Source organism: Nodularia harveyana UHCC-0300 (assembly GCF_034931085.1).
GTDB lineage: Bacteria > Cyanobacteriota > Cyanobacteriia > Cyanobacteriales > Nostocaceae > Nodularia > Nodularia harveyana.
In genome coordinates, this window is record NZ_JAYGHG010000029.1 from 1 (window position 1) to 57,671 (window position 57,671).

57 protein-coding genes (1 of these 57 running past the window's edge) are annotated in these 57,671 nt (G+C 40.7%); 21 read left to right on the plus strand and 36 right to left on the minus strand.

Annotated elements, in window-relative coordinates:
* Nucleotides 1–1,023, plus strand: a 1,023-nt coding sequence (locus VB620_RS15775) for an ISL3 family transposase (protein ID WP_323197106.1), incomplete at its 5' end; no start/stop codon positions are given.
* 24 nt (nucleotides 1,024–1,047) lie between these two features.
* Here the strand turns inward: VB620_RS15775 and VB620_RS15780 are convergent.
* The 5 genes from VB620_RS15780 to VB620_RS15800 all read right to left on the minus strand — a co-directional run bounded on the left by VB620_RS15780 (nucleotide 1,048) and on the right by VB620_RS15800 (nucleotide 7,156).
* Nucleotides 1,048–1,410 carry a phosphomannose isomerase type II C-terminal cupin domain gene (locus tag VB620_RS15780; protein WP_323197107.1) on the minus strand — a complete coding sequence of 121 codons (363 nt, stop codon included), beginning with the start codon at nucleotides 1,408–1,410 and terminating at the stop codon, nucleotides 1,048–1,050.
* Nucleotides 1,411–1,492: 82 nt separating this feature from the next.
* Complete coding sequence (locus tag VB620_RS15785) at nucleotides 1,493–2,710, minus strand: EAL domain-containing response regulator (RefSeq protein WP_323197108.1); 1,218 nt, start codon at nucleotides 2,708–2,710, stop codon at nucleotides 1,493–1,495.
* Nucleotides 2,688–5,390, minus strand: coding sequence for a PAS domain S-box protein (locus VB620_RS15790; protein ID WP_323197109.1), 2,703 nt, complete (start codon nucleotides 5,388–5,390; stop codon nucleotides 2,688–2,690). The genes VB620_RS15785 and VB620_RS15790 overlap by 23 nt, the downstream gene beginning before the upstream one ends.
* A gap of 48 nt (nucleotides 5,391–5,438) precedes the next feature.
* Nucleotides 5,439–5,642, minus strand: a complete 204-nt coding sequence (locus VB620_RS15795) for a PAS domain-containing protein (protein ID WP_323197167.1) — start codon at nucleotides 5,640–5,642, stop codon at nucleotides 5,439–5,441.
* A 158-nt stretch (nucleotides 5,643–5,800) separates the two neighbouring features.
* Entirely contained in the window at nucleotides 5,801–7,156 is a 1,356-nt protein-coding gene (locus VB620_RS15800; protein WP_323197110.1) for a TIGR03279 family radical SAM protein, read from the minus strand.
* Nucleotides 7,157–7,158: 2 nt separating this feature from the next.
* Between VB620_RS15800 and VB620_RS15805 the strand changes: the two genes are divergently transcribed.
* Nucleotides 7,159–7,410 carry a hypothetical protein gene (locus VB620_RS15805; RefSeq protein WP_323197111.1) on the plus strand — a complete coding sequence of 84 codons (252 nt, stop codon included), beginning with the start codon at nucleotides 7,159–7,161 and terminating at the stop codon, nucleotides 7,408–7,410.
* A 116-nt stretch (nucleotides 7,411–7,526) separates the two neighbouring features.
* Here VB620_RS15805 and VB620_RS15810 read toward each other — a convergent pair whose 3' ends face one another.
* Complete coding sequence (locus VB620_RS15810; protein WP_323197112.1) at nucleotides 7,527–8,492, minus strand: undecaprenyl-diphosphate phosphatase; 966 nt, start codon at nucleotides 8,490–8,492, stop codon at nucleotides 7,527–7,529.
* A 305-nt stretch (nucleotides 8,493–8,797) separates the two neighbouring features.
* Here VB620_RS15810 and VB620_RS15815 point away from each other — a divergent pair, with 305 nt between their 5' ends.
* The 3 genes from VB620_RS15815 to nadB all read left to right on the plus strand — a co-directional run bounded on the left by VB620_RS15815 (nucleotide 8,798) and on the right by nadB (nucleotide 12,243).
* A complete protein-coding gene (locus VB620_RS15815) occupies nucleotides 8,798–9,577 on the plus strand; it encodes a DUF3120 domain-containing protein (protein WP_323197113.1) in 780 nt (259 codons plus the stop codon).
* A 370-nt stretch (nucleotides 9,578–9,947) separates the two neighbouring features.
* A complete protein-coding gene (psbU, locus tag VB620_RS15820) occupies nucleotides 9,948–10,376 on the plus strand; it encodes a photosystem II complex extrinsic protein PsbU (RefSeq protein WP_323197114.1) in 429 nt (142 codons plus the stop codon).
* Nucleotides 10,377–10,575: 199 nt separating this feature from the next.
* Nucleotides 10,576–12,243, plus strand: a complete 1,668-nt coding sequence (nadB, locus tag VB620_RS15825; protein ID WP_323197115.1) for an L-aspartate oxidase — start codon at nucleotides 10,576–10,578, stop codon at nucleotides 12,241–12,243.
* A 305-nt stretch (nucleotides 12,244–12,548) separates the two neighbouring features.
* Here nadB and VB620_RS15830 read toward each other — a convergent pair whose 3' ends face one another.
* Both VB620_RS15830 and btpA read right to left on the minus strand, forming a co-directional pair.
* Nucleotides 12,549–13,550, minus strand: a complete 1,002-nt coding sequence (locus tag VB620_RS15830; protein WP_323197116.1) for a vitamin K epoxide reductase family protein — start codon at nucleotides 13,548–13,550, stop codon at nucleotides 12,549–12,551.
* A gap of 175 nt (nucleotides 13,551–13,725) precedes the next feature.
* Nucleotides 13,726–14,574 (minus strand): photosystem I biogenesis protein BtpA, encoded by an 849-nt coding sequence (btpA, locus tag VB620_RS15835; RefSeq protein WP_323197117.1) that lies wholly within the window; start codon nucleotides 14,572–14,574, stop codon nucleotides 13,726–13,728.
* 754 nt (nucleotides 14,575–15,328) lie between these two features.
* Here btpA and rimO point away from each other — a divergent pair.
* Both rimO and VB620_RS15845 read left to right on the plus strand, forming a co-directional pair.
* The gene (rimO, locus tag VB620_RS15840) at nucleotides 15,329–16,657 is read left to right on the plus strand and encodes a 30S ribosomal protein S12 methylthiotransferase RimO (protein WP_323197118.1); all 1,329 of its coding nucleotides are present in this window, start codon (nucleotides 15,329–15,331) and stop codon (nucleotides 16,655–16,657) included.
* 241 nt (nucleotides 16,658–16,898) lie between these two features.
* On the plus strand, nucleotides 16,899–18,398 hold the full coding sequence (locus tag VB620_RS15845) for a DEAD/DEAH box helicase (RefSeq protein ID WP_323197168.1): 1,500 nt from the start codon (nucleotides 16,899–16,901) through the stop codon (nucleotides 18,396–18,398).
* Nucleotides 18,399–18,459: 61 nt separating this feature from the next.
* Here VB620_RS15845 and VB620_RS15850 read toward each other — a convergent pair whose 3' ends face one another.
* Nucleotides 18,460–19,410: an aldo/keto reductase gene (locus VB620_RS15850; protein ID WP_323197119.1), complete on the minus strand. Its 951-nt coding sequence runs from the start codon at nucleotides 19,408–19,410 to the stop codon at nucleotides 18,460–18,462.
* A gap of 205 nt (nucleotides 19,411–19,615) precedes the next feature.
* The gene (locus VB620_RS15855) at nucleotides 19,616–20,275 is read right to left on the minus strand and encodes a DUF3386 domain-containing protein (protein WP_323197120.1); all 660 of its coding nucleotides are present in this window, start codon (nucleotides 20,273–20,275) and stop codon (nucleotides 19,616–19,618) included.
* A 101-nt stretch (nucleotides 20,276–20,376) separates the two neighbouring features.
* On the opposite strand from VB620_RS15855, the gene VB620_RS15860 reads away from it, so the two are divergent.
* Nucleotides 20,377–21,051, plus strand: coding sequence for a LuxR C-terminal-related transcriptional regulator (locus VB620_RS15860; RefSeq protein WP_323197121.1), 675 nt, complete (start codon nucleotides 20,377–20,379; stop codon nucleotides 21,049–21,051).
* A gap of 62 nt (nucleotides 21,052–21,113) precedes the next feature.
* Here VB620_RS15860 and VB620_RS15865 read toward each other — a convergent pair whose 3' ends face one another.
* The 3 genes from VB620_RS15865 to fabI all read right to left on the minus strand — a co-directional run bounded on the left by VB620_RS15865 (nucleotide 21,114) and on the right by fabI (nucleotide 23,690).
* On the minus strand, nucleotides 21,114–22,094 hold the full coding sequence (locus tag VB620_RS15865) for an ABC transporter ATP-binding protein (RefSeq protein ID WP_323197169.1): 981 nt from the start codon (nucleotides 22,092–22,094) through the stop codon (nucleotides 21,114–21,116).
* A gap of 72 nt (nucleotides 22,095–22,166) precedes the next feature.
* Nucleotides 22,167–22,787, minus strand: coding sequence for an imidazoleglycerol-phosphate dehydratase HisB (gene hisB, locus VB620_RS15870; protein WP_323197122.1), 621 nt, complete (start codon nucleotides 22,785–22,787; stop codon nucleotides 22,167–22,169).
* A 126-nt stretch (nucleotides 22,788–22,913) separates the two neighbouring features.
* A complete protein-coding gene (gene fabI / locus VB620_RS15875; RefSeq protein WP_323197123.1) occupies nucleotides 22,914–23,690 on the minus strand; it encodes an enoyl-ACP reductase FabI in 777 nt (258 codons plus the stop codon).
* 375 nt (nucleotides 23,691–24,065) lie between these two features.
* Between fabI and ntcA the strand changes: the two genes are divergently transcribed.
* The 4 genes from ntcA (at nucleotide 24,066) to VB620_RS15895 (ending at nucleotide 26,845) form a co-directional block, all read left to right on the plus strand.
* A complete protein-coding gene (ntcA, locus tag VB620_RS15880; RefSeq protein WP_323197124.1) occupies nucleotides 24,066–24,737 on the plus strand; it encodes a global nitrogen regulator NtcA in 672 nt (223 codons plus the stop codon).
* 20 nt (nucleotides 24,738–24,757) lie between these two features.
* Nucleotides 24,758–24,925: a hypothetical protein gene (locus VB620_RS15885; protein ID WP_323197125.1), complete on the plus strand. Its 168-nt coding sequence runs from the start codon at nucleotides 24,758–24,760 to the stop codon at nucleotides 24,923–24,925.
* A gap of 2 nt (nucleotides 24,926–24,927) precedes the next feature.
* Nucleotides 24,928–26,334: a DUF3084 domain-containing protein gene (locus tag VB620_RS15890; protein WP_323197126.1), complete on the plus strand. Its 1,407-nt coding sequence runs from the start codon at nucleotides 24,928–24,930 to the stop codon at nucleotides 26,332–26,334.
* 70 nt (nucleotides 26,335–26,404) lie between these two features.
* A complete protein-coding gene (locus VB620_RS15895) occupies nucleotides 26,405–26,845 on the plus strand; it encodes a pre-16S rRNA-processing nuclease YqgF (protein WP_323197127.1) in 441 nt (146 codons plus the stop codon).
* Here the strand turns inward: VB620_RS15895 and VB620_RS15900 are convergent.
* On the minus strand, nucleotides 26,842–27,105 hold the full coding sequence (locus VB620_RS15900) for a DUF3146 family protein (protein WP_323197128.1): 264 nt from the start codon (nucleotides 27,103–27,105) through the stop codon (nucleotides 26,842–26,844). The genes VB620_RS15895 and VB620_RS15900 overlap by 4 nt on opposite strands.
* 87 nt (nucleotides 27,106–27,192) lie before the next feature.
* Between VB620_RS15900 and pdxH the strand changes: the two genes are divergently transcribed.
* Nucleotides 27,193–27,837 (plus strand): pyridoxamine 5'-phosphate oxidase, encoded by a 645-nt coding sequence (gene pdxH, locus VB620_RS15905; RefSeq protein WP_323197129.1) that lies wholly within the window; start codon nucleotides 27,193–27,195, stop codon nucleotides 27,835–27,837.
* A 107-nt stretch (nucleotides 27,838–27,944) separates the two neighbouring features.
* Here pdxH and VB620_RS15910 read toward each other — a convergent pair whose 3' ends face one another.
* Entirely contained in the window at nucleotides 27,945–28,829 is an 885-nt protein-coding gene (locus VB620_RS15910) for a DUF3153 domain-containing protein (RefSeq protein ID WP_323197130.1), read from the minus strand.
* 43 nt (nucleotides 28,830–28,872) lie between these two features.
* The gene (locus VB620_RS15915) at nucleotides 28,873–29,391 is read right to left on the minus strand and encodes a tetratricopeptide repeat protein (protein ID WP_407674241.1); all 519 of its coding nucleotides are present in this window, start codon (nucleotides 29,389–29,391) and stop codon (nucleotides 28,873–28,875) included.
* A gap of 311 nt (nucleotides 29,392–29,702) precedes the next feature.
* On the opposite strand from VB620_RS15915, the gene VB620_RS15920 reads away from it, so the two are divergent.
* The 3 genes from VB620_RS15920 to VB620_RS15930 all read left to right on the plus strand — a co-directional run bounded on the left by VB620_RS15920 (nucleotide 29,703) and on the right by VB620_RS15930 (nucleotide 33,194).
* On the plus strand, nucleotides 29,703–31,898 hold the full coding sequence (locus tag VB620_RS15920) for a lytic transglycosylase domain-containing protein (RefSeq protein WP_323197132.1): 2,196 nt from the start codon (nucleotides 29,703–29,705) through the stop codon (nucleotides 31,896–31,898).
* Between the two features lie 169 nt (nucleotides 31,899–32,067).
* Nucleotides 32,068–32,862 (plus strand): twin-arginine translocase subunit TatC, encoded by a 795-nt coding sequence (gene tatC, locus VB620_RS15925; protein ID WP_323197133.1) that lies wholly within the window; start codon nucleotides 32,068–32,070, stop codon nucleotides 32,860–32,862.
* Nucleotides 32,859–33,194, plus strand: coding sequence for a tRNA-binding protein (locus VB620_RS15930; protein WP_323197134.1), 336 nt, complete (start codon nucleotides 32,859–32,861; stop codon nucleotides 33,192–33,194). The genes tatC and VB620_RS15930 overlap by 4 nt, the downstream gene beginning before the upstream one ends.
* Before the next feature lie 163 nt (nucleotides 33,195–33,357).
* Here the strand turns inward: VB620_RS15930 and plsY are convergent, their stop codons facing one another.
* The 4 genes from plsY to VB620_RS15950 all read right to left on the minus strand — a co-directional run bounded on the left by plsY (nucleotide 33,358) and on the right by VB620_RS15950 (nucleotide 36,841).
* Nucleotides 33,358–34,038: a glycerol-3-phosphate 1-O-acyltransferase PlsY gene (plsY, locus tag VB620_RS15935; protein ID WP_323197135.1), complete on the minus strand. Its 681-nt coding sequence runs from the start codon at nucleotides 34,036–34,038 to the stop codon at nucleotides 33,358–33,360.
* A 78-nt stretch (nucleotides 34,039–34,116) separates the two neighbouring features.
* Nucleotides 34,117–35,400: a DUF3086 domain-containing protein gene (locus tag VB620_RS15940; RefSeq protein WP_323197136.1), complete on the minus strand. Its 1,284-nt coding sequence runs from the start codon at nucleotides 35,398–35,400 to the stop codon at nucleotides 34,117–34,119.
* A 93-nt stretch (nucleotides 35,401–35,493) separates the two neighbouring features.
* On the minus strand, nucleotides 35,494–35,880 hold the full coding sequence (locus tag VB620_RS15945; RefSeq protein ID WP_323197137.1) for a DUF3119 family protein: 387 nt from the start codon (nucleotides 35,878–35,880) through the stop codon (nucleotides 35,494–35,496).
* 163 nt (nucleotides 35,881–36,043) lie between these two features.
* A complete protein-coding gene (locus tag VB620_RS15950) occupies nucleotides 36,044–36,841 on the minus strand; it encodes an MlaE family lipid ABC transporter permease subunit (RefSeq protein WP_323197138.1) in 798 nt (265 codons plus the stop codon).
* A 494-nt stretch (nucleotides 36,842–37,335) separates the two neighbouring features.
* Between VB620_RS15950 and VB620_RS15955 the strand changes: the two genes are divergently transcribed.
* The 4 genes from VB620_RS15955 (at nucleotide 37,336) to VB620_RS15970 (ending at nucleotide 39,474) form a co-directional block, all read left to right on the plus strand.
* A complete protein-coding gene (locus VB620_RS15955; RefSeq protein ID WP_323197139.1) occupies nucleotides 37,336–37,632 on the plus strand; it encodes a hypothetical protein in 297 nt (98 codons plus the stop codon).
* A gap of 206 nt (nucleotides 37,633–37,838) precedes the next feature.
* The gene (sppA, locus tag VB620_RS15960; RefSeq protein WP_323197140.1) at nucleotides 37,839–38,660 is read left to right on the plus strand and encodes a signal peptide peptidase SppA; all 822 of its coding nucleotides are present in this window, start codon (nucleotides 37,839–37,841) and stop codon (nucleotides 38,658–38,660) included.
* Between the two features lie 90 nt (nucleotides 38,661–38,750).
* A complete protein-coding gene (aroH, locus tag VB620_RS15965) occupies nucleotides 38,751–39,152 on the plus strand; it encodes a chorismate mutase (RefSeq protein ID WP_407674242.1) in 402 nt (133 codons plus the stop codon).
* A 37-nt stretch (nucleotides 39,153–39,189) separates the two neighbouring features.
* A complete protein-coding gene (locus tag VB620_RS15970) occupies nucleotides 39,190–39,474 on the plus strand; it encodes a hypothetical protein (RefSeq protein WP_323197142.1) in 285 nt (94 codons plus the stop codon).
* A 69-nt stretch (nucleotides 39,475–39,543) separates the two neighbouring features.
* Here the strand turns inward: VB620_RS15970 and VB620_RS15975 are convergent, their stop codons facing one another.
* The 3 genes from VB620_RS15975 to crtR all read right to left on the minus strand — a co-directional run bounded on the left by VB620_RS15975 (nucleotide 39,544) and on the right by crtR (nucleotide 41,203).
* Nucleotides 39,544–39,909 carry a hypothetical protein gene (locus tag VB620_RS15975; protein ID WP_323197143.1) on the minus strand — a complete coding sequence of 122 codons (366 nt, stop codon included), beginning with the start codon at nucleotides 39,907–39,909 and terminating at the stop codon, nucleotides 39,544–39,546.
* A gap of 74 nt (nucleotides 39,910–39,983) precedes the next feature.
* Nucleotides 39,984–40,289 (minus strand): papain fold toxin domain-containing protein, encoded by a 306-nt coding sequence (locus tag VB620_RS15980; RefSeq protein WP_323197144.1) that lies wholly within the window; start codon nucleotides 40,287–40,289, stop codon nucleotides 39,984–39,986.
* Nucleotides 40,290–40,315: 26 nt separating this feature from the next.
* The gene (gene crtR, locus VB620_RS15985) at nucleotides 40,316–41,203 is read right to left on the minus strand and encodes a beta-carotene hydroxylase (RefSeq protein WP_323197145.1); all 888 of its coding nucleotides are present in this window, start codon (nucleotides 41,201–41,203) and stop codon (nucleotides 40,316–40,318) included.
* Between the two features lie 429 nt (nucleotides 41,204–41,632).
* Between crtR and pyk the strand changes: the two genes are divergently transcribed.
* Complete coding sequence (gene pyk / locus VB620_RS15990) at nucleotides 41,633–43,402, plus strand: pyruvate kinase (protein WP_323197146.1); 1,770 nt, start codon at nucleotides 41,633–41,635, stop codon at nucleotides 43,400–43,402.
* A 41-nt stretch (nucleotides 43,403–43,443) separates the two neighbouring features.
* Here the strand turns inward: pyk and VB620_RS15995 are convergent, their stop codons facing one another.
* From VB620_RS15995 to VB620_RS16055, 13 genes are all read right to left on the minus strand, one after another.
* Nucleotides 43,444–44,031 carry a Uma2 family endonuclease gene (locus tag VB620_RS15995; RefSeq protein ID WP_323197147.1) on the minus strand — a complete coding sequence of 196 codons (588 nt, stop codon included), beginning with the start codon at nucleotides 44,029–44,031 and terminating at the stop codon, nucleotides 43,444–43,446.
* Nucleotides 44,032–44,077: 46 nt separating this feature from the next.
* On the minus strand, nucleotides 44,078–45,181 hold the full coding sequence (locus VB620_RS16000; protein WP_323197148.1) for a glycosyltransferase family 4 protein: 1,104 nt from the start codon (nucleotides 45,179–45,181) through the stop codon (nucleotides 44,078–44,080).
* Nucleotides 45,182–45,332: 151 nt separating this feature from the next.
* On the minus strand, nucleotides 45,333–46,307 hold the full coding sequence (locus VB620_RS16005) for a GDP-mannose 4,6-dehydratase (RefSeq protein WP_323197149.1): 975 nt from the start codon (nucleotides 46,305–46,307) through the stop codon (nucleotides 45,333–45,335).
* Between the two features lie 117 nt (nucleotides 46,308–46,424).
* On the minus strand, nucleotides 46,425–47,327 hold the full coding sequence (locus tag VB620_RS16010; RefSeq protein ID WP_323197150.1) for a glycosyltransferase family 2 protein: 903 nt from the start codon (nucleotides 47,325–47,327) through the stop codon (nucleotides 46,425–46,427).
* Nucleotides 47,315–48,304 (minus strand): glycosyltransferase, encoded by a 990-nt coding sequence (locus VB620_RS16015; protein ID WP_323197151.1) that lies wholly within the window; start codon nucleotides 48,302–48,304, stop codon nucleotides 47,315–47,317. Before VB620_RS16015 ends, VB620_RS16010 begins: the two co-directional genes overlap by 13 nt.
* A gap of 34 nt (nucleotides 48,305–48,338) precedes the next feature.
* On the minus strand, nucleotides 48,339–49,415 hold the full coding sequence (locus tag VB620_RS16020) for a glucose-1-phosphate thymidylyltransferase (RefSeq protein WP_323197152.1): 1,077 nt from the start codon (nucleotides 49,413–49,415) through the stop codon (nucleotides 48,339–48,341).
* Nucleotides 49,412–50,305: a dTDP-4-dehydrorhamnose reductase gene (rfbD, locus tag VB620_RS16025; protein WP_323197153.1), complete on the minus strand. Its 894-nt coding sequence runs from the start codon at nucleotides 50,303–50,305 to the stop codon at nucleotides 49,412–49,414. The genes VB620_RS16020 and rfbD overlap by 4 nt, the downstream gene beginning before the upstream one ends.
* A complete protein-coding gene (gene rfbC / locus VB620_RS16030; RefSeq protein WP_323197154.1) occupies nucleotides 50,298–50,843 on the minus strand; it encodes a dTDP-4-dehydrorhamnose 3,5-epimerase in 546 nt (181 codons plus the stop codon). The genes rfbD and rfbC overlap by 8 nt, the downstream gene beginning before the upstream one ends.
* Before the next feature lie 46 nt (nucleotides 50,844–50,889).
* The gene (locus VB620_RS16035) at nucleotides 50,890–51,816 is read right to left on the minus strand and encodes a glycosyltransferase family 2 protein (protein ID WP_323197155.1); all 927 of its coding nucleotides are present in this window, start codon (nucleotides 51,814–51,816) and stop codon (nucleotides 50,890–50,892) included.
* Nucleotides 51,817–51,874: 58 nt separating this feature from the next.
* Nucleotides 51,875–52,531, minus strand: coding sequence for a class I SAM-dependent methyltransferase (locus tag VB620_RS16040; RefSeq protein ID WP_323197156.1), 657 nt, complete (start codon nucleotides 52,529–52,531; stop codon nucleotides 51,875–51,877).
* A gap of 16 nt (nucleotides 52,532–52,547) precedes the next feature.
* Nucleotides 52,548–53,636, minus strand: a complete 1,089-nt coding sequence (locus VB620_RS16045) for a glycosyltransferase (protein WP_323197157.1) — start codon at nucleotides 53,634–53,636, stop codon at nucleotides 52,548–52,550.
* A complete protein-coding gene (locus tag VB620_RS16050) occupies nucleotides 53,629–57,030 on the minus strand; it encodes a glycosyltransferase (protein WP_323197158.1) in 3,402 nt (1,133 codons plus the stop codon). Before VB620_RS16050 ends, VB620_RS16045 begins: the two co-directional genes overlap by 8 nt.
* Nucleotides 57,031–57,044: 14 nt before the next feature.
* On the minus strand, nucleotides 57,045–57,671 hold the final stretch of the coding sequence (locus tag VB620_RS16055) for an ABC transporter ATP-binding protein (protein ID WP_323197159.1). The gene runs 723 nt beyond the window's last position; only the last 627 of its 1,350 coding nucleotides appear in the window; its start codon lies off the right edge, out of view; the stop codon is at nucleotides 57,045–57,047.

A 57,671-nucleotide genomic window follows, 5' to 3' on the forward strand; every position in this document is an offset into this window, starting at 1 on the left:
CCTGTTCTATTAAAAATAAATCGTCGCCAATTTAAATGCCACAAGTGTAAAAAAGTCTTTAGTGAAAACCTAAATTTTGTAGATAAAAGTAAAGGATATACGAAAAGATTAGCGACGGATATAGTACAACAAGTATTAAATAGTAACATCCGCAGTGTTGCCGAAAGAAATGATTTAAGTGACGAAGAAGTAGAATCAATGTTAAAAAAGCAAGTGTCGCAAATATTAAACATAAATTTAAGTCAGGTGAAAAAGTTAGGCATAGATGAAATAGCTTTAGTTAAAGGACAAGGAAACTACTTAGCAGTAATAGTAGATTTAGAGAGTCATAAACCAATTGAGATAGTGCAATCAAGGCGAATAGAAGATATCCGTGAAGTCCTTGTCAGTTGGGGGTTTGAGGTACTTCATAAAATCGAAGAAGTGAGCATTGACCTCTGGTCTCCTTATAAAAAATTAGTAGAAGAGTTGATGCCAAATGCTAATGTAACTGCTGATAGATTTCATGTAATGAAACAAGTAAATGACGAATTAGATACTATGCGTAAAACCGAGAAAAATGCAGCCATGTCGCTAGATAATAAATCAGAAAAAACACGGATATTAGAAGCATTAAATAAAAGTAAATATAGTTTAATAAAAAATGAAAATTCTCTCAATAAAAAGCAAAAAGAAAAATTAAAGTCTGTGCAAAAAATGTCACCAAATCTCGCCAGAATGCATTCACTCAAAGAAGAATTTCGAGATATATTTGAAACAACTAAATCTTGGGGAGATAGTATAATAAAACTATTGGATTGGATGTATGATGCACTTTCATATTTTCCGAAAAGTATAGGTACAATAGTTAGATGGTTCGGTGAAATAGTCGGTTACTTTGACAGTAAAACTACGAGTGGTACTGTAGAAGGAATTAATAATAAACTCAAGTTAATTAAAAGGCTGGGATATGGCTTCCGTAACTTCAGCAATTTTAGGTTACGCAGTTTATTAAACTGGCATTTTAGTATTAATTCTCCATAAAAGTAACCGAAGAACCGGAATTTTTCAACCTAATTTAGGCCGTTCAATATCATCCTCACCCAAATACTCACCATTTTGAATTTCTAAAATCACCAGTGGAATTTGTCCGGGGTTGTCCACCTTATGCAGAGTTGCTGCGGGAACAAAAGTTGATTGATTTCGACCCAGTAGCTTTTCATCTTTTCCACAAGTTACCTTAGCTACACCAGAAACCACAACCCAATGCTCATTGCGGTGATAATGGATTTGTGGTTTAATCCCGTGTTTTGGTTTGATTTCAATCCGGCTAATTCGATAAGTTTCCCCTTCTTCTATAACATCTACAGTACCCCAATATCTTGCACCTGCATGAGCAGAAGATTGACTTTCATTTTTATTCTGAGACATAAAGATAAATATTTTGTAACTGAAACCAGATAAAACTAGATTTTAAATAACCCAACTAAAAATTTATAATTCCTGATTCGACTTACATAGATAGCTTTCTATTACTCCACAAAAAGTTCTCTAATTCAGATGCTGGTAATGGACGACTGAATAAAAACCCTTGCATAGCATCACAGTTATTCTCGCGTAAAAAAGATAGTTCCGATTCTGTTTCTACACCCTCAGCAATTACCTGAAGATTTAGATTCTGACCCATTTCTATTAATGCTTTAGCAATGGCGTATTTTTGTGAGTCATTATCCACATTATGAATAAAATAACGGTCAATCTTTAATGTATCAATTGGCAGATTACTTAGATAAACTAAAGAAGAATAGCCAGTACCAAAATCATCAACAGCAATTCGTACACCCAATTTTTTTAGTTCTTTCATAGTAGCGATCGCACTATTAATATTTTGCATAATCATACTTTCGGTAATTTCGATTTCTAAACATTTTGGTGATAAATTATTTATGTTCAAGAAATATCTTAAATTTTTGACCAAATCTGGATTATTCAATTCAAGTGCCGATATATTAACAGAAATATTCAGAGATATTACTCCTATATCTTGCCAGATTTTTATTTGTTTACATACAGTTTCTAAAACCCATTGGCCCAGATCAATAATTAAACCAGTAGATTCTGCCACCGGAATAAATTGAGCAGGTAAAACCATACCTAACTCTGGACTGTTCCAGCGCAATAAACTTTCCGCAGCAATAATTTCTCCCGAAGCAATACTAATGATGGGTTGATAATAAATTTCAAATTCATGAAATCTTTTTTCGTTGATAACTCGGTGTAAATTCATTTCCACCAATTGTATTTTCGGTGAAACTATGGGGTTTGTAAGTTTATTAGATCCAGATAAATACTTTTTTAACATAGCTTGTCTTTCTAAGCGATTCATAATTGCACTTAAAAGTTCAGAGCGAGTAAATGGCTTTGTTAAATAATCATCTGCACCCATATTCATACCTTGACGAAAATCAGCATGAGCAGATTTAGCCGTTAAAAAAATAAAGGGAATTGTTGCAGTTAAAGGTTGTTGACGCAATGCTTTTAACACACCATAACCATCAATTTCCGGCATCATCATATCACACAAAATTAAGTCAGGTATGACAGATGTAGCCAAACTGATGCCAATTGTGCCATTTTCAGCTGTAATAGTCTCAAAATTCTCAGCTTCTAACAAATCTAATAGATTCTCACGTACCGCTTCCTCATCTTCAATAACTAAAATTTGAGTCATTTTTAACCTCAATATTCATATTTTTATTTAAAGGCAATATCACAGTAAAAACCGTCCCAACTCCCTGGGTACTGGTAACAGAAATTTTACCTTGATGTAAATCTACACATTTTTGCACAATAGCCAAACCTAATCCAGTTCCGAGGATATTATCAACATTCCTAGCCCGATGAAAAGATTCAAACAAGTGTGGTATATCTTCTTCTGGAATACCAATACCTTGGTCATGAATTTTAAATATAGCTTGTTTATCCTCACAGATCAGAGTAAATTTCACTTTGCTATCATTAGAGGAATACTTAATAGCATTTGAAAGTAAATTATTGAGAATATGTTCTAGTAAATTACTATCCATGCAGCATAACATAGAGTTATATTGACTAGTAAAAGAAATTACGCACATATTGTTGTAATTTACTTGTACTTCTGACAACAAATCACGACAATATTCGACTAAATCGAAGCAAGTGGGCTTATATTCCAGTTTTCCTGCTTCAGCCTTACCAATCACTAACACATCATTTAACATTTCTGTCATCCGCTTAACAGCAGTTTGAATGCGATGTAAGTGAGTTAGTTGTTTTTCTTCTGTCCATTGGTGCCGATAGTGTTCTAATAATTCTGAGGAAGAAAGAATTGTACTCAATGGGGTGCGAAATTCATGAGAAGTCATGGAAATAAAACGGGATTTGAGTTCGTTAAGTTCTTTTTCCGTTTCTAGTGCTATTTTTAGTTCTGCTTCTAATTGCTTATGCTCTGTGATATCTGCTAAGTAACCGACTAATTCTAATGGATTCCCTGCTTTATCCCGGACTAGCTGGCCTTTGTCATATAGCCAACGATAAGTACCATCTTGATGTAAAAACCGATATTCTAGAGTATATTTTCCTTTTTCCATGACCTGGGAAAGTTCAGCAGATACAGAAAGAAAGTCTTCTGGATGTATACGATTATTCCAAAAGCTAGAATTATCGACAATTTCCCAGGCTTCGTATCCTGTCATTGCAGTGATATTTCCACTGACAAAGGTACAACCTAAATCCCCAGTAATAGTAGTAGTATAGATGACAGCCGCACTAGAGGAGAGTAAATATTGCAGCCGTTCTTGACTGACAATTAAGGCTGTTTCTGCTTGCTTCCGCTCAGTTATATTTGTTTGAATAGCGACGTAGTGGGTAAGTTTGCCAGCCACATCATAAACTGGTGAAATATTTAACTCGTGCCACAATAACCCACCATCTTTATGGTGGTTTCGTAGAGTCATAGTGCAGTCTCTTTCTGTTTCCATAGCAGCAGATATTTCTGTTAACGCAGATTGATTTTGGTCAGCAACTTGGAATGAATAAAAATTTCTGCCGATTACCTCTGCGGCACTGTAGCCTGTCATTCTTTCACAAGCTGAATTAACATAGATAATAGGCTTGTCAGGAAGTGTAGCATCAGTAATAATAACGCCATTACTACTGGCAGCGATCGCCCGATTACGTAATCTTAACCCTTCTTCTGTGCGCTTACGTTGAGTAATATCTGTATGAATGCAGACTGTACCCATAGATTGACCACTAGCATCTTTAATTACATCACAATGCAAATCAACTTGCACAAGGCGGCCATTACAGGCACGAAAAGTCACCTCACCACGCCAAGACTGACTATTCTCAGGATGAGCGCAGACTTTTTCATAAACGGCTAGATGCTCAAATATCGCTTGATATCCACCAGCGTCCTGTAATTCTGCCAAGCTATACTCATACTTTTCGATAAACGCTGGGTTGAGATAGATCACCTCACCTGTGATATCTCTAATAACTATGGCATCACTGATGCTTTCTATCGCTTTGCCAAAACGTAGTAGTGATTTTTCTGCTAACTTACGTTCTGTAATATCAGTAGAAATACCACCCACAGCATAGGTCACGCCATTAGCATCTTTTAAAGGGAACTTAATAGACAAGTATGTATGTAAACCATCTTCTTGAGGAACAAATTCTTCTGTTGTGAAAGCAACACCATCGACAATTACTTGATGGTTATTCATCGCAAACTGATCTGCAACATCATCCGGCCAAAGTTCATGTATGCTTTTGCCAATAATTTCCTCTTGAGTCAGGTTTAATACCTCTTGATACTTGCGGTTCCCTAGTAAGGTTTTACCTTGAGGATCGATCAGATAAATCACTGCTGGAGAGTTATCTAAAATTGCTCTGAACTGTTGTTGTGTTTGCTGTAGAGTAATTTCTGTTGATACTCGATCATCAATATCAGTATTTATACTAAACCAGTTAACGATTTTACCTTCCTGATTAGACATAGGCAAAGCCCGAATTAAATGCCAACGATAAGTCTGATCAGTGGATCGCAAACAACGAAATTTTACTTCATAAGGTTTACCAATTTCTAGAGATTGCTGCCAACCAAACAGAGTATCTGGCAAGTCATCAGGATGTATCCATTGCTGCCATCCCACCCCTAGAACTTCTGCGGAACTGCAACCAAAGTAGTCAATAACCTGTTGATTAACATACTCAAGCTCACCGTTAGCATTCGTAATCCATACTTGTTGCAGGATAGATTCTGCCAAAAAACGGAACCGTTCTTCACTCTCATGATGTTCTGTAATTTCTGACACTAGCTGGTGATTGACTTGAGTTAAAGCCATAGTTCTTTCAGTCGCACGCATTTCTAGTTCTTGGTTGATTTGAGTCAGATATGTTTGTGCTTGTTTGAGCTAAGTAATATTTTCAGCAATTCCAGCAAAACGATAAAATTCTCCTTGTTGATTATTTATAGGAAAAGTTTTGGTATCAATCCACTGCATTTCATCGTCAGGGCGGATAATCGGAAAATTTTTCATAAAATTCTTGCCTGATAATAAACCATCTACAACATCTATGTAGTGATCTCGATCTAAAGGATGAATATAATTAAGCAGATTTTCTCGTAAATTTTAGCGATCGCAGCGCCGCTTCCCAAATTTCTTCATAAACTGGGCTGATGTAATATAGTTTCTGCTGATAAGCATCTCTGAGAAAAAGACTGGAGGAATATTTTCTCTTATAGCTGGGGAATAGGGAGTAGAGACACTTCGGCTTACTTCGACTTACTTCGACTTACTTCGACTTCAGAAACACAAGTATTAATTAATTCTTCAATGCCAGAAACCGGAAATATTTCTGTGTTGAGTTTCTCAGCAACTTCTGCAACAGTCATATCATCTAAAAACACCAATTCCCCATGTTTCAGCATAACTTGTGGCAGCAAAATCCCACCACCTAAATCTTTTCCTGAAAGATTCAAAAGCAAATCATGACCGGTGATTAAGCCAGTTACACTAATTTTCTGTCCCCAATAATCACTAGATAAGGCCTGCATCTTTACTTCTAAATTTTCTACAGAGTTTAACTGTTGCAAAATAGGTTGAAATGCTTTTTCTACAGCATTACCAACTACCCAGGTTAATTGTTTAGGATGGTCAAGTTTTGGCGGGAGTAATTCTGTGGCTGTAGATGTAAATTGCTTAATAAATAAACGAATGGAACCCACACCGTTATCAATTTGTGGATATTCTTCATATTCCGCTTCCGTGGGTAATTCCTCACCTGCAATCAAAAACCACTCATCAGCCAACCAAGCAAAGCCGGAACCAAATTTTTGGCGAAATTTCTGGGAGATACTTTGTACTTGAGAAATAACTTCTTGAGCTTTTTCTGTGGTTACGGGAATGAGTTCGTCGAATTGGGGGCGAAATCGGGTCAAACCCACTGGGACAACTGCTACTGATGCGACAGCCGGGATTTCACCAGTATGAAAAGAGGCTAAATCTTTGAGGGTTTGTTCGAGATGTTGACCATCGTTGATCCCAGGACAAACTACTACTTGGGCATGAATTTGTAGTCTGCGGTCTTGGAACCATTTGATTTGTTCTAAGATTTGTCCAGCACGTTGATTTTTCAGGAGTTTAATTCTGATGTCGGGTTCTGTCGCATGAACAGACACAAATAAGGGCGAGAGGCGCATTTGTTCAATACGCAGCCATTCTCGTTCTGACAAGTTGGTTAGGGTTAAGTAGGAACCGTATAAAAAGCTGAGACGGTAATCATCGTCTTTGAAGTATAGACTGGAACGCTTACCTGGTGGCTGCTGGTCAATAAAGCAAAATGGACAACGATTATTACATTGAATTAATCCATCAAATAGGGCGGTGGCAAATTCTAGCCCCAGGTCTTCGTCGTAATCTTTTTCTATTTCAATATGATGAGTTTTACCAGATGCGTCTAAAACTTCTAGTTCTAGAACTTCATCAGCACATAAAAATTGATAATCAATTAAATCACGGGGTTGTGTGCCGTTGATAGCAACTATGGCATCTCCCGCATCAAAGCCAATTTCGGCGGCTATGGAATCGGGTAATACTTTGGTGATTTGGGCTGGACGGATGGTAGACATGATTGGAGAGTGTGGGAGGTGTGGGAGGTGTGGGAGGTGTGGGGAGTGTGGGGGGTGTGGGGAGTGTGGGAGGTGTGGGAGGTGTGGGGGGTGTGGGAGGTGTGGGGAGTGTGGGGAGTGTGGGAGGTGTGGGAGGTGTGGGGGGTGTGGGGAGTGTGGGAGGTGTGGGAGGTGTGGGGAGTAAAGAACTTTGGATTTTGGAGAAAGCGATTTTACATTGCAGTCTAATCCAAAATCTAAAATCTAAAATCTAAATGACTTACGCATAATCTACGTTTTCTTGGCGTTCTTGGCGGCTTGGCGGTTAGATAAATCAATATTTTTGGCAATTGTTGCGTAAGTCCTGCTAAAATTGATTGACTAATGACTATTAACTATTTTTTAATAATCCGGTGCTGATTGCACCTAAGATGAGGATACCAAAGGCGAGGCGATACCAAATAAATACCCAGGTGCTTTGGGTTTTGAGGAATTGTATTAACCCGGCGATCGCTATATAAGAAAATATCCCGGACGAAATTGTCCCGACTAACATAGGAATCATCGCTGTATTACTTACGCCTACGGCTAAAAAATCTTTTAACTCTACTAATCCGGCTATGGTGATGGCGGGAATACCCAACAAAAATGAGAATCTGGCGGCGGTTTCTCGTTCTAAACTCATAAATAGTCCCCCTGTAATGGTGGAACCAGAGCGAGATACCCCAGGAATTAATGCTAAACATTCAGCAAAACCCATCAATAGCCCATCTTTCATGGTGAGATGCTGAAAGTCACGTTGACGTTTGCCGATTTTTTCTGCTAATCCCAATAACAGTGACATGACAATAGAGGCGATGGCGATCGCTGTCATGCTTCTTAAGGGTGAGTTGTCGTAGTCGGGGATAAATCTTTTAATTAATAATCCCAAGACAATTATTGGTAGTGTTCCCAAGGTAATTCCCAGAAACATCTGGAAGTCTTGGTTTTGATAATCTTTCAGGGCGATCGCTTTTGTTGCACCTGTGATAATTTGCGTCATATCATCCCAGAAATACCACAGCACGGCGACAATACTACCAAGCTGAACAATGGCGGTAAAAGCTACCCCCGGATCACCCCAACCCAGCGCTACAGGCACAACTTTTAAATGTGCTGAACTACTAATGGGCAGAAATTCAGTCATTCCCTGCACAAAGCCCAAAAAAATAGCTTGCAAGATATTCATTTGTTGCTGTACCTGATCTAACGCTGCGTTAGTTTCGGTACTTAAAACTTTGATGGGGAATACTAGAACGGAGAAAATCGCAGATCCTGCACTTAACAGCATGAACCATTGACGTTTGAATAAACCCATTTAAAATTACCTGCTATCGCTTTTACTACAACCAATTACAGAAACAGATGTCTAAGGGATTTTCCAGGAAAAAGTCATTAGTCAATCAATTTTAGATTTTAGATTTTAGATTTTGGATTAGACTGCAATCTAAAATCGCTTTCTCCAAAATCCAAAATTCTTTACTCCCCACACTCCCCAATCCCTGCCTCTTCTTCCCACTCCCTAATCTACGCAAAATCTCGGTAAAATAAAAATGCCCTGGGGGGGTATTTTAGATGTGATATCTTAAATAAGATAAACTTTAGTAACGAATATGAAAAACTTTGATTAATAATACCTTGTCTTCATACACTACTCCTACTACTGCTATCAGTACTGACTTACCAGCAACAGAGTTTGGTTCTCAGAGGATCAGCGAGTTACAATCTAGACTAACTTTATCTCCGTCTATACCGATATCTCTGCCTAACCGTGAAACTTGGTTAGTATTGGCGGCGGCTGTGTTTTTAGTATCAGTACCAGTATTTATAGAAGCGCCATTAGTGCGATCGCTGCCAGTTGTCAGTGTAGCGATTACAGCATTTTGGGTGTGGTTGAGTTTGAGATTAATGTCACATCAGAAAACTTATCTCTGGGGCGATTTACTCTTCGGTTTTAGCTGGAGTTGGTTAGCGGGAGCCATTTATTGGGGTTGGTTACGTTGGGAACCCTTATGGCATTTACCAGTAGAGTCTATCGGTTTACCATTTGCGTGCTGGTGTCTAATTAAGAATTGGGGCAAAGTTGGTAACTGGTTTTACTTAGGTTCCTTGCTAGGCACAGCTTTGACTGATATATATTTTTACATAGTAGATTTGATCCCCTATTGGCGGCAAATTATGCAAGTAGAACCTGCTAACGTGTCACCAATATTACAAACTGCTTTAGTGCAAGTACAAACCCCTTGGGGACAAAGCTGGGCAGTAGTTTTGGCTATATTGCTCTTAACAGCAGGAATTTTACCTTTACAGACCAAAGCTAAACATTGGTATGCATTCAGTGGAGCAGTGTTAAGTACAATTTTGGTAGATAGCCTCTTCTTAATAGCTGCAAATGCTGCTTAAAATCTCATCAATGATATGTCTAGTATATAAAACTACCTATTTATAAGGTTGCCTCATCCGCCAGCCATCTAGATAACTTTTTGTAAAAATAACACCAAACCCAGTAGCTGCAAATATTGTGGGTATTAATAGGCTGTATATTAGTTTTTGATGACTGCTATTTGTTGACTAAGCCAGAGAGCTAACAACTCAGGTGAAGCACCAGAATATAGATACACTCAAAGTATTGATTTTCCGGCTAGGAGTACATTAAAGATCACAGCCAGTATTCATCGGTGTGTTTGACTTCATCAGTCAAAATTCAGTTTATAGTTGATAGCATTTGGCTTAAAGTCGTTATTTCAGTTTGATCTAAAAAGGGAGAAAGATTGTGAAAACATTGGTGCGTTTATTAACAGTATTTAGCTTGTTGCTAGGTAGTTGGGGATGGCTGGGAACAAGTCAGATCGCTACTGCGGCGAATCTCAACAGTGTTGGGTTTGGATCAGTTCCAGTTTTGGCACTTTCACGACAAAATAGAGCTGATGCCAAGTTAGGGACAGCATTTGGTCAAAAAGTTGACTTGAATAATACCAATGTGCGAGCTTTTCAACAATATCCAGGGCTGTACCCCACTTTAGCTAAGAAAATTGTGCTAAATGCTCCTTACCAGAATGTTGAGGATGTACTCGAAATTCCGGGATTAAGCGATCGCCAAAAAGCACTTCTGCAAAGTAACTTAGATAACTTCGCTGTCACCGAATTAGAAACTATTTTCAACGCTGGAGATGACCGCTTTAACAACGGTATCTACAGATAACTGTCTGGATAGTTAATCTAATTAAATATCCGTAATAGCAGCCAACTTCCCTTGATCTGGAGTGGCCGCTTTTTTTCAAAATGGGAACAAACAAAGAAATTACCCGCCCAGGGCGGAGTACAAACTCCGTCTTTTGTCTTCTCCCTCGCTCCCTGCTCCCCTGATTCTTTTGACCCGCCCCTGCTATCTAAATTAGACTTTGTTGCAAATAGATATTCCGAGCCAATTTGATGTTTTAGTAGTCGGTGCTGGTGCTGCTGGACTATACACAGCACTATGTTTACCAGAGAAATTGCGAGTCGGCTTGATTACTAAAGAAACTGTGTCTCTATCTGCTAGTGATTGGGCGCAGGGAGGTATTGCTGCCGCGATCGCGCCGGAAGATTCACCTTCATTACATATTGAGGATACATTACAAGCAGGTGCGGGGTTGTGCGATCGCCCAGCCGTAGAATTTCTCGCCCAAGAAGCCCCTAAATGTATTCAATCCCTGGTGAACTTGGGAGTAGCATTTGACCGTCATGGTCAAACTTTGGCTTTAACTTTAGAAGCCGCCCATTCCCGTCACCGGGTTCTCCACACAGCCGATACTACAGGTAGGGAAGTCACCACTACCCTTACAGCCCAGGTATTGCGCCGCCAAAACATTCAAGTTATCCAGCAAGCTTTAGCGTTGAATTTGTGGATAGAACCCCAATCCGGGAGATGTCAGGGAATTAGCCTCTTTTATCAGGGTAAAATTACGCCCATTAGAGCTAATGCTGTCATATTAGCCACTGGTGGCGGTGGTCAAGTATTCGCCCAAACCACTAACCCAGCCGTGAGTACAGGTGATGGAGTGGCGATCGCCTATCGAGCCGGCGCGATACTCCGGGATTTAGAATTTGTGCAATTTCACCCCACATCCCTCACTAAACCCGGTGCAGACCACTTTCTCATCAGTGAAGCTGTCCGGGGCGAAGGCGCACACCTAATTGATGACACAGGAAAGCGTTTCGCCTTTGACTATCATCCAGCCGGTGAACTAGCACCCAGAGATGTAGTCAGTAGAGCCATTTTCAGCCACCTCCAACAAACCGCCACCGATCTAGCCACCGCCCATGTGTGGTTAGATATGCGACCCATACCCCCAGAAAAGATTCGTCATCGCTTTCCCAACATCGTCCAAGTTTGTCAATATTGGGGTATTGATGTCTTCCATGAACCCATTCCTGTAGCCCCAGCCGCCCATTACTGGATGGGTGGTATTGTTGCCGATTTAATGAATCGCACTAATATCCCTGGTTTATATGCAGTGGGAGAAACCGCCAGTACAGGAGTACACGGAGCCAATCGTTTAGCAAGTAATTCTTTGCTGGAATGTATTGTGTTTGGGGCGCAGATGGCGAATATTGAGCTATCAGAGATGACACCATCCTCAGAAACAATACTGCCATTACAAGAATTTACAGATGATGTCAGTGAATGGCAAAGCCAAAAAATATATATAGAAACACTGAGAGAGAATTTACCGCGTTTAGTTTGGCAAAGTGCAGGGATTTGTCGGGAACAGTCAGGTTTATTAGATGCGATCGCTACTGTGGAAATTTGGCAAAAAGATTTTGCCGCTTTACCTTTGAGTAAATTCTTACTAAATTTAAGCCCTAACCAACCAGTAAATTTCCATACACCAGATACAGAAAAGCAATTGCGACTGTGGGCAGAAACTCGTAATTTACTCGATGTCGCCTATTTAATTCTCAAAAGTGCCGCCTTTAGAACCGAAAGCCGGGGCGGACACTACCGCCTAGACTATCCTCAACCAGACCCTGATTGGCAAGTCCACACCCTGGTAGAAAAACACCAATGGCAAAAATCTCTGATCTAGAACAGTTAAATATTTTCTCTTTACAAATCTTTACTTATAGCAACCGCCAAGGAAGTTAGGACAGAAACAGATGATGAAACCCTTACAATTAGAGAGTTTCCAGCCCTACCCTTCGGGATGCTACGCAAACGACTTACTTCGACTGCGCTCAGTACAAGTCGCTCAGGGCAAGCCTGTTCCCTGTTCCCTGTTCCCTGTTCCCTGCTATAGTATTCATCCCACAAAAAAAATCAACTGGGATAGCTGCACATCAACCAGTTGAATATATTGAGTCAGAGTTTTCCTACCAGACTTATGGTGAGAAATTATCTGAAATACCTGAAATTCCGAGGGCCAGTATACCCAGAAACTTTTGCTAGTTGGTCAAGATTTTGAACCCCACCATACAGTTGACCATTAATAATCCAACTGGGGAAACCTTTGATGTTCGCGGCTTGACACACTTCTGGTTGACCTTTAGGGCTATCAGCAGCACATTCAATGGGAATATTCTTTTCTTCCAGAATCTTGTAAGCTTCTTTACCAAAGAGTTGTTTTTGTTCGTGGCAGTGAGGACACCAATAGGCTACATATTCTTTAGCATCTATAGTCCCCAGATAGCGTGCTAATTCTATCTCAGCTTCACCAGAAGTAGTGGTGATTTCCCAACCAAAATTGGGATCGGGATTTACTTCGGGAGTAAAACTAATTCTTTGAGATTCTCCAGGAGTTACGTCTGATGTTACATCTGATGGATTCACGCCAGCATAGACACCTAAAGTTCCAATCAGGGTGATCATGGCGACAATGATCGCGGTAAAGAATATTTGCCCTATATCCTCCCAAGTCCGACCGAGAATCGTCAAAACTAACAGACTGGCAGAGAATAAGGCGGAGCCAATACAGTAATAACAGACGACTTGGATTTGGAATGCCAGTACGTACATTAAATAGCCACTGAAAACCGACATAGCGATCGCCCCTACCAATAGGAGCCACCAAGTTGAGTTTTCCAGTTGTTTCAGAGTATTTTTGTCACTTGGCTTCCATACTAAAGGGACAACGGCCAAAGTCACCATACTGACATAAGCCAATAACCCAAATAAAGCTAGGGGAACCGACGCGCCAAAAATGGGGATAGTGGCCCAAGGACTGGAAAGCACATCATTACAGCCTTTAGTACCGGCTTCAGCCACACAAGCGGCACTGCCTCCTGTTAACTTTTGTATAGTGATATAACCTGTTGTCAAAGCACCAAGTACAGCGATCGCCCCAATCAATGGACGCGACCATTTATGAATCCAAGGAATAGAACGGCGGCGAGTCATAAGCTTTTAAGTGGTTATTGGTTATTAGCCCTACCCTTCGGGATGCTACGCAAACGGCTGAGATCAGGGTAAATCATTGGTCATTAGTCAGTAGTCATCAGTCAGTAGGAAATTACAAGTTTTCTCCCTGCACCAGCAGTACCCACATCCTGCCTCTTCTTCCCCTCTGCTGACTTTAAGAATGTACTGTCATAGGACGGGAAATGGACTCAATAGTTAGAGGACTCCCCAGACTATGGGTAGCTTCCACAAATTGAGCAACGCGAATCGGGTCAATGGGTTGTTCGATGCGACCGTGACGCTTCAGAGAACTAGAAACAATGACACCATTTGCTGCCTGCATCAGTGTAGCAATGTTTTCCCAATTAGCTCCACTACCTATAAACACAGGAGTGCCATTAGCCGCACCACAAGCTAGTTCCAAGTCTTCTTGGTTAGGGGGACTACCTGTAGCCCAACCAGATAAAATTACGGCATCTGCCAAACCTCTTTCAATTGTGTCTTTGACAGCAACTGTAAGATTAGGAGAACTCAATGGTCGGGCGTGCTTGACCAACACATCAGCAAAAATTTTGACATCACAGCCCAATTCTCGCCGATAACGCAGTAATTGATGAGCTTCTCCCTCAATTAATCCTTGATCAGTTGCCATCACTCCTGTGAGAACATTGACACGAATGAATTGTGCTTGTACGCAGTTGGCGATCGCCATTGCACTTTGAGCATCGTTCCGTAAAACATTTAAGCCTATGGGCAGTGTCACCAAATTCTGGATGCGTTGTACCACCACAGTCATAGCACTGACAACTGCTGGGTCAACTTGGTTTTTGGCAAACGGCGCGTCAAAAAAGTTTTCCACAATAATGCCATCCACCCCGCCACTGGCTAGGGCAGCTGCTTCTTGTTCCGCGCGGTGAATTACCGCTTTGAGATTACCTCCCCAACGGGGCGAGGTGGGCAGTGGAAGTAGATGAACCACGCCAATAATCGGTCTTTGAGTTTTAAATAGCTGATATAAGTCCACGTCTTTAATCCGCTTTGCGGGGTCTAGTGTCCACCAGTCGAGAGTCTAGAATTTGTTTGACTATTGACTATTGAACGCCAGTCACCTCAAGTCAACCGAACCTGCTCATGGGGCTGGCTCCTCTTGACTTTTAACTAACTAGTCAAATGTGTTTTCAGTTGGTTGTTTTACTACCTCTTCCCTGAGATGGAAATTATCGTAAAACCTCCCCTAAGATATGTTAAGATAAAACCTGGCTAGAAGAGGAGTTTGCCACTCACAAAACGCAAGGCAGCTTTCCCTAGTTTAGACACCTCGCCCGCGCACCATCGTTGGCAAAGTCTAGATACAAGGGTACTATGACTGCTTTATTAAGTGTGGTCTCGTAATCATGGGTCGAAATCAACGACGCAGAGAGCGTGATTTACCTGCGGGTAGCGACTTCTCACAACCAGCCCTTTGGGCGGCTTCCCGACGGGTAAATTAACAACACACGCGCTGCGGTAATGAAAAATACCAACAGACAATTTGTTAAAAAAAATATAAGTGTCAAAAGTAATCTAAGACACAAACCTTACCCTGGGAAATAGACTAAATAGTAAAAAAACCGATCGCATGACAGGGAAATATCCGTGTTGTGTATACCCAGACAGTAGCTGACAGCTAAAACCTGTTATTCTAGCCCCTGACTGTGTAAAGGTGTATCTTACAAGGAGCGGAATCATCGCTGCTTGCAAATTCTGACTAGAAAAAAAACGGAAAATGTTTGTAGAATATGGGTGAAAAGCCAACGATTGCAATTTCGCACCTGGGCTGCGAAAAAAATCGAATTGATACAGAACATATGCTAGGACTGCTTGTAGAAGCAGGCTATGGTGTAGATACAAATGAAGAGTTAGCCGATTACGTTATAGTTAATACTTGTAGTTTTATAGAAGCAGCAAGACAGGAATCTGTCAGAACTTTAGTAGAACTGGCAGAAGCTAATAAAAAAGTCGTGATCACTGGCTGTATGGCGCAGCACTTCCAGGAACAATTATTATCAGAGTTGCCAGAAGCAGTAGCACTGGTAGGCACTGGTGACTATCATAAAATTGTTAATGTAATTGAGCGTGTAGAACAAGGAGAACGGGTAAAAGAGGTTAGTCTAGAACCAACCTACATTGCCGACGAAACTACACCCCGTTATCGGACAACCAGTGAAGGGGTTGCCTACCTGCGGGTTGCCGAAGGATGTGATTATCGTTGTGCATTTTGTATTATTCCTTATCTCCGAGGAAACCAGCGATCGCGTACTATTGAATCTATAGTTGCTGAAGCGGAGCAGTTAGCTAGTCAAGGGGTGCAGGAAATTATTTTAATTTCCCAAATCACCACCAATTACGGCTTAGATATCTATGGAAAGCCAAAGTTAGCGGAATTACTTCGCGCTTTAGGTCAAGTAGATGTACCGTGGATCAGAATGCACTATGCATATCCCACCGGGTTGACCCCAGATGTCATAAAGGCAATTCAAGAAACCTCAAACGTCCTACCATATCTAGATTTGCCCCTTCAACATTCTCATCCAGATATTCTTCGCTCAATGAATCGTCCCTGGCAAGGACGGGTAAATGATGGGATTATTGAACGCATCAAAGCAACCCTACCAAGTGCAGTACTCAGAACAACCTTTATCGTTGGTTTTCCTGGCGAAACACCAGAGCATTTTCAGCATCTACTAGAATTCGTCCAGCGTCACGAATTTGATCATGTTGGTGTATTCACCTTTTCACCGGAAGAAGGAACGCCCGCTTACAAGCTAGATAATCAGTTACCCCAAGAACTGATGGATGAGCGCTGGCATACATTAATGGCCTTGCAAGAGCCAATAGCCGGTAAAAAAAATCAACAGGAAATCGGCAAAATTGTTGATGTCCTGATTGAACAAGAACACCCTGAAAGTGGAAAACTCATTGGTCGCTCAGGCAGATTTTCCCCAGAAGTTGATGGTCAGATATATGTCGATGGGGAGGCAAAATTAGGAACCATCGTGCCAGTAGCAATCCACAGCGCTGATACTTACGACCTCTATGGTGAAGTTGTCAATAGTTACCACAACTAGAGTTAGCAGGGTGAGTCCAGAACTGCTTTTATGCAGTGTCTAGACCAGAGGAGAAGTCAAGCCTTTTAGGAATTGCTGAAGCTCCATACTCACTACGGCTTGTCCATAACACACTACGCCAAAGCTAACGCTGACAGCGTAGCACCCTCACTCAGAAGAGGGTTTAACACACTTGTTTGAAATCTGGCAACCACTGTCAGATGAACAAATTGAACACCAAAAACAAAATCTAGGAGAATTAATGACTCTTTCTTTTCAAGAACTAGGTCTTTCACAAAAACGTGTTGAGCAATTAGAAAATATTGGCTTTACCGCACCTACTAATATTCAAGCTCAAGCCATTCCTCAACTGTTAGCAGGTCGGGATGTAGTAGGTCAATCTCAAACCGGAACGGGCAAAACAGCAGCATTTTCTCTGCCAATTTTAGAGCAGTTAGATGTAAATCATAAAGCTGTGCAAGCATTGGTATTAGCACCAACCCGTGAGTTAGCAATTCAAGTTCACGATGCCATCAATCAATTTGTCGGTAACGAAGGATTGAGGATTCTGGCAATTTATGGTGGTCAATCCATCGAACGCCAAATGACGCAACTCAAACGTGGTGTTCACATGGTTGTGGGTACACCAGGACGGATGATTGACTTACTAGACCGGGGCTGTCTCAAACTCGATCAAGTCAAGTGGTTTGTTTTAGATGAAGCCGATGAAATGTTGAGCATGGGCTTTATTGATGATGTAATCAAAATTCTATCTCAAGCCCCCAAAGATCGCCAAACAGCCTTATTTTCGGCGACAATGCCCCCATCCATTCGCATGATTGTCAACAAATTTTTGCGAAATCCGGCTACAGTCACCGTTGAGCAGCCAAAAGCTACACCCAACAAAATCAATCAAGTAGCTTATCTCATCCCCCGCCACTGGACAAAAGCTAAAGCATTGCAGCCGATTCTGGAAATGGAAGATCCAGAAACAGCGTTAATCTTTGTACGTACCAGACGAACAGCCGCAGAACTGACTAATCTCCTACAGGGAGCCGGTCACAGTGTAGATGAATATCACGGCGACTTATCGCAACAAGCAAGAGAGCGATTATTAAACAGGTTCCGGAATCGTCAAGTGCGCTGGGTGGTAGCAACTGATATTGCTGCACGGGGGTTAGATGTCGATCTGTTGTCCCATGTAATTAACTTTGATTTACCAGATAGCGCCGAAACCTATGTTCACCGCATTGGGCGTACAGGTCGTGCAGGTAAGGAAGGTACAGCAATTTCCTTAGTACAACCTTTTGAGCGCCGCAAACAGCAGGCATTTGAGCGCCATAATCGCCAAAATTGGCAATTGTTGTCCATTCCCACACGGGCGCAAATTGAAGCCCGACATATCCAGAAATTACAAGGACAAGTCAAAGAAGCTTTGACTGGGGAACGCCTAGCTTCATTCTTGCCCATAGTCAGCGAACTGATTGAAGAATATGATGCTCATGCGATCGCCGCAGCTGCATTGCAAATTGCTTATGATCAAACTCGTCCGGCTTGGTTGCAATCAGGCGTAGATCCTCAAGATGACGCTCCTTCCACTAAGCCCAAATTAGCCAAGCGCCGTGGTGGTGGTGGTGAATCTGGTGACAGAAACCGTTCCTGGAATAAATCAGACAGCAACGGTAGTACTCCCAAGCCCAAACTCCGGGGAAATAATCGCCGGGACACTTCTGTTTCATCTTCCAATGCATCTAGAGATTAAGCTTCTGAGTAAGTAGTCATTAGTCATTAGTCATGCCTCGCTAAAGACTTATGACTAGCTGTTAACTCAACCAAGGACGAGTGACTTCTTCTAGTTTTCCGATTTCCTCGGTGTTTAATTTCCAGCCCAAAGCCCCTACATTTTGTTTTACCTGTTGGGCAGTTTTTACTCCCGCAATAGGAATCACATTTCCTTGAGCAATCAACCAATTGAGGGCTATTTGGGCAGAAGTGCGATCGTACTTTTCTCCCAGACTGTTGAGTAAAGAAATTACCGGAGCAATTTTCTGTAACCCTTCTTTACTAAATCGCGGGTCAATTTTTCTGGGACCACTGGGAGTTTCAGTACGCTCATCTGTGTATTTACCTGTAAGTAATCCCTGAGCTAAGGGACTATAAGCCAAAATAGTCACACCCAACTCATGGGCTGTGGCTAAAATTTTATTACTTTCAATTTGGCGGTTTAATAAAGAGTAACGAACTTGGTTCACCGCTAAAGGTATCCCGCGCCGAGCCAATATTTGGTGAGCTTCCCGCATTTGTATTGCTGAATAATTACTCACCCCCACGGCGGCAATTCTACCTTGCTGGACTTCATCGGCTAGGGTATTCATTAAAGTTTCTTGACTTAAGAAGAAAGCAAAAGGCCAATGGACTTGATATAGTTCAATGCGCTGTAGTTGTAACCGTTTGAGGCTTTCCGTTAAAGCATCAGATACAGATTTACCTGTAAATCGCCAAGGTAAAGGGCCGAACTTGGTAGCGATTTGCACAGGTTGTTGAGTTTTTTGTCTAAATTGCCCTAATAATTTTTCTGACAGTCCCAGACCGTAAACTTCCGCAGTGTCAAAAAAAGTGACACCCGCCTCTAATGCTGCTGTAAAAGCTGCCTCTACGTCTTCTGCACCATAGCGATCGCCATAGTTCCAAAAAAGTTTATCACCCCAAGCCCAAGTACCAATACATAGAGGTGTAACACTTGGTCCATTTTGTCCTAATGTGATATTTTCCATGTTGAATATTTATTTTATTTACATTTCTTTGTCTAGGAAATTATCAACTAGAGAATAATTCCCAAATTGTGATCTTCCCTAATGTACTTAATCTGTTCAAAATGTGTCGCTAATTCTTATGCAAATCCACGCGAGTAAAGACAAATAGAGAAGCGATCGCACTATACCCAGGCGATCGCTCATTCATTGTATTAAAAAATCAAACCTAAGCAGCCACAGGAGGAGAAAGTAGTTTCAGATTCGAGAATACAAACTCTTGAACAGAAACCTTTCCGGCTGTCTCAGTCCGAATTTCCCGACGGTTCAAAATGAAATATTCACCAACTTTTTCATATTCATCGGTAAACTCACTTCTACCACCCTTTTGTTCCCCTGTTTTCGGATCATGGTATACAGAGTCATAGGTGTGAGACAAATAACCCGCTCCAGTATCATGACTGCTGAAAGTGTTAATGGTCACAAAAGTACCGTGAATTAAACGGTGAACATGGCAAACTTCATTATTGCGAACTTTATATTTATCGCCTTCAGCCTTACCACCAACTAAAATTTCAGTTGCGCCAGATTCCTCAGTGTGACCATAGCTGAATTTATTCTCACTGTGGCTATCTTCAAAGCTACGACGCACCCGGTGAATAGCAATTTCCCAAGCTTGACCGTGGATGGCTTTTTTAGCTGACTCATCTTCCACGTCCAACACTTCCGCCTTCAGTTCACCGTCGATGACAATTTTACCTGTAAATACTTTGTCATCATACTTATAAGTAATATCTGCGGTATAACCTGGAAAAGACTTATCCCAAGTGTAGCGATTTTCGTAAGCAGCCCGGAAAAGTTCCTGAGCCGAAAGTTGTGTAATTGTCATCTACTCTCCTAGCATGACTAGCTATATTAGCGTTTTATCTTGGCTAGTATTAGCATAGAAGTAAATCTGAAGCTTCGCATAGTCCCCAAGTGGGTACACTTATGCCTAATTCTCTTTACGTTGTATTTCAAGCGATCGCTAATGTCAACAACGAGCAGCAACTACGACTGGCTCTCATGGATAAAATTGGTGAGTATTTTGGCGTACAACATTGCGGTATCTATTTGATTGACGAACAGCCAACTACAGAAATTAATGTTCAGACTATACCCGCAGTCTGTATGGAGAATAATCCAGTCGGGCGCTATGTGGTAGAACGGCACGCTCCCGCCCATGAACAACTAATATTATCACCAGGAGATTGGAAACATTTCTGTTCGCGTCAAGACCATGAACACGTCATGACCGGGCCGATTGTCTGTGATGGTCGCCTCGTGGGAACCTTAAACTTAGCCCGTCAGCAAGGAACAGATGCCTTTAATGCCGATGACTTAGCTGATTTTAGCGCTTTGTGTATTCATTTATCAGCAAAACTTGCGACTCTCCGCGCCAAAAAAGCCAAAATAGCCAATTCCCAATTAGTCAGTCCTTTAACCCCCCGTGAGCTAGAAATTGCTGAATTAGTAGCACAGGGGCTAACTAATAGCGAAATTGGCAAAAAACTCTGGATTACCCAAAATTCTGTGAAGCAAGCCCTGAAACGGATGTTTCGCAAGTTGGGTGTTTCAGCTAGGAGTGAGATGGTGGCAAAATTAAATTTAATTTCTCTCCATTAGTTAACTACCCAGTGGGTTAAGCATTCCCCCAAACTTGGACAACTACGGGGGCTTGCTTAATACTAATTAACAGATTGCTTTCCTCTGACTTGTTCCATGAAAAAGTCTTCTAAAGAATGACGAGATAATTTCATCGAAATTATTTGCCCGTTCATCAATCGGAGACTAGCCAGAAAATCATAGTAATCTTCTTGTAATAGTCCTTGCCAAGAACCATCACCTTCAAAGGACAGATTAGATATCCATTGTTTCAACACCTCAGAGTCACCACCGCGACCTTTGATGTAGTATGTTTGATCACCGCCCAAGAGTTCCTCTAGAGAACCAGAACAAATGACTTCACCTTGAGCAAGAATAGCCACGCGATCGCAAATTTGTTCCACTTCACTCAACACATGGCTATTAAAGAAAATAGTTTTACCTGCGGCTTTCAGCGAGAGAATAATTTCCCGCATTTGGTAACGCCCCAAAGGATCTAAACCAGACATTGGTTCATCCAGAAAGATCAACTCCGGATCATTAATCAGCGCCTGTGCCATCCCCACACGCTGTAACATTCCCTTAGAATAGCGACGCATCGGTTTTTTACGCGCATCCCCTAGAGATAAACCCACCAATTCCAGCAGTTCGGGAATGCGTTGACGTTGCACACTTTGGGGAATTTGGAACAAACCCGCCGCTAACTGGAGAAATTCCCAGCCAGTCAGATAGTCATATAAATAAGGATTCTCTGGGAGGTAGCCAATCAGTTGCTTCGTCTGGCGATCGCCCAATGGTTTACCCAATAATAAACCCTTGCCAGAAGTGGGGCGAATAATTCCCAACAACAGTTTTAAAAGAGTAGTTTTACCAGCGCCATTAGGCCCTAATAAACCAAAAGTTTCCCCCTTGTGAACCTTAACAGAACAACTTTTGAGAGACACAACCTTTTGATTCATCCAAAAACCCGTGCGATAGACTTTACGCAAATCAGCAGTTAGGACCACTGGCGGGTTATCAATATTATTTAGTTGATTATCAGCGATTTCTACACCAGACTTCATGTCACAATTACCACTAAGTTTGTCAATTATCACAAATTGAGTACCTCAGTGGTTCCTTTAGCCTCAACTATCCTATAGAATACCCTTAGAGCTAGGAATTGTACCAGCACGACGGGAATCAATTTCCACCGCCATCCGGGTAGCCCTAGCAAAAGCCTTAAATGTCGCCTCAATAATATGATGGGAGTTAATACCATCCAACTGCCGAATGTGTAGAGTCATTTGGCTATGGTTGACCAATGCTACAAAAAACTCCCGTACTAACTGGGTGTCATAGGTTCCCACACGCTGGGTCGGAATTTGCAAACCATAGCTGAGATGAGGTCTACCAGAAAAATCCAGCGCCACTTGTACTAAAGCTTCATCTAAAGGAGCGAGAAAATTACCAAACCGCACAATACCTTTTCTGTTACCCAGAGCTTGAGCAAAAGCCTGTCCTAAAGTAATACCCACATCTTCATTGGTGTGGTGGTCATCAATTTCCCAGTCTCCCTGGGCTTGAACATTTAAATCAATCAAGCCGTGGGAAGAAATTTGATGCAACATATGATCCAAAAATGGAATCCCGGTGGCTGCCGTACATATACCTGTACCATCCAAGTTAATACTAACTTTGATATCTGTTTCGCCAGTAGTACGATGAACAGAAGCAACGCGGGCAGTTTGAGTCAAATTTAGGCGTTCTGTTTGCATAAATGAGGAGTGTGGGGGGTGTGGGGAGTGTGGGGAGTAAAGAATTTTGGATTTTGGATTTGCGATTTTAGATTGCAGTCTAATCCAAAATCTAAAATCTAAAATCTAAAATTGATTGACTAATGACTACATTCCCATAATTTCATAGCCGGCATCTACGTATATAACTTGTCCTGTAACACCACTGGCTAAATCGCTAGATAAGAAAGCAGCAGTATTACCTACTTCTTCCTGAGTGACAGTGCGACGCAGGGGCGCGACTTCTTCCACATGGTGAATCATATCTAAAATTCCGCCGACTGCTGAAGATGCTAATGTGCGTATTGGTCCGGCGGAAATGGCATTTACTCGAATATTTTGTGGTCCCAGTTCAGCCGCCAAATAACGTACACTAGACTCTAATCCGGCTTTCGCTACTCCCATAACATTGTAATTAGGAATTGCTCTCACGCCTCCCAAATATGTCAGAGTGATAATGCTACCGCCTTCTGTCATCAGGGGTTGGGCTGCACCGCTTAACTGTACTAGGGAATAAGTGCTAATTTCTAAGGCTGTTTTGAAGCCCGCTCGTGAGGTTTGGCTAAAACCACCAGTCAAATCATCTCTGTGAGCAAAGGCTAGACAATGAATGAGAATATCCAATTTTCCCCACTTATCCCGGACTGCTTCAAAGGTAGATTGTACCTGTGCGTCATCTTGGACATTACAGGGAACAAATAAGCTGGGTTTAAGAGGCTCGACCAATTCCGCCACCTTTTTTTCCATTTTGCCTCGCTCATCTGGGAGGTAGGTAATACCCAGGTTAGCTCCTGCTTTGTGCAGTTGTTGAGCAATTCCCCAGGCAATGGAACGGTTATTGGCAATCCCTGTAACTAATGCGTTTTTTCCAGTCAGATCCAGCATAGAAATTGTGAATGTGATCAATTATTAGGAGCATACTAGAATCTGACGCGAGTTTGTATTGGTTGTGCATCTTATTTGCAAAAATGATCATCAGGTGAACTGTTTTGTGAAAAGTTTTTCCAGATAATCCTGAAGATATTCTCAAGATATCGTGAATTTTTTGCTGAAAAACCTGATGACCACAACTGTGCAAGTACTTATAACAACTACTAGCTAAAAACGGCAAAAATTATGTATCATTGTGAACAAATAACTATGAAGTTATGGGTTTGAGTATAGGAATGTACAGAAAGGTTGACGGTGCTTTATTAATTTTTCAGGTGTATTCTTAGGTAATCAGTTTTTGTTTTTCCGGCATTGGGTAGGGGAAGGGAGATGATGGTGACAGAAGATAAAGCCCTAGCAAATGTATTTCGTCAAATGGCGACCGGAGCATTTCCTCCAGTTGTAGAAACGTTTGAACGCAATAAAACAATATTTTTTCCCGGCGATCCTGCTGAACGAGTTTATTTTCTTTTGAAGGGTGCTGTGAAACTTTCCAGGGTATACGAGGCAGGAGAGGAAATAACGGTAGCACTGCTACGGGAAAATAGTGTTTTTGGTGTGCTGTCATTATTGACAGGAAATAAGTCCGATAGATTTTACCATGCAGTGGCATTTACACCTGTAGAGTTACTGTCAGCGCCAATTGAACAGGTAGAGCAAGCTTTTAAGGAGAATCCAGAATTATCAATGTTGATGCTGCGAGGCCTATCTTCGCGGATTTTACAGACAGAGATGATGATTGAAACCTTAGCTCACCGCGATATGGGTTCAAGATTGGTGAGTTTTTTGTTAATTCTTTGTCGTGATTTTGGTATTCCTTGTGCAGATGGGATTACGATTGATTTGAAGTTATCTCATCAGGCGATCGCTGAAGCCATTGGTTCCACAAGAGTCACTGTCACTCGCTTATTAGGAGACTTGCGTGAGAAACAAATGATTTCTATTCACAAAAAGAAGATTACCGTGCATAAACCTGTTACCTTGAGTAAGCAGTTTACCTAAATGTAATTCAGGGAGGTGGGATGGCAAATGTTGTGTTCTGGAAAATGACACCCATAGCTGGAGGTAAATCTAAAATCATGATTAATTTCAGCTATTGCCTATCTCCCATCTTCGATCAGATGATGATTGAAAGTAGTAGGCTGTATCTGGAAGTATTCTGTCTCCGGCGCACTGTGAACGGTAGCTAAAAATGACCACCGGTTACATCCTGATAGCAGCAATTTTAATTTTGGGGGGCGTAATTGCCACTGTGGGCGATCGCATTGGTACGCGAGTTGGTAAAGCACGCCTCTCACTGTTTAATCTTCGTCCCAAAAAAACGGCTGTACTAGTAACAATATTTACGGGTGGCTTAATTTCCGCATCCACACTAGGGATCTTATTTACTGCTGATGAAGGTTTGCGGCAAGGGGTATTTGAGCTAGAAGATATTCAAAAAGACCTGAGAAACAACCGGGAACAGCTACAAATTGCTGAAACTGAAAAAAGTCAGGTAGAGAAGGAGTTAAATACGGCCAGACTCGAACAAACCAAAGCAGAGGAAGAGTTACAGGTAATTAACAAGTCCTTGCAAGCGGCGAACGCTAAACAACAAGCCACCGCAACTCAACTCCGACGAACTCAAAGCCAGTTAGGTGCAGTAGTAAATCAGTATCAACAAGCTTTAACAGAACTGCAAAGTGTTTATGATCAAAGAGAGACATTACAAGCGGCCATTGAAGAACTAAAAGCAGAACGAGAACGACTGTATACAGAAGCTAAAACAGCCATTGAAGAGGCGAAAACAGCGATTGATCAGCGCGATCGCAAAATTGCCGAACTGGATGGATTAATTAAACAACGCAATCAAGAAATTACGGCGCGAGAAGAAGTCATCGCCGTTAGGGAGTCTCGCCTCAAAGACTTAGAAAAACGGCAGAATTATTTAGAAGAAGAAGTCGCTAGGCTAGAAAAATATTATCAGTCATATCGTGACCTGCGTTTAGGTAAACTAGCACTGGTTCGCAATCAAATTCTGGCTGCAAACGTGGTTCGCGTTAATCAAGCCAGTGCAGCCCGTCAAGTGGTCATAGAACTTTTGAAAGCAGCCAACCAAAATGCCAACATTCAATTAACCGAACCTGGGGAAACTCCCTCAAATAAACAGCTTCTGCGTGTTACCGAAGACAGAATAGAAAAACTGAGTGAGCAAATTCAGGATGGTCAAGATTACGTTGTTCGGATATTTTCTGCTGGTAACTATGTCAGAGGCGAAAACCAAATAGAATTTTTTGCTGATGCAGCTCGAAATCAATTAGTCTTTTCAGAAGGCGAGATCCTAGCCACCACTAATGCCAATCCTAAAATTATGTCATCCTATCAGCTATCGCAAAGACTGGATTTGCTGATCTCCGCTTCAGAATTTCGGGCGCGTAATGCTGGAATTATTGAAGGTGTGTTGAGGGAAGGTTCTCATTTACGCTTTTTCCTACAACTAAGACAGTATGATCAACCTTTAGAAATCAAAGCGATCGCTATGGAGGATACTTATACAGCAGGACCTGTAAGAATTAAGCTGTTGGCAATCATCGACGGCAAAGTGATTTTCAGCACCTAAAATTTATAGTAAACAAGTTAAATAGCTATTAAAAATAATTAAATAATAAAATCCCCCTCCCACATCTATTATGACTTTTAGTGAATTTTCACCCACACAACCGGTTATCTTGGGCTTCGATCCGGGTAAAGATAAATGTGGTATAGCAGTCATGGGACTAGACCGGCAATTGTATTATCATCAAGTTGTCACCGCAGAAAAGGCGATCGCCACCATTGAAACCCTGCGTCAACAGTTTCCCGTTTCCTTGCTAGTCATGGGTAATCAAACCACCGCTAAACAATGGAAACAGCAACTTAGCGAAGTATTACTAGAGCAGTTAAGCATCATTTTAGTAGATGAACGGTACAGCACCTTAGAAGCACGCGATCGCTACTGGCAGATGTACCCCCCCAAAGGACTCACAAAACTCCTTCCACAAGGCATGAGACAGCCACCAAGACCCATAGATGATATAGTTGCTCTCCTTCTCATTGAAAGATACTTAAATCGCCTCACAACCAATAACTAAAGTTCAGCCCTAATAGTAAAGTCATAATCGCCTCCAGGCTCTAATTTATAGTCCTGTTGTTCTAAAAAACGACCAAGAGGCTCTTTAATCAAAGCACGACCTTGGGAGGGCTTCACAGACAGTTCTCCCCGGCGAAAATGCCATTTAAAATGCCACTCGAAGTTACCCGCACTAACTTCACCCTCAAGCAGACCGAGTGGCCACGATTGACGGATAATTCTGACATGGGCGGTAGTTTCTGGAAGACGTTTGGCACTCACAATGCTTTATGTCACTTTTGGGATAACAGCCCAATCAATAGGCTACTTCTTTTATTTACCAAACTTATCTAAAATATACAAATTGACATGGACAAGACCGTAGCAGACCTCCGCAAAGATTACACATTGGAAGGTTTGAGTGAAACTGAAATTAACCCCAACCCTTTCATTCAATTTAAAAAATGGTTTGAACAAGCACTAGCCGCCCAACTTCCTGAACCTAACGCTATGACTCTGGCTACAGCGACACCCAATGGTCAACCTTCAGCCAGAATGGTACTACTTAAAGACTTTGACGAACAGGGCTTTGTTTTATTCACCAACTACAACAGCCATAAAGGACAAGAACTAGCAGCAAATCCTCAAGCCGCTTTAGTTTTTTGGTGGGCAGAATTAGAACGCCAAGTCAGAATTGTGGGGACAGTAGAAAAAATTTCCCCAGAAAAATCTGATACTTATTTCGAGATGCGTCCTCCCCATAGTCGCTTAGGTGCGTGGGCTTCTAATCAAAGTCAGGTAATTGTTAGTAGGGAAGTTTTAGAAGAACAATTGCAGGAATTTCAGCACAAATATGAAAATCAAGAAGTTCCTCGACCACCTCACTGGGGAGGATACCGCATCATCCCCACCAAAATTGAGTTTTGGCAAGGTCGTCCCAGTCGTCTCCACGATCGCTTACTGTATACTCGCACCAGTGACAGTTGTTGGAAAATAGAGCGTTTGTCACCATAAGGGACTGGGGATTGGGGGGTGTGGGAAGTGTGGGGGAAGAGAAGAGGCAGGGGTGCAGGGAGCAGGGAGCAGGGGGGAGAAGACGGTAATTTCCTAATGACCAATGGCTAATAACCCTGCTTACATTGAACCTTGGGATCTGGCATAAAACTATATCTCAGGTAAATTCCTCCCCAGATAAACAGAATAATTAACAAACCACCAATACCGAGGGGACTAGGTAACCAGAAAACTACTTCTATGTGGTTGAGTTGTCCTGGTTTCATCTGCCATACTAATTGCTTACCTTGCTTTTGTGGCTTGATGGCAGTTGCGGTTTTTTCAATATTTCTGGCTCCCCAAGGGGTGTTGAGGCTAAATTTCAAGTCAAGAATTGATTCCGTATCAGAAAGGACATTACCCCGATTGGCAATTAAGGAGAGCGATCGCAAGTCTAAATCATAAATTAATCTATTCCTCACCAACAGCACCAAATTATTCTGAGCTATCAATAAATTAGATTCAATTTGCGGTAGTTCAGACTCAGATGATTTCTTAACATCTTTGGCTTTTTGATTAGTACGGGAGTTGAAAAAATCATTAAATTTCTCTTGTAACTCTCGACCATTACTAAAAGGAATTTTCACAATAATTTCTTCTGGAGAAATCCGTTGCGTTCTACCATCTAGTTGACGAGTACGGCGTTCTATGCTCCGCAACCATTCATATACATAATCACCACTAAAACTAGTGAGTCGTTCCCCCAATTTAATATGCTGTACTATTTCCCCACGATTGGAGTTATTAAAGTTCACCCCTGCGTCGTAATCAACACAACCAGTTAGCAACAGTGACGAGAACAGTACCAGCCACAAAATAGGATTTTTCAGAGGAAATATGCGATTAATGAGATTGCGGCTAATTAGTTTGAACAATAAACCCATTCTGATCAACACAACACTCAATGCTCTGATGAATCTGAGCAAAATCTTGCTGAAATTAGAATAATTCATCGGTATATTTCCCCAACATTCAAGTATTTTTCACTAATCTTGACTAAAAGCTCAACCAAGCTAAGTAGGAGAGTGTTAACACAATAACAATTAGTGCCACCCAAATAAAGCGATTATCTTGGGTATTCACCTGACTGAGATCCACTAATTCTAGTTCATTAGGTGTGGGACGGGAAACTGGTCGAGACCGGGCTGCTGCGCGAATTTTCTGATCATTATCAGACAACGCACCTAAATCAGGTATTTCCGTCATCCATTCACTGGGGCGTTGGAGTTTAGGCGCGTTTAAAATGTAAAGTAATTGCTTGGCTTGTTTGCTCGTCTCTGGGAAAGGATGGCGTTGCAGTTGTTGACAAAGGGTGATAGCTTCTTCTGTCCTTCCGGCTGCTTCATAGGCTGTTACTAGCCAAAGTTCAACTTCACCCCCAAGGGAAGAATTTCGAGATAGGAGGGCGCTGGCTTTTTCCAAGTTTTCTACAGCTTCTCGATATTTACCATTTTCAAAGTTAATTTTTCCAGCCTGGTAGCGACTTTTGGCAATTTCTAAACTTTCTGTACTCACGTTATGCATAGCAATTAGCACGACTTTGCTATTTTGCCATATTTAATAAGTCGATAAAAAACAGACTAATAGGCAGTAGGGGAGCGGTTATCTCACCAGATATGTGAAGCGTAACTTCTGGAAGTTTAGTTAAAATAGCTTAAAGCCCCCCTATTATATAGTAAGGCACAGTAGCACTGATACCCTTACCAAAAACACCCAATATTTATAGTTGTGATTGGAGTTGGAATCAGAACACATCACCTCAATAACAGGGTTAATTAACAGAAGATTACAGGAATTGACCACCAAGCTGTCACCACTGGGTATTCATGCTGAATAAACTACAAAAAAAACATATTACTCTCATTGCTTGTGCGGCACTGTTTGCCTTTTCAGCTGGGGCAGTTGTATCAGCACCGGAAATCGGAAAATATTTCGGACAACAGTTCAATCTACTGAGAAATCCCTCTGCACAAATTTCTACAGCTAGCCAAGCCAATTCATCTGTATTTACACTAGTATCACAGCCTCAACAGGAACGGGCAGCTAAATTAGAAGCCATTGCTAATGGTTCAAGTTCACCAGATAGAGAACGCGCTCGTTATCTGTTAGCTAATGATTTACTGGAGAATAGGGAGGCGGAAAAGGCTTTAAGTTTTCTCCAAGGATTAGAAAAAAGTTATCCCAGTCTTGGTCCTTACATTTTACTTAAACAGGCACAGGCAGAAGATATTCTGGGAGAGGATGGTAAGGCTTCGGATCTCAGACAAAGAGTACTGCGAGAGTATCCCAATGAAGCCGGGAAAGCTCAAGCGCTGTATATGATTGCACTACCTGAACATCATGATACTGCGATCGCCGAGTTTCCTTCTCATCCCCTCACCTGGGAAATTATTTATAAACGGTTACAAGAAAATCCCAATCAGCCAGAATTACGGTTAATTTTGGCACAATACGCGGTGAATCAACCGGGAATTGTCGGTGTTTTAGATCAACTGGTGACACAGCCCAATCTCAAAGCTGAAGAATGGGAAACAGTGGGTACAGCCTATTGGGAGAATAATCAATTTGCCAAAGCTGGTGATGCTTATGTCAAAGCCCCTGCAACACCCCGCAACCTTTACCGAGCTGCAAGAGGAATCCAGATTGGAGGTCAAGAACGGGAAAAGGCGATCGCCATTTATAATCAACTAGTACAAAAATTTCCCGATGCGAAGGAAACCGGACTAGCTTTGTTGCGTTTGTCAGAATTGACCAAAACCCGTCAACAGGCTCTCCCCTACCTTGACCAGATTATTGCCAAATTTCCAGAACAAGCTAGTAGAGCAGTAGTAGAAAAAGCCAAAATTTACCAAGGTCTTAAAAATCAAGCCTCAGCGCAACAGGCTTGGGAATTACTCTTAAGCAAATATGGTAGTTCTAATCAAGCAGCAGAGTATCGCTGGGAAAAAGCCAAAGAGCAAGCTGAAACTCAGAATTACTCAGGGGCTTGGCAATGGGCAGAACCAATTGCTACAAATAATCATAATAGTATTTTGGCTCCCAGAGCAGGTTTTTGGGTGGGGAAATGGGCTACTAGATTAGGAAAGCCAGAATCAGCCAAAGCCGCTTATGAGTATGTATTGAATCAGTTTCCTTACTCTTACTATGCTTGGCGTTCAGCTGCCAATATGGGGCTGAATGTCGGTAACTTTGACACCGTGCGTCAATTGCAACCAGAAATAGTTCCACATCAACGACCAGTACCCCCCGCAGGTTCAGAAACATTTAAAGAACTATATTTGCTCGGTGAAGACCGTGATGCTTGGTTGCAATGGGAAACAGAATTTTTGAATAAACTCCAGCCCACCGTAGCCGAACAATTTACCGAAGGATTAATTCGCCTAGCCAAGGGAAACCATCTCTCTGCAATTAATTTGATTTCTCGATTGGAAGACCGGGAAACACCAGAGGAACAGGCTGATTATCAGAATTTGAGCCAAAAAGTAACTTATTGGCAAGCCCGTTATCCTTTTCCCTATCGTCAGGAAATTAAAAAATGGTCTGCTGAACGGCAGTTAAATCCTCTCCTAGTTACAGGTTTAATGCGTCAGGAGTCCATGTTTGAGCCAAAAATTAAATCTGTTGTCGGTGCGACTGGTTTGATGCAGATCATGCCCAGTACAGGGGAATGGATTGCTCCTCAAATTAACTTGGATAGCAAAACCATTAATTTAGAGGACCCGAACCAAAATATTAATCTGGGGACATGGTATTTAGACTATACCCATCGGGAGTATAACAATAACTCCATGCTAGCGATCGCCAGTTATAATGCCGGACCTGGCAACGTCGCCAAATGGGTGCGAACCATTGATAAAAATGATCTCGATTATTTTGTGGAAGATATTCCATTTAATGAAACTAAAAATTACGTGCGACAAGTATTTGGGAATTACTGGAATTATTTGAGACTTTACAACCCAGAAATTTCCGCGAAAGTCGCACAATACTCAGAAGCACATCCAAAATTGCCCCAGAGGTAGTTAGGAAAACGAACCACAGAGACACAGAGGACACAGAGTTATGAGAGTTTGAGGGGTTTTTGTCGAAGTCCTCAGAAGGTTTGAAAAGAAGTCCAAAAATCAAAAACATAGTTTGGTCGCTGCTTCCCCGGATACAATAGTTAACAAATGTTGCCTATTAAGCTGACTCATGACACCCTCACAAGATGTAGAAGCTGTAACTACTCCGGAAATTGACCAAGAGGAATACGGCAACTCTAAAACTGATTCTCTCAATGACTTTCCAGACGAATTGGAAATGTCCCTGTTCGACCATTTAGAAGAATTAAGACAACGGATTTTCTATGCTCTGATTGCTGTCGCAGTTGGTATTGTGGGCTGTTTTTTAGCCGTCAAACCCATTGTGCAGTTACTGGAAATCCCAGCCCAGGGAGTTAAATTTCTGCAACTGGCTCCCGGAGAATACTTTTTTGTCTCTATCAAGGTCGCAGGTTACAGTGGCTTGGTGCTTTCTAGCCCCTTCATTCTTTACCAAATCATTCAGTTCGTTCTCCCCGGACTGACTCGCCGGGAACGCCGCTTCATAGGTCCAATCGTTTTGGGTTCCAGTGTGCTGTTTCTAGCTGGTTTAGTATTCGCCTATTTATTGCTCATACCCGCAGCGTTGAATTTTTTCATTAACTACGGCGAAGATGTAGTAGAGCAACTCTGGTCAATTGATAAATACTTTGAATTTGTACTGCTACTGTTATTTTGCACTGGGATAGCCTTTCAAATTCCGGTTATCCAATTATTACTAGCTAATTTAGGAATTGTTTCCTCTACAAAAATGATTTCCGGCTGGCGGTTTGTGATTATGGGCGCAGTAGTTCTCGGTGCTGTCCTCACTCCTTCCACTGACCCCCTCACCCAAAGTTTGTTAGCAGGAGCAGTGCTAGGACTATACTTTGGTGGTATTGGTGTAGTGAAACTCATGGGTAAATGACACAAATTAATTATGCTGAGTTTGAGCAGGTGGAAATTCGTGTAGGGAGAATTATCAAAGCTTTAGATTTTCCCCAAGCACGAAAACCAGCTTATAAACTATGGATAGATTTTGGTGATTTGGGCGTGAAAAAATCTAGCGCTCAGATTACTAAACTTTATGATTTAGCAGATTTAAATAACAGGTTAATCTTGGCTGTAACTAATTTCCCACCTCGTCAAATAGCTGATTTTATGTCAGAGGTTTTAGTTTTAGGGGTAGTTGTGGAAAATGGCGAAGTTGTTTTAATTCAACCAGATAGAAATGTGCCTTTGGGTCAAAGAATTTCATAAAATATAGAACCTCAACCCCAATCTCCTTACTAAAGAGAAGGGATAAATTGACATAACTTCTGAGGCTGGTTCAATTTAGTTGAACTTCCACTCATCAATCAATATTCCTCTCTTCCTTGGCGTTCTTGGCGACTTGGCGGTTCATTCCTCCATATTCAGCAAATCAGCCATCAGCACTTTCTTCCGTGACTAACTTCTGCCCAATTTTTGGTTCAATACCTGCAAATATGCGCTCAATATTAGCCCGATGGCGGAAAATTACATAGAATCCCCCAGCAATGCCAAAGAGGATATAGGGTAAAGGCTGATGTAGAATCGCCATTAAAATAGGAACTGCGATCGCACCACTAATCGAACTCAATGATACAATCCGGGATATAGCGATGAATACAGCAAATACACCAGCTGTTGCCAAACCTACTTGCCAATTCATCGCCAATAAAATTCCTAAACTAGTAGCTACAGATTTACCACCAGAAAAGCCCAGAAAAATTGATTTACTATGTCCCAGGATAGCTGATAAACCAGCCAAGATAATTATCCAAGGTTGCCAAATAGAGATATCTACCGTTGAGGGGATAAGATTTTCAGTAGGAGTAAAAGAGAATAGAACATATACAAGTGCGATCGCTAAAACACCCTTTAAGCAATCAACCGCTAACACAAAAGCTCCCGGCCCCTTCCCCAAAGTTCTTAAAACATTAGTCGCGCCAGTGGAACCAGAACCCACTTCCCGAATATCAATACCTTTTAACTGCTTCACAGCAATGTAGCCAGTGGGAAAAGAACCCAACAAGTAAGCCAGCACCACAGCAGCACCACACAAACTCAGCCAAATAGCCATAATTAATTAAATCAGTGAACAGTTATAAATAATTAAAAGCTGGTAGTGAGGACTTTACTTTAGTCCTCAGCATCTCATTTAAAAATCATCATTGTAATTTCGCACAGTTTTAGGGTCAGGCGCAAAAGCTAACCACAAAGGAAATTGCAGCATGGCTAAACTTATTTGCTCTTCCGAATCATCAATGATAATTAAAGGTAATTGATTAGCCTTTACCAGTCGGTCAGCCTTCACAGCTAAAGCGTCAGGTGTTTCAAACAAAGCTACACCTCTATCGGGTCCAAAATCTGGGCGACCAATTCCCAAACTGTCTTGCAAACCGCGTCGCCATTCACCCAACCGTTCTGGAGAATTAGCTAAAACCAAAGTACGGATTCTATCTCCATACAACCTGTGTAATATCGAAGCCACAGCTGAAGCAATCAGAATATTCTGCAACCTGCTACCCATCGTCCGCAAAGCACCCCGTCCACCTTGGTTAAAAAACCAATCAGACACTCTTTCTGCATGAACTGGCTCAAAAGTCCGACGCAATTGCCAAGGGGGACCATAATAATCTGGTTTACTCCGATACTGGTCAATTAAGCGGCGAATTTTATTACTAGTCTCTTGAAATTGTTGTTGGGCAAATTGTGGTATTCCTGGCTGTTCTTGGGGTGGTTTGACATCCGGGACAACAGGTTTCACTGGTTCCACTCTCACCGGTGGTATCAGTTCCAATTGCTCTGCTGACATTGCCAAATCCTGTAGACTACCCGTGAGATACTCCTTAAAACCCTGCACCCGAATCGCTAAATCTTGGGATGTTCCGGCAAAAGTGGTTCGCATTTCATTCCGAATGCGTTCCTGGCGGCGTTCCAACTGTTCTACAGAAATTTGCAAAGCTTGTTTGCGTTGTTCTAATTGCACCAGCGATTCTTGTACAAGTCTTCCCAGAGACATTTGAGTTTCGCCGAGTTGTTCTTGAAGAGTTGTGTAAGCACCTTGTAGATTCGCTATTTCTGCTTTCAGAGATGCTTCTGTGCGTTGTAACTCTGCAACTCTTTCCTCAGCTTCTGAATATAGTGAATTATCTTGTGAATCTGATTCTATCTGTAAACCCACTACAGGAGTTTCAGCTTCTAACTCAACAGTTGAATCTTGTGGAGACTCGATTACCAAATCTGTCACTTCTGTATCAGATATGATTGGCTCAATATTGGCATTATTTTCTTCTGTCTCAGTTGGTAGACTTGACGTTTCCATTTCCAGAACTGACTCTACAGAAGAGTTTTCTGACTTTTCTTCCTTGGGGTTTTCGGCTTCTATTTGTTCCAACCACTCATCAGTCTGTTCTGGGGTTTGAGATTCCTCTGGGTTCATAAACAATAATGCAATTCCTATGATGCAAATAAATAACCGTCAAAAATATAGTCTAGATGCAAAACCACTGTTCATGGTTGACTCTAACAGCACTCATATTCGTGGACAACGTGATTCCAGACAAGACTTTAGGGTTTTAGGGTCAAACAAAATCGGTAAAAAGTGAATGCTGTTGACTTCCTTAAAATAAAACAGAATCGGAATTCTATTCCAGAATATACGCCAGTTTTGCCATTCTTGATAGGGAAAACGCCGCAGTAGTTTTTCGCGTCTGTAAATATCTAAGTCTGTAGCTGTGAAGTGTAGTCGTATTGTTACAGTTTGCAACAACAGAAATAAACCCAATAATCCTATCACCACTCCTACCCAAATCTGTACTAGCAGTATGGGAATAGCAGCAATCAGCAATACAACAGGAATATTGTAACTAGGCTGGAGTTCCACCGTTGATGTGGTGTCAGGTGCGAATGAACTGGTCACAGTTTTTCATCCTATTTTATTAATAGACATTTATCCTATTTTAGGAGTCATTAGTCATTAGCCCTTCGACTTCGCTCAGGGTAAATCATTAGTCATTGGGAAGTTACTGTCTTCTCCCCCCTGCACCCTGCACCCTGCTCCCCTGCTTCTTCCCACTCCTCATTTAAAAACCTTGCAGCAATGCTCCTCCGGTTCCTTGAAACATTAACCATGACAGAAAGAAGTTACTGGTAAATATAATCAGCAAAGAGGTGACAACAGCTGTTGTAGTTGATTGTCCCACGCCTTTAGCTCCTCCTTTCGTTGTCAAACCCCAACTGCAACCAATAATGGCGATTAATAAGCCAAAGCAAGCAGCCTTGATTAAAGCGCTGATAATATCCCAAATACCGACAAGGTTACGAGCTGAATCTAAGAATACTGTATCGGCAATACCATATATATTTGTCGCAATAATTAATCCTCCTAAAATGCCTGTTATCAAAGAAAGAAGGGTTAAAATCGGCAGCATTAAACAGCAAGCCAGCAGCCGAGGAATTACAAGGTAATCGATAGGGTCGGTTTTTAAGATAAATAAAGCGTCGATTTGCTCGGTGACTCGCATAGTCCCGATTTCGGCTGCAAATGCAGAACCGACTCTTCCCGCCAAAACCACTGCGGTGAGTACGGGTGATAGTTCTCGTGTCAATGCTACCGCCAAAACTCCGCCGACCAGATTACCCGCACCAAAGTTAATAAACTCCCGCGCTACTTGAATTGTAAACACTGCGCCAACGAATACAGCCGTTAACAGGGCAATAAATAGGGAATCGGGTCCCACAGATGCCATTTGTTCTATAGTGTTGCGCCAATTGATTTTCCCCTTCAAGAGGTGAACTATTACTTGTCCACCCAGGAAAACTGCCGCCAGCAGTCGCTGACTCCAGGCTCCTAAACCGGATTTGGATTTACTCTCACTCAATGTTTTGTGGCTAACTACTTCACTGCATTAAGAATAACGGATGTCTGTTGTTTAAGGGAATCGGTGATTTGGGACTGCACTTCGACTTACTTCAACTTACTTCGACTTACTTCGACTGCGCTCAGTACAAGTTGCTTAGTACAAGTCACTTAGTATACGGGGATTGGGGATTGGAAAAAACTTACTTACGGCTTGATAGCTTGGGTAAAAGATTAACTTAGTTTAAAGTTGATCTCAGAAAGTAAAGTTCTATAACTGCTGTTGATCTGAAATAGTTATGAAACAATATGGCTTTAAAGCTCTGTTAGGCAAGGGTTTAAGAAAATTTCAGCGTTTTTAAGCTTCAAATCATCTGAGTTTACAGGGGGCTATTTCTTTTAATCAAAACTTAAGATTTTTGACATATCACCTGTTGGGGAGCGATCGCACGTATTCTGGAAGATGGCATCTCAGTTTTTAGCGATTGTTCACTTTATTAACGGAGCCTGCTGTAAATGTCTGTATTCACGAACTTTCTTCGTTCCCTACTACTGACTATGTTTTTTAGTTTTATTGCTCCCATGTCTTTAGTAGGTGGCGTATTATTTCTTTTACCTCTCATCGGTCACTTTCCCGCTTTAGAAGGTGCATCTGGGGCTAGCACCACTCGCATTATCCATTTTCTCTCGATTTTTGGCAGTGGTCATCCCCTTCATGGACTGATGATTATTAGTTTGACTTGTAGTTTCGTCGGGGCGCTCTTTGATACTTATGCTTATTGCCGTTGTCAAATTTTGCGGATTGATTCTTAAGTGATAATAATCAGGTTTTGGGTGTTCATATATTGATCACCTGTCGTTTCTCTGTGATTTAGGCTGGATTTATATATAATTATCTTGTTTTAAAAAAAATAATTAAATAGTTGAATAGTTGCTCAATACTGACTGAGTATAAGCGGTATGCTAAAAAACCCTTGGCTTTTCAAATTGAGTGTATTATAGAGGTTCTTTAACTGCTCATGGTTTGGCCTTTCAAGTCTAAGTTTCGTAAACAAATAGCCCGAATTGAAATTACTGGTGCGATCGCTGGTTCTACTCGCAAACGGGTGTTAGAAGCCCTCAAAACTGTAGAAGAGAACAAGTTTCCCGCTTTACTTCTACGTATTGATAGTCCTGGGGGTACAGTGGGAGATTCCCAAGAAATCTACAGCGCCCTCAAACGATTAAGCAAGAAAATTAAAATTGTTGCCAGCTTTGGTAATATTTCAGCTTCTGGCGGTGTCTACATTGGCATGGGGGCAGAACACATCATCGCTAATCCTGGTACAATCACTGGGAGTATTGGTGTAATTTTACGCGGTAATAACTTGGAACGCTTGCTAGACAAAATCGGTGTTTCCTTCAAAGTTATCAAGTCTGGCCCTTACAAAGATATTTTGTCCTTTGATCGGGAATTAACTTTACCGGAAGAAAACATCCTCCAAGAGTTGATTGACGTGAGTTATCGTCAGTTTGTCCAGACTATCGCCGAGGCGCGTTCTTTGGAAGTAGAAACTGTAAAAACTTTTGCTGATGGTCGCATCTTTACTGGGGAACAAGCTCTAGAATTAGGTGTTGTAGACCGTCTGGGAACCGAAGAAGATGCACGTTGCTGGACAGCTGAATTAGTCGGTCTTGATCCTGAGAAAGCACCTTGTTATAACCTAGAAGAACGAAAACCTTTACTCAGTCGTCTTTTACCCGGAAGTCGTCAGGTTTCATCAGGTTTAGGAGCGGGAATGGATTGGCTCCAATTTGAAATTTCTACCAGTGGTCTACCACTGTGGTTATATCGACCCTAAATAAATCACCGTCATGGGTCAATAGTCGATGATTAACGACGACCCATGACTCATAACTAAATTCAGGAGGATGTGGGCGTGGATTGGCAAATGCAAGCTATTAGGGGCGCAACAACTGTTGCAGAAAACACTGTTGCAGCAATTACAGAAGCGGTAACAGAACTTATAGATGAACTAGAACAACGGAATCAACTGCCAACTGAGAGAATGATTAGTGTGACTTTCTCAGTTACCCGTGATTTAGATGCGATTTTTCCGGCGGCGATCGCGCGATCGCGTCCTGGATGGGATAATGTCGCCATGTTGGATGTTCAGCAAATGTACGTCGAAGGTAGCTTACAGCGTTGCGTCCGGTTTCTCATCCACGCTTACCTCCCAGCCTCCACACCCATTAATCATATTTATTTACGCCAAGCTGCCAAATTACGACCAGATTGGAGTTTATCCCAGCCGTTACAACCATCACAGCACATAGCTAAGTCAAAAGTTTAAAATACGGCTGTAAATTATATGTAAAAATTAGCACGAAATGAGCTATTACAGTGGTGATGCTGCTCAACTTTCTGCCATAGGCGGCAGAATGTTTACAGAGAGGGGAACTGGTGTCTGTGTCAAGCTAGAAGATTTTCTGCAAATTCTCTCCAAAATGGAGCAGCCACTCGTAATCATCACAAGTGAAGGTTATTTCACCAAAATCTATAAGTATGTGACAGCATACAAAGGTTTTGTATTGTTTGCTGAATCTTTAGACAAGTTGGATTTTGCTAGCAATATTGAGGTGATTTACGCCCAAAACCTCTGCACTGATATTTAATAAGAAGTAAGAAATTGACACTGGGGTAGTGGCGCAGTTCCATTCAGTTCTGCGTGGCTACTATCCCTTTTACTCTTGAATCCGTGAAACTACCTTCTGGTTATTCTGGGGATTTGATTTAATTTCATCGATATTTTCTGTTTGGATAAATTCATCAAACAGGTCAAAAAAAATAGCTAAAGCAGTTTGTTGATCCCGCGAGAAAGATAAAATAATTTGATCCCAGGTTTGATTGGAAGTTCGATTAATTTTGTGCTGAATCCAGGATTGAAACTGGGAAAAATGCTTTTCTTGTGCAGTTTGAGAAATTCCCATCTGGCGACGGGCAAAGCAATAACCAGCTAAAAAAGTGCGGAGGTTGGAGATAGAAGTTTCTCCTAAATACATGGCTGGACGTTTCCGAATATTGGAGATTAGTTCATATAAATCAAACATCTTTCTCTCCTGCTTAAAATTCGGTTTCTGTGATTTGGAAATTGCCACCTAAATCTAGGACGGGGCAGTAAAGGTTATTCAGCAAGCTCTACTCTAGAAATTCCTTCAGGGTTAATGTTGTCGAATATGAGTTCATCTCCATCAATTTCTACAGATATCGCTTCATGTCTTCCGTTGATAGAAATATTTTGTTGCAGCTTTTCATGATAAATATTACAGAAAGGATCTTCTGTGCTACCTGTGTATAGGCTAATCTGTTTACCAGCAATGTTTTGAGTAAAAAGAAATTGCCGCATGGCAATAGCACAGGCGACACATTCAAAAATTTGGAATTTTTTAGCGATCGCACTCAATTGACTATAAATGCTGTCATTAGTCATATTTTAGTGTGACGACCCTGAAATTACTAGTGATGACGACCAAATCTAATACCGATAAAGATGTCATACACAAATTCCCAAAAGTCTTTTTTCTGCAATAAACCAGATGTTTGAGGGCTACCCTTTTCATCCAATAACGGCTTCATTGCATAATAAGCAGGTTGGTAGTTATACCAGGGAATAGAAGGCCACAAATGATGTATTAAGTGGTAATTCTGTCCCATAATCAGGATATTAAGAACTTTACCAGGATAGACGCGGGCATTTTTCCAGCGATCGCGCTCCGCAAATGGACGATGTGGGAGATAATCAAAAAACAATCCCAAAGCTATCCCCACCAAAAACGCCGGGATAAACCAAAAATTGAGAATATATCCTAAAAAGTGATATTGAATGGAAATATAAAAAATTGTCGCCACAATTAAACGGCTGACAAACCATTCGACTAATTCATACTTGCGCCACAGTCGCCGTTGAAAGAAAAACACCTCATGGTACAAAAAGCGCACAGCAATCAACCACAATGGACCCCCTGTAGATACATAATGATCTGGGTCATTTTTCGGATCATTCACATGGGCGTGATGCTGTAAATGCACCCGTGTAAATACGGGAAAAGCAAAAGCTAAAATCAAAGCGCTACCATGACCTAACATGGCATTAATCACGCGGTTACGATGAGCCGATTGGTGACAAGCATCGTGAATCACAGTACCAGCACAATGTAAAGCCAGAGTGTTAATACTAAAGCACAACCAGTCTGGCCATTGCCATAGCCAGTAACCAAAGTTAGACAACACCAACATTGTTACCGTGGATAAAAACAACAGCAGTGTTGGATTAAAATCACCAGGAGGCGCTAAAAATTCCTTCGGCGGGATTTTCAGTGACTTCTGTGCCTCCAATGTGAGCATTCTTAACTCCTTTCGTGAGCAAACATTAAAAATATACGAGAGCGATAATTAAATAATAAACTTTGTAAGCTTTTATTTAGCAATATTTAACCTGATCTTTGCCGAATCACAGATGAATAGCGCTATGATTCCAGACGAGAGATAAGTTTTTGCTGATTAGTGGGGTGTTTAGGCAAGCAGTAAAGAGTTGACTGAAAATATCTCTTCAGCAGGATGTAACCAAGTTTGGTGTACGATATCTACTCTATCTCACAAGACTTGGGAAAAGATAAGCAGGGAAAAAATTAATTATTTCGGCTCAAAGTTACTCTCACACCCCTATTCCTCCTCTGCTTGTGTTGGTTATGGATATAACAGTGACTGAAAACTGAACGCCCCTTAACTTACTATGAATCTCTAGATAGAGATAGCCCCCTAGAATCAGCCCCTATGCAATTAAGAGACTCTCTACGCCGGACAAAAATTGTAGCGACAATTGGACCTGCCACTAGCAGCCCAGAAATGCTGAAGGCGATTATTGAAGCTGGTGCAACCACACTCCGGCTCAACTTCTCCCACGGTACTCATGCCGACCATCAGCGTAGTATTCGCTTAATTCGGCAAACTGCCTTTGAATTAAATCAGCCCGTGGCTATTCTCCAAGACTTACAAGGCCCTAAAATTCGCTTAGGTAAGTTTGAACATGGTTCGATAGTTTTAGCAAAAGGCGATCGCTTCACCTTGACAAATCGGCCAATTGTCGGTTCACAAGAAATTAGCTGCATTACCTACGAACATTTAGCCGCAGAAGTTCCAGTGGGTGCGAAAATTCTCCTGGATGATGGACGAGTAGAGATGCTCGTAGAGGAAATTAACCGTGAGAAAGGTGATTTACATTGTTCAGTCACAGTACCCGGTAAGTTGTCTAACAACAAAGGTGTAAACTTTCCCGGTGTTTATCTCTCCATTAAAGCCATGACCGACAAAGACCGCGAGGATCTGATGTTTGGTCTCGACCAAGGTGTAGACTGGGTAGCCCTGTCCTTTGTCCGCAACCCCCAGGACATGATCGAAATTAAAGAACTAATTTCTAGCACAGGTAAACAAGTTCCCGTCATTGCCAAAATTGAAAAGCATGAAGCCATTGAACAAATGGAAGAAGTTTTGGCCTTATGTGATGGCGTAATGGTAGCTAGAGGTGACTTAGGTGTAGAACTACCGGCTGAAGATGTCCCTGTATTGCAAAAGCGGCTGATTGCTACAGCCAATCGCTTAGGGATTCCCATTATCACCGCCACCCAAATGTTAGATAGCATGGTGAGCAACCCCCGTCCCACCCGTGCAGAAGTGTCAGACGTAGCCAATGCCATTTTAGATGGTACTGATGCCGTGATGCTATCTAATGAAACTGCTGTGGGTGATTTTCCTGTCGAAGCCGTCGCTACAATGGCAAGAATTGCCGAACGCATGGAACAGGAAGAGGTATTGCACTCCAGTGTCTCTGCACACCGAGATGAACGGCGTTCTATTCCTAATGCTATTAGTCAAGCCGTGGGACAAATTGCTCAACAGTTGGGAGCAGCTGCAATTATGACCCTGACTCAAACAGGCGCTACAGCCCGGAATGTCTCCAAATTCCGCCCCCATACCCCAATTTTAGCTGTTACACCCCACGTAAATGTGGCGCGTCAATTACAGATGGTTTGGGGCGTTAAACCATTGTTAGTATTAGGGCTACCTTCCACCGGACAAACTTTCCAAGCTGCTATTAATGTTGCTCAAGAGCATAAATTTTTGTTTGAAGGTGATTTGGTAGTGATGACTGCTGGTACACTCCAAGGAGTATCCGGCTCAACGGATTTAGTGAAGGTAGAGGTAGTCACTGCCATCCTGGGTCAAGGTATTGGTTTGGGACAAGGTTCTGTCAGTGGTCGGGCGAGGGTGGCTCACACTGGTATGGACGTAAGTAATTTTAATCCCGGAGATATTTTAGTTGCGCCCCGCACTGATGCTGATTTTGTTGAGGCGATTCGGAAAGCTGGGGGAATTATTACAGAAGATGATAGTCTTACCAGTCATGCAGCTGTAATTGCTTTGCGTCTCGGTGTACCTGTAATTGTGGGTGTGAAGACCGCAACAGAGGTAATTCATGATGGCGCAATTGTGACTTTGGATCTACAACGGGGTTTAGTATATTCAGGGGCGGTGGGAACTCCATAATTCGTAATTCGTAATTCGTAATTATGAATTTTTAGAAACATCTACTCTGGTTGATTTTTAAAATTTACTCTCTCGTAAATCTGGCGATGGGGAATTTGGCAATTTGCGGAAGCTAAGTTTAAAATTCCGTCTTCATTGTCAGATTCTCTTAATAGCCAGTTACCCTCTGGAGTTTTGCTAAACTGTTCAATATGAATTTGATATTGGTCAATTAAGATATATTCTTGGAGTTCGGGAATGGAACGGTAATAAGTAAATTTATCGCCTCTATCTCTACTACTAGTAGACTTAGAAAGTACCTCAAAAATTATGCTAGGATTTAGCACTGTATCAGTGCGTCCTTGTGGGAAAATAGCTTCATCTTTGATGATCAGAAGATCAGGATATGTGTATTCTTGGTAATGAGGAATCCATAAGCGCAGGTCACTCAGAAATACTTCATAAGACTGTTCTTGCAAGCCCAATTCTAAAAGTCTGCTGAGGTTGCGGATAATTCTGTTGTGATTAATCGAGCCTCCAGCCATTGGTATAATTTCTCCATTACGGTATTCGCTGCGGTACTCAGCAGTTTCTTCCTGTGCTAGGTATTCTTCTATAGAATATTGCCGGGGGGGAGTTTGCACAACCATAGGATTTATTGGTGAGGTTTTAAGCCATATTACTTTAGCCTAGCATTCATAAATAGCGGGATAAGACTTCGACAGTAGCAAGTCCGGTTTTTTCCCAACTGAATTGATTGGCTCTATTTATACTTTTTATTGAGAGTTGCGATCGCAATTCCCTATCCTCAGCTATCATCTCCATAGCTTGGGTAATTTCTACTGTGTTTTCAGGATTAATTAAAATCGCCGCATCACCAGCGACTTCTGGGAGAGAAGACAGATTAGAAGTAATCACTGGAGTTCCACAAGCCATTGCTTCTAGAACCGGGAAACCGAACCCTTCCCAGAGACTAGGAAAAACCAGGGCGATCGCACCATGAATAATTTTTGGTAATTCGTTATAAGATACATAATCGAGAAACTTTACCTGTTCACTGATTCCCAACTCTGCAACCTGGGTTTGTAACACTGGAGTATAACGCCCATCCACCGGACCCGCTAACCATAATTCATATTCACCCCTATTTGGTAGCGCCGCAAAAGCAGCTATCAGTCGCTGTAAATTTTTATAGGGGTCATGTCGTCCCAGATAGAGAAAATAACCCTCACCTTCTCCCGATGTTTTTTTCCACGGGCGAAAATGTTGGCGATTATAACCCAGGGGAATGGGCGTAATTTTACTGGCGGGAATGTCGTAAAAATTGATAATATCATCTGCTGTCGCCTGAGAATTGCAGATAATGTGTTGCGCTTGTTTCAGGACTTGGGGAACATAGTAACTCCAGTATATTGTTAACGGTGAAACCCCTTGAGAAAAGCGCAAAGGGATTAAATCGTGAAACATCACCACAAAACGACAGTCACTGGAAAGGGGCGCTTCCGAGAGGGGAGAAAATAATAGTCGGGATTTGAGTTTTTTATAGATTTTTTGTAACTTAAACTGAGTCCATAGGAGCCGGCGCAAATGTCCTTTGATTCCATGAGCAGGAGTCAGATTATCGGGGATTGAATAGCAGTTAAAATCAGGTAATTCTTGTGCTGTTAATAAAGTAGGTTCCAGGGACTTTAAATAGGGAATAATGTTAATGGCGTAGTTACTAATTCCCGTTGGTTGTGATAAAAGAATAGATAAGTTGATGATTAATTGATGAGATTCATAATTATCTACTATTTTCATGAAATTAAATTTTAATCAGCCATTAATTTTACTTCAACATGATTTACAAAAAAAATCAATTTTCCTGCTTTAAATAACTCAAAATTACCATGATACATTTTGATAAATCAAAAGTATAGATTGCTGTGTATCATGGCATCAAACATAAATTTTAACTTATCTCGGCGCTCAGTTTTTTGAGGTCATAATCAACCATTAATTCCACCATTTCTGCAAAACTATATTGAGGTTGCCAACCTAACTCAGTTTTAATTTTATCCACAGAACCAACTAACTGTACTGCTTCATCAGGACGGTAAAAAGCCGGGTCAACAGAAACATAATTTTCCCAATTCAAACCCACACAATTGAAAGCACATTCTACTAATTCTTTCACAGAGTGAGTTGCACCACTAGCAATAATATAGTCATCTGGTTGTTCTTGCTGCAACATCAACCACATAGCAAAAACAGCATCTTGAGCGTAGCACCAATCACGACGGGCTTCTAAATTACCTAATTTTAATTCCTTGGCTAAACCCAGTTTAATTTGGGCGGCTGTACGGGTAATTTTGCGAAACACAAATTCTGCACCGCGTCGGGGTGATTCGTGGGTATAAGTAATACCACAGCAAGCGTAAAGGTCGTATTTTTGCCTATAGTTAACTGTCATCCAATGGGCGTAAGCTTTCGCCACACCGTAAGGGTTCCGAGGTCGAAAAGCCGTGCGTTCAGTTTGGGGTGAGTCGTCGGGTTGACCAAAAACTTCACTACTGGATGCTTGGTAAAATCTCGCATCTGGTTTACAGCGCCGGATGGATTCTAATAGACGGGAAACACCCAGAGCTGTGTATTCAGCAGTCAGAGACGGTTGACTCCAAGACAGGGGGACGTAGCTTTGAGAGGCGAGGTTATAGATTTCATCCGGTTGTGACTCTGTAATTACGTCCATTAAGGAACATTGATCTAGCAAATCGCCTGATAAAATTTGTACATTGTCTGCAACGTGGCTAATACGTTCTAAGTTACTGGTGCTGGAACGACGGACTAACCCAAATACTTGATAACCTTTTGCTAAAAGCAGTTCGGCGAGATAGGAACCATCTTGTCCGGTTAATCCGGTAATCAGCGCTTTTTTAGGAGTCATTTACTATTCAAATGATTAATATTTTGGATCTATGAGTTTCAAAGGCATCATATCAGCGATCGCAACATGAGCATCTATGAAATTTTCCCATCAATGAATTATTATATTAGCAAATAATTATTTATCTCCCAACAAGCGCAAAATATCTAAAGCATAAGAATTTTTAGTTTGGATATATTCAGATATAAACTTGATAAACAGATAAACTTTTAAAATAAACATTTCCCAATCAGGTCGATGTTTTTGATAATAGTAAATTTGACTGCGCCTGTATTCTACCGCCATTGCATTAGCATTTTTTTTCATGGAATGTCCTCGAATATGAATTACAGAGACCTCTGGTGTATAGATAATTTTATAACCTTTATTCTGCACTCTTTGGCATAAGTCAGAATCCTCAAAGTACATGAAAAAGCTTTCATCAAAACCACCTAAACTATCAAATAATTCGGCTCGAATAAATAATGATGCGCCCACCACAATATCGACTTCTTTAATTACTTGATAATCTTTTTCTAAGAAATTTAAATTACAATTACTTTCAGCATACTTATGTAATCTCCTAGATTTAAATTCTCCCTTAATTCCAATAGTGGGAGAAACTGAAATCTGAAAACTTTGATTTGGAAATAGCAATTTAGTCCCAACAATTCCCACTTCTTGACGTTTTTGCATTAAATCAATTAGATGTGGTATAATATTATTAGTTAGGATAGTATCGGTATTTAATAAAAATAAAAACTTACCTCTAGATATTTTAGCACCAGCATTATTTCCGGCTCCAAAACCGCAATTTCTCGACATTCTAATTATTTTGATCTCAGGAAAATTCTCGGTAACATAATCAATACTATGATCTTGAGAGTTATTATCAACCAAAATAATTTCGCAGGTATCTTGGGGAATAAATTCAGCTAGAGAATTTAAGCAAGCTGGTAAAACATCAGCACCATTATAGTTAACTAAAATTATGGATACTAAAATTCTGGGTTCTGGTGGTACATTTATTAACGATTCCATAGTAGTTGATATACTTTTTGCACATCGAATAATATTTTGAGTAACCCCACCCTGAATGCTACACCTTCAGAGTTATAACCTGTGCGTAAACTTTGATAAAATAAGGGGAAAATATTTAACCCAAAATCTAATTTTTGATCATCAAAAGGATTTGAGTAACTTCCCTGATTGAGTTGTGGATAAAACCGAGTATAAAATGCTTGGCTAAGGTCACGATGCACTAAATAACCATTACCTGTAATTTGGAATTTCTTCCGGAATAATTCCCATAATTCCTGATGTAATTTACCTGAGTTCTGCACTACGCCCACATTATTAGTATTGTGGATTCTATAACGGACTAAAGGTTGATGAATATGGGAAATTTTACCTTTATGTAGTGCAACTAATGCTATCCACCAGTCATGATACCAACCAATTTTAGTTTGTGGGGGAAATGGTAATATATCAGGAAGTAGAGAGGTGCAAAATAACAGAGAACATCCTGTAACTACATTTCGCAGTAACAGTAATTCTAAAGATAATTTTTCTGGTTTGCGGGATTCAAATTTCCAGGCTGAAGGATGAATGGTTTCGTCGCTACTATTGATTAACTCTAAATCAGAATGTACTAAAACTGCTGAGTTTAAACGGAGTTTATCTAATAATATGGTTAATTTTTCTGAATGCCAAATATCATCTTGGTCAGCCAAAGCTATGGCGGTAATTGTTTGATCTTCTAGACAATATTGCAAACCACGTTCAAAGTTATGATAGTGGTTGAGGTTATCGCTATGAAAATGGCAAATAAAGCGTGGGTCATAAGCAATAACTTTTTTAATCCCCACTTGATATTTAGTCAGAGAACAATCGTCAACAATATGACATATCCAGTTTTTCCAAGTTTGGTTTTTAATGGATTTGATTTGTTTCTCAAAATATTCTAAGTTGGGATTATAAGTTGCTAAAACAATACCTATTTTTTCTACGACCTGCATTTGTTTGGGTAAGATACCATAAATTTATGAGAACTTATGTGAGTTCTATTTGACAATCATCACCAATCAAAAAGCGTAAGGCTTTAGGACGACGAGGAGCAACAGTTAATTGGGCGCGTTGTCCAATGACACTATCAATAATACGCTGGCTAATGCCGATAATTTTAGCACCTTCTAAAATGACGCTGTGTTCTAAGTCGGTATCAATGAGGGTGCTGTGATTCGCAATGCTGCTGTAAGGACCAATGAAGCAGTTTTCTAAATAACAATTGTCACCAATTACCACTGGTCCGCGAATTGTACAGTTGATGATTTGAGAGTTATTCCCTATTTGGACTCTCCCAATAATCTGACTTTGGCTGTCAACTTCGCCGCAATTAGATGATTTTAAATAGGTGTCGAGAATTAAACGATTGGCTTCTAGTAAATCATCTTTTTTCCCGGTATCTAGCCACCAACCATCTAGTTTACAGGCTATTACTTGTTTTTCCTGGTCAATTAAACATTGAATTGCATCGGTGATTTCTAATTCGCCTCTGGTTGAGGGTTGAATTAAATCAATGGCATCATGGATAATAGGGGAGAAGAAGTAAACCCCGACTAATGCTAAGTTGGATGGGGGATTTTTGGGTTTTTCAATTAGTTCTAAAACGCGCCCTTTTTCGTCTAGTTTAGCTACTCCAAAAGCGCTGGGGTTGATGACTTCTCGCAGCAGAATTAATGCTTCTGGTTGTTGTTGGATAAATGCTTGTAAAAAGTAACTTAAGTCTCCTTGTTGAATCAGGTTATCACCCAAATACATGATAAAGGATGAATCGCCTAAAAAGGGACGGGCGATCGCCACTGCATGAGCTAATCCGGCGGGTTTTTCTTGTAAAATATAGGTGATTTTCGCGCCAAAAAGTGTACCATCTCCGGTTTGTTTTTTTACTTCTCCCCCGGTTTCGGGGCTGATAATGATCCCAATATCGGTAATTCCCGCCGTTACCATTTCTTCGATGCCATACCATAAAATTGGTTTATTTGCAACGGGGACAAGTTGTTTTGCGCCTGTATAAGTAAGTGGGCGGAGACGTGTACCTTTACCACCGGAGAGAATCAAGGCTTTCATAGTATTTTATTTTGAGACAACCAATCTTTGAGCATGAGTCTGAGTCTTTGTCGCCAATGGGGGGGATATGTTCCTAAAACTTGTGCTATTTTCCCACAAGCGAGGACAGGATAAGCGGGACGACGGGCTAAGGTGGGATATTGGGCGGTGGTGATGGGGTTAACTTGGGGCGGTGTGAGGGGAAAACCCAGTTGTTGGGCTTCTGCAAAAATGGCGACGGCGAAATCATACCAGCTAATTACGCCGCTATTGGTGTAGTGGTAAGTGCCGGCGATTTCTGGTGTTAATTGTGGTATAATTTTAGCGATCGCCTCAGCAATATCTCGCGCCCAAGTCGGACTACCAATTTGGTCTGTAACTACACCAATTTCTGAGCGTTCTTTACCCAGTCGCAGCATGGTTTTCACAAAGTTACTTTTCCCAAAACTGCCATAAACCCAAGCTGTCCGCAAAATAATATGATGGGGATGAGTTTTTTGAATGGCTATTTCTCCTGCGAGTTTGGTTTTACCGTAAATACTTAAAGGGTTGGTTTGATCAGTTTCTTGATATGGTCTAGTTTGCTCACCATCAAAGACATAATCTGTGGAAAGGTGAATTAAAAAGCAGCCGAGTTTTTCACTTTCTTCGGCGATAATTTTCGGTGCTATAGCATTAATAGCAGCAGCTAATTCCGGTTCCGTTTCCGCTTTATCAACAGCAGTGTAAGCGGCGGCGTTAATAATAATTTGTGGTTGGATTTCTCTAATAATTTGACGTAGGTTTTCTGGTTGAGTCAAATCTATTTGGGGACGTGCTAGGGGAATAACCTTATGTTGGAGTGGAAGAATTTGTGCTAATTCTTGACCAACTTGACCATTACTCCCCAGTAGTAAGATTGATTCATTCATATATTTCTGCGATGCTAAATGCTTGACCTTTGCTATCTTTATCCGATAGTATTGGTGATTGTTTGATAGGCCAATTAATCTCTAAATCTGGATCATTCCACAGAATAGTGCGATCGCCTTGAGGAGCATAATAATCTGTAGCTTTATACAACACTTCCGCAGTTTCTGATAGTACCAGAAAACCGTGAGCAAACCCCGGTGGTATCCACAGTTGACGTTTATTCTCGGCGCTGAGTTCATAACCTACCCATCTTCCGCAGGTGGGAGAACTTTTTCTAATATCCACAGCTACATCAAAGATTTTACCAACCACAGCACGAACGAGTTTACCTTGGGGTTGAGTAATTTGATAGTGTAGTCCCCGGAGGACATTTTCCTGGGAAGCAGAATGGTTGTCTTGGACGAAGTTGACGCTAATACCTAGTTTATCTACAAATTTTTGGTGATTGTAGGATTCCAAGAAAAAACCCCGCGAGTCGGCGAATACTTGCGGTTCGATGAGGTAAACGTCAGGAATTTCAGTGGGTATAACTTTCACAAGTGTTGATGATACTGCTATTGGCAACAATAATTTAGCACGGATGTCACAACCAAGTTTTACCAAGTTGCCCTTTTAAACCATGATAAGTGCCGAGGAAACAAGCCCAAAGCTTTAATTGTTGATGGTCAAAATCATAAAACATAATCCAAAATATACTCCTCAGCATATACTTAATCCGGCGCATCATACTAGTTATGCGGTAGCCACCTTGAGCATAACGAGTTTCTAAATAAGTGTGATTGCGACAGATATAATAATGACGTAAAGCTGAATATTTTTGTAGAGAGCGTTCTTGTTGAAAGAATTTGATTTTAACGGGATTACCAAAGTTATGCTGCATAATAGCTGAAGTGACTATAAAATTATGGAAACCTTGGTGTTTTAGTCGCAAACCATAATCAAGATCAATTCCATCAATGAATAAATCTGCACGGGGAGGATCGATAGTTTTAGCAGCTTGCAAAACAATTAAAGAACCAGAGGTAATAGGCGCATCACATTCATAGTATTTTTCTGGATTTACAGGTTGATAAGGAATAAATCCATCTTGATTAAATATGGCTGCCGAAATATTTTGCTTGCTTCTATAATCAGTAGCTGTGGGTGCAATAATTCCTATGGAATGGTGAGATGATTTGAGAGTTTCGTAAATATCTAAAAGTTGACTTAAGCAATCTTTTTCTGGTATACTATCCTGGTCAAATGCCCATAAAAAATCATATTCTTGCTCAATTGATTGTGCGATCGCCCAAGTTAATCCTGCACCAATACCGATGTTTTCTGGATGAAATTTAATGTAGATATGATCTTGATTTACCAAATCTAATAAAGGCTGTTTTTTAGAATTATCAACTATTAGTAATTTTTCCACAGTAACAGATTGAGACTGAATAGCCTTGATACAATTCATTACTGCTGCGGTATCTTCATAAGCAGTTATATAAGCCGCTATTTTATATTGATATCCCATTAGTGTTTTAGATAATTAAATCTCTCGTAGAGTCGCAGAGAGTTTGAGGAGAATTTACTTATTGGCGGTTTGAAAAATAATCAATTGCTGCTTCCAGTTGAGTATCTGAAAAACTGGTGTTCATTTGTGATGGTATTAAGTGTCTAGGCGCAGAACGACTGACTGAAAATGTTCTTTGGGGTTGCACTATTTCACCTTGATAATCCTTTCTAACTTCAATATTGGCACAAAATTCTTTAACTATACCTTTATAATATTTGAGAGCAAAATCGAGGCTAATTTTATTTTCGTAAAGTTCAACAAGAATTTGAGGCTCAATGATAAATGTAAACTCTGTTAATATCCATGTTGCATTTAAGATTTTCCGCCAAAAATCCACAAACCACACACAAATATGCAGATAATGATCTTCGTTAAAAAATAATTTGTGATCAATAATAAATGCCGAATTTTCCCAAGCATAGGGAGTCCATAATTCTAATTTTGCTCCATCTATACAAACACGACTAATTTCTGCAAATATCTTTGTGGGGTCTTTGAGATGTTCCAAACAGTGAGATGAGTAAACATAATCAACACTATTGTTAGCTAACGGTAAGAGTTCAGTTTCAAAATTGACAATATAATCAACTCCAGGTTGGGGAAATATATCAATACCAATGGTTTCCGGTTTTTTACAACCACCACATCCTAAGTCGATTTGTAAGTAACTCATGTTTTTTTATCCCTAATTAACTAAGAGTATTAATAATTGCTAAAATAGCATCCTGCCAATCTTGAGCGCAATGTTTTAAAGTTCTAGTGCTTAATACATATTCTTGAGCTTGTTTAGCCAATTTCTGCCTCAAGATATGATCATTTAATAAACTATCAAAGGCTTTTATCCAGGCTTGGGGATGATTTTCTGCTAAATATCCGGTTTCGAGATGACGAATTGTATTTTGATATGATGGGACATCACTATATATACCAGGTATAGCTAAAGCACTATAATCGAGAAATTTAATGTCAGATTTACAGCGAGTAAATAAGTTATCTTCTAAAGGTGCAATTGCTAAGTCCCATTGAACATTTTGACTCATCCATCGCATAAAATCTGGATATTTATCATTTCCAGCGACATCAATAACTTTGACAGATAAACCATTAAAAGCCTTTAATATGGATATATCTGCTATACTCCCAATTAATTGTAATTCTAGTTGACCTGAGTATTTTTTTAAGGTAGTCCGTAAGGCTTGTAAAATCATCATTAGATCATCATCATGAGAACGGGTTCCCATATAACCAATGACTTTTTTACTATTCTGATGATTTGGGGTTTCAGGTTGAGGAGAAATTCTGCTTTCTACCAGACGTTCATCTAAAGCATTGGGAACTACAAAAATATTTGGGTTTAATACAGATAAACGTTGCTTTAAATAGTGTGTGGAAACGATAATACCGTCAGCTTCTCGCGCTAAATAACGGATTACCATTAGTTTTTCATTAGGTAATTCGTTTTGTAATATAGCATGAAATTTTAAATCTAATAAGTTATCGTCAATGGAATAAATTAAGCAAGCGCCATTTTTGCGGACTTTCCTGACTAATTCCTCTGCTGCTGATAAAGAAATGTTTGATTTCCAAGTCCGTTCAACAATAATTACATCCGCAGATTGAAAGCTGGTTCCTTGACTAACTAAAAAAGTATTTTGGTTAGTGGGATATGTCAGGGGTAAGAGTAGTCTGATAAAGGAGGAACCATGTGGAGATGCTGTCTGGCTATGTTCGTAAAGAACATGAATTTTGATCATGTTTTGAGGATGTAATTTAGTCATTACCTGGAAATAGGGAATTTAAAATGTTGTGTGCAGCTTTTTCGGGAAAGTATTCACAAATATCGTTGATTGCTGTTTGTTGTAATTTTTCCCGCAGTTGTTGATCTAAAATTAGCCGATTCAGTTGATTAAAACAGGCTTCTTCAGAGCTAGTATCTACTATTAAGCTATTTTGCTCATGGATAGCGAAACTAGCAGCACCACCTGTTTCCGGGACGATAACTGCTGCGCCACAAGCCATTGCTTCCATTGCGGTTAATCCCATTGCTTGAAAGCTGGAGAAATCTACAAAGATATCAACTTCATTTAACAGAAATGCTAGTTGTGAGCGAGTTAAAATTCCGGCGTTATACCAGCTAAAATCCTGCGTTAGTTGCAGAAATTTAGGGTCATCTGATTGACAGCCAAAAATAATTATTTCTATGTTATTACCATGAGTTAAGGCGATTTTCTGCAAGATTTGCATTGTTAACTCGGCGGCGCGTCTTGGACTGTCTGGACGAATCATAGCGGTGATTCTTAAAGGTCTTTCAGGCCAATTTACATCTCGGCGTTTTTGGGGTCGGTATAGGTCTAGGTTGACGCTGGCTCCGACAATGGCAGAATCAGTTTTTAATTGATTTTTAAGTAGGTTGTGATTCCATTCTGTTTTGGTAAATTTTACTAAATCTGAATATTTGGTATAGGATTTCCAGGCTATTTCATATTCTGGTGATGTTTGCGAAAAGAAGTATGGTTCAAAGTCTTGGATGTAGTATCCTCTGACTGGTTTTTTATCATTTTCATGGGATAGTTCTAGCCAGTAAACTGATTTGTATAAGGTGGCAATTACGGCATCATATTCAGGTAATAAGTAAGAGATTTCATGTTCTTTGTCTACATAAATAATGGGTATTGTGTTTTCGGGATAGCCATTTTCAAAGCTGTGACGATGGTGATTAAAGTTAACAATTCTGACATCTACGCCCATTTGTTGCATGGCTGTGGCTTCTTGAAATACGACATTTCCACCACCACCGGGGTGCATAATAGGTAAGATAATTAAAACTCGTTTTCCTTCCCAGCGCGATTTTCCATCTGTGATAAATTTTTGACGGGATAACATGATTCGACTGCGCGATCGCATCCCTGCAATTACTCTGTCATTTTGACAAATATTTACACCGTCGCTGACGATTTGCTGTCCATGTTTGCTAATTAGGGCTTTGTCGGCGCGATCGCATAATAGCTTACGTCTTTCGTGGGAGTAGCTGCGGGATTGGCTATGATATATGTAGGTATCATCGGCGATCGCTAATTGCCATCCTGCTGTTTGCGCTCTTAAACAATAATCGTTTTCTTCACCATATCCTGCGCCAAAGGTTTGTTCATCAAAGTAACCTATACTGGCGATGGTTTGCCGTTTAATGGCGAGACAAAAGCCGTTTAAAAAGGAAATGCGGGGATACAAACGCCAGGAATAATCAGCCACTAGTTTACCCATATAGCTAATAGTCATTCCTGGGGGTAATTTATTTTCCGCCCAATCTCCGTTCTCCGTAATTTCTGGGATAGATTGCCAAGATGCGGTATTAGAAAGTGGTCCGATAATCCCGATTTTGGGGTCAGATTCGCCACAAGCCACAATTCTATCTAACCAGTTGGGTGTGACGATGGTATCGCTATTCAGTAATATTGCATAGTCGGCTTTGGACTTTTGTAAACCTTGGTTAGCTGCAAAGGTATAACCTTTAGCTACTTGATTTCTAATTAGTGTGGCATTTTGAGTACGAGCAAAGTCGGCAAGATATTCTGAGGTTTCTTCATCACTGCCATCATTGACAATAATAATGGTATAAGGGTTTGAGGAGTAACGAATTACAGATTCTAAACAGTTTTTAACGTCTTCAAAAGCGTTATGAACACATACAATTACATCTACACTCAAAGAATGTTTAGTAATTGCTTTTGGAGGTAATACTTCCTCTATTTTCAGGTAAGTTAATTCTGTTTTTTGCTGAGGAGAAATAAAATTTGAAGTATGATTTTTGTTACTAAAAATAGATTTTAATTTTGGTTCTTTGAATTTAAACCATAATTTTCGCAACTTCCAAAATTTACTAGTCTCCATAGCTGCAATGGTGGTTTTGGAGTATTCTAGTTCTCTCTGAATGTTTTGTAGTTGGGATTGCGAGCGATCGCGTTCTGTTTCAGTTTTTTGGAGTTGAAATTGCGATTTTTCTAGTTCTCTCTGGGTGTGTTGTAGTTGCGACTGCGATCTTTCTAGTTCTCTTTGGCTATATTGTAGTTGGGATTGTAACTGTTGTAATTCCTTCTGGCTATGCTGTAGTTCCGATTGCGATCGCTCTAGTTCGGTTTCAGTTGCTTGTAGTTGGGATTGTGATTTTTCTAATTCCGCCTGTGTTTGTTGTAGTTCCGATTGAAACTCTTCTCGTTGTGTTTCAGTTACTTGTAGTTGAGATTGCGACTTTTCTAATTCCGCCTGTGTTTGTTGTAGTTCCGATTGAAACTCTTCTCGTTGTGTTTCAGTTACTTGTAGTTGAGATTGCGACTTTTCTAATTCCGCCTGTGTTTGTTGTAGTTTAAATTCCGCCTTTGCTAGTTCACCTTGTGTTTTTTCTAGCTGCGACTGTATCAGATCCCGTTCTGCTAATACCTGTTGATATCTCGTATTTAGTAAACTATCTTGACCTTCTGGGGCGAGAGGAAATGCCCTGATGATAAACTGGAGAGTATCAACATCTTTATCTTGATCGAGATATTGAATAACCTCTTCGCTAAAATTATTTTCATGAAGTTGAGGAATCAAATCAGAATCAGAGAAAACTGGTAATTTAGTTCTATCAATTTCATCAATAAAATACCCCGTATTTTTAAACAATTCCTGACTTGTTTTACGGGTAAAAAATCTTAAATGTGTATCATCTAATATACCTAAATTCGTATATTCAAATTTACCATTTAGCAATGCTAAACGAATAGCTCCGTGAGCAATATTAGGAATAGAAGCAACGACAAAACCATACTCTTTTAAAATACTTTTCGTTTCTTCTAAAACTTTCCACGGATTGCGAAGATGTTCTAGCACATCCCCAAATATGACTACATCAAATTTTTCCTTGGGTAATATTTTAGTAATAGAGACAAAATCTAGATCAGCTACTATAACTTTTTCACAGTATTTTTCAGCTACTCTGGCTGCATCTGGATTAATTTCAATTCCTGTAACTATACAATCTCTTTTTTGAAGTAAATGTGCTAACAAACCTGTTGCACAGCCAAAGTCTACAACTTGCTTCCCTTTACCAATAAACTGCAACATTTTCTTAAGGCTGCTGTTCTCATCAAGAGCCTCTTCTGTCAATTCTTCCGGTGATGGATAATCTTTATTCATAATTTTGAGATAATTTAGTTTGGTATAGCAATTGTTGAAAGCATCTCTCTTGTAAATTCCACAACCATCGGCTGATCGATTAAAGCATTAATCCGTTTTCCTGTGTCTGGAGGTAAAACTTGAAAAACCATGGCATTATCAATCCAATCAAACGTTAGAGCTTCATAGTTTTCTGCGGCGGCGACTGTTATACTATAAGAACTCGATCTTAAAGGTAACTTGAATTTAAATCTAATTTCTAATTTTTCTTCAGCTTCTAAGCTACCAATTTTGAGATTTTCTTCTAAAGTATTACTACCCAGTAATTCATTACCATTTTTATCGCAAATAAAGAAGCCGACAATACAATTTTTCAGAGGAACATAGGCTTTTATTTGCACAGCTAGAGTCACTTCTTCATTGAATCCCAAAATAGGACTTTCGCCAGCATCTTCTCCTAAATGATTCAATAAAGTGATTTTCTCAATCCGGGCTTTACCACTACCTCGGCGTTGCAATTTTCCAGTAGATTCCTTAACTGATAAAATGTCAACATCAACTGATGCAGATGCTTCATTATTAACAGGATTAATTTCATCTGTTGACTTCTGAGATTGAGGTTCTAAATCTGTGTGGGCTAAATTTAATTCTAAATCAGTCAC

What these genes read in the sequence shown, in the direction of transcription:
- VB620_RS15780 (WP_323197107.1), bottom strand. Translation starts at nt 1,410, where the DNA reads ATGTCTCAGAATAAAAATGAAAGTCAATCTTCTGCTCATGCAGGTGCA.
- VB620_RS15785 (WP_323197108.1), bottom strand. Translation starts at nt 2,710, where the DNA reads ATGACTCAAATTTTAGTTATTGAAGATGAGGAAGCGGTACGTGAGAAT.
- VB620_RS15790 (WP_323197109.1), bottom strand. Translation starts at nt 5,390, where the DNA reads ATGCGTGCGACTGAAAGAACTATGGCTTTAACTCAAGTCAATCACCAG.
- VB620_RS15800 (WP_323197110.1), bottom strand. Translation starts at nt 7,156, where the DNA reads ATGTCTACCATCCGTCCAGCCCAAATCACCAAAGTATTACCCGATTCC.
- VB620_RS15810 (WP_323197112.1), bottom strand. Translation starts at nt 8,492, where the DNA reads ATGGGTTTATTCAAACGTCAATGGTTCATGCTGTTAAGTGCAGGATCT.
- VB620_RS15830 (WP_323197116.1), bottom strand. Translation starts at nt 13,550, where the DNA reads ATGACTCGCCGCCGTTCTATTCCTTGGATTCATAAATGGTCGCGTCCA.
- rimO (WP_323197118.1), top strand. Translation starts at nt 15,329, where the DNA reads ATGGGTGAAAAGCCAACGATTGCAATTTCGCACCTGGGCTGCGAAAAA.
- VB620_RS15845 (WP_323197168.1), top strand. Translation starts at nt 16,899, where the DNA reads ATGACTCTTTCTTTTCAAGAACTAGGTCTTTCACAAAAACGTGTTGAG.
- VB620_RS15850 (WP_323197119.1), bottom strand. Translation starts at nt 19,410, where the DNA reads ATGGAAAATATCACATTAGGACAAAATGGACCAAGTGTTACACCTCTA.
- VB620_RS15855 (WP_323197120.1), bottom strand. Translation starts at nt 20,275, where the DNA reads ATGACAATTACACAACTTTCGGCTCAGGAACTTTTCCGGGCTGCTTAC.
- VB620_RS15860 (WP_323197121.1), top strand. Translation starts at nt 20,377, where the DNA reads ATGCCTAATTCTCTTTACGTTGTATTTCAAGCGATCGCTAATGTCAAC.
- VB620_RS15865 (WP_323197169.1), bottom strand. Translation starts at nt 22,094, where the DNA reads ATGAAGTCTGGTGTAGAAATCGCTGATAATCAACTAAATAATATTGAT.
- hisB (WP_323197122.1), bottom strand. Translation starts at nt 22,787, where the DNA reads ATGCAAACAGAACGCCTAAATTTGACTCAAACTGCCCGCGTTGCTTCT.
- fabI (WP_323197123.1), bottom strand. Translation starts at nt 23,690, where the DNA reads ATGCTGGATCTGACTGGAAAAAACGCATTAGTTACAGGGATTGCCAAT.
- ntcA (WP_323197124.1), top strand. Translation starts at nt 24,066, where the DNA reads ATGATGGTGACAGAAGATAAAGCCCTAGCAAATGTATTTCGTCAAATG.
- VB620_RS15885 (WP_323197125.1), top strand. Translation starts at nt 24,758, where the DNA reads ATGGCAAATGTTGTGTTCTGGAAAATGACACCCATAGCTGGAGGTAAA.
- VB620_RS15890 (WP_323197126.1), top strand. Translation starts at nt 24,928, where the DNA reads ATGACCACCGGTTACATCCTGATAGCAGCAATTTTAATTTTGGGGGGC.
- VB620_RS15895 (WP_323197127.1), top strand. Translation starts at nt 26,405, where the DNA reads ATGACTTTTAGTGAATTTTCACCCACACAACCGGTTATCTTGGGCTTC.
- pdxH (WP_323197129.1), top strand. Translation starts at nt 27,193, where the DNA reads ATGGACAAGACCGTAGCAGACCTCCGCAAAGATTACACATTGGAAGGT.
- VB620_RS15910 (WP_323197130.1), bottom strand. Translation starts at nt 28,829, where the DNA reads ATGAATTATTCTAATTTCAGCAAGATTTTGCTCAGATTCATCAGAGCA.
- VB620_RS15920 (WP_323197132.1), top strand. Translation starts at nt 29,703, where the DNA reads ATGCTGAATAAACTACAAAAAAAACATATTACTCTCATTGCTTGTGCG.
- tatC (WP_323197133.1), top strand. Translation starts at nt 32,068, where the DNA reads ATGACACCCTCACAAGATGTAGAAGCTGTAACTACTCCGGAAATTGAC.
- VB620_RS15930 (WP_323197134.1), top strand. Translation starts at nt 32,859, where the DNA reads ATGACACAAATTAATTATGCTGAGTTTGAGCAGGTGGAAATTCGTGTA.
- plsY (WP_323197135.1), bottom strand. Translation starts at nt 34,038, where the DNA reads ATGGCTATTTGGCTGAGTTTGTGTGGTGCTGCTGTGGTGCTGGCTTAC.
- VB620_RS15940 (WP_323197136.1), bottom strand. Translation starts at nt 35,400, where the DNA reads ATGAACCCAGAGGAATCTCAAACCCCAGAACAGACTGATGAGTGGTTG.
- VB620_RS15955 (WP_323197139.1), top strand. Translation starts at nt 37,336, where the DNA reads ATGTCTGTATTCACGAACTTTCTTCGTTCCCTACTACTGACTATGTTT.
- sppA (WP_323197140.1), top strand. Translation starts at nt 37,839, where the DNA reads ATGGTTTGGCCTTTCAAGTCTAAGTTTCGTAAACAAATAGCCCGAATT.
- aroH (WP_407674242.1), top strand. Translation starts at nt 38,751, where the DNA reads ATGCAAGCTATTAGGGGCGCAACAACTGTTGCAGAAAACACTGTTGCA.
- VB620_RS15970 (WP_323197142.1), top strand. Translation starts at nt 39,190, where the DNA reads ATGAGCTATTACAGTGGTGATGCTGCTCAACTTTCTGCCATAGGCGGC.
- VB620_RS15975 (WP_323197143.1), bottom strand. Translation starts at nt 39,909, where the DNA reads ATGTTTGATTTATATGAACTAATCTCCAATATTCGGAAACGTCCAGCC.
- VB620_RS15980 (WP_323197144.1), bottom strand. Translation starts at nt 40,289, where the DNA reads ATGACTAATGACAGCATTTATAGTCAATTGAGTGCGATCGCTAAAAAA.
- crtR (WP_323197145.1), bottom strand. Translation starts at nt 41,203, where the DNA reads ATGCTCACATTGGAGGCACAGAAGTCACTGAAAATCCCGCCGAAGGAA.
- pyk (WP_323197146.1), top strand. Translation starts at nt 41,633, where the DNA reads ATGCAATTAAGAGACTCTCTACGCCGGACAAAAATTGTAGCGACAATT.
- VB620_RS15995 (WP_323197147.1), bottom strand. Translation starts at nt 44,031, where the DNA reads ATGGTTGTGCAAACTCCCCCCCGGCAATATTCTATAGAAGAATACCTA.
- VB620_RS16000 (WP_323197148.1), bottom strand. Translation starts at nt 45,181, where the DNA reads ATGAAAATAGTAGATAATTATGAATCTCATCAATTAATCATCAACTTA.
- VB620_RS16005 (WP_323197149.1), bottom strand. Translation starts at nt 46,307, where the DNA reads ATGACTCCTAAAAAAGCGCTGATTACCGGATTAACCGGACAAGATGGT.
- VB620_RS16010 (WP_323197150.1), bottom strand. Translation starts at nt 47,327, where the DNA reads ATGGAATCGTTAATAAATGTACCACCAGAACCCAGAATTTTAGTATCC.
- VB620_RS16015 (WP_323197151.1), bottom strand. Translation starts at nt 48,304, where the DNA reads ATGCAGGTCGTAGAAAAAATAGGTATTGTTTTAGCAACTTATAATCCC.
- VB620_RS16020 (WP_323197152.1), bottom strand. Translation starts at nt 49,415, where the DNA reads ATGAAAGCCTTGATTCTCTCCGGTGGTAAAGGTACACGTCTCCGCCCA.
- rfbD (WP_323197153.1), bottom strand. Translation starts at nt 50,305, where the DNA reads ATGAATGAATCAATCTTACTACTGGGGAGTAATGGTCAAGTTGGTCAA.
- VB620_RS16035 (WP_323197155.1), bottom strand. Translation starts at nt 51,816, where the DNA reads ATGGGATATCAATATAAAATAGCGGCTTATATAACTGCTTATGAAGAT.
- VB620_RS16040 (WP_323197156.1), bottom strand. Translation starts at nt 52,531, where the DNA reads ATGAGTTACTTACAAATCGACTTAGGATGTGGTGGTTGTAAAAAACCG.
- VB620_RS16045 (WP_323197157.1), bottom strand. Translation starts at nt 53,636, where the DNA reads ATGACTAAATTACATCCTCAAAACATGATCAAAATTCATGTTCTTTAC.
- VB620_RS16050 (WP_323197158.1), bottom strand. Translation starts at nt 57,030, where the DNA reads ATGAATAAAGATTATCCATCACCGGAAGAATTGACAGAAGAGGCTCTT.